At 41.9% G+C, this 57,671-nt stretch carries 56 protein-coding genes (2 of these 56 only partly in view); 44 read left to right on the forward strand and 12 right to left on the reverse strand.

What is annotated here, in order from left to right; all coding sequences use genetic code 11:
- On the forward strand, positions 1-234 hold the 3' portion of the coding sequence (locus R8P61_05640) for a carboxypeptidase (protein MDW3646518.1). Its footprint begins 1,275 nt before the window's first position; the window shows 234 of its 1,509 coding nt (coding positions 1,276-1,509); its start codon lies off the left edge, out of view; its stop codon occupies positions 232-234.
- 93 nt (positions 235-327) lie between these two features.
- A complete protein-coding gene (locus R8P61_05645) occupies positions 328-819 on the forward strand; it encodes a GNAT family N-acetyltransferase (GenBank protein ID MDW3646519.1) in 492 nt (163 codons plus the stop codon).
- A gap of 42 nt (positions 820-861) precedes the next feature.
- Here R8P61_05645 and R8P61_05650 read toward each other — a convergent pair whose 3' ends face one another.
- Positions 862-2,079 carry a patatin-like phospholipase family protein gene (locus tag R8P61_05650; GenBank protein ID MDW3646520.1) on the reverse strand — a complete coding sequence of 406 codons (1,218 nt, stop codon included), beginning with the start codon at positions 2,077-2,079 and terminating at the stop codon, positions 862-864.
- A 140-nt stretch (positions 2,080-2,219) separates the two neighbouring features.
- Between R8P61_05650 and R8P61_05655 the strand changes: the two genes are divergently transcribed.
- On the forward strand, positions 2,220-4,355 hold the full coding sequence (locus tag R8P61_05655; protein MDW3646521.1) for a caspase family protein: 2,136 nt from the start codon (positions 2,220-2,222) through the stop codon (positions 4,353-4,355).
- Positions 4,356-4,393: 38 nt separating this feature from the next.
- Positions 4,394-9,493, forward strand: coding sequence for a caspase family protein (locus R8P61_05660; protein ID MDW3646522.1), 5,100 nt, complete (start codon positions 4,394-4,396; stop codon positions 9,491-9,493).
- Position 9,494: 1 nt separating this feature from the next.
- On the opposite strand, the gene R8P61_05665 is transcribed toward R8P61_05660, so the two are convergent.
- Positions 9,495-10,187: a DUF4231 domain-containing protein gene (locus R8P61_05665; GenBank protein MDW3646523.1), complete on the reverse strand. Its 693-nt coding sequence runs from the start codon at positions 10,185-10,187 to the stop codon at positions 9,495-9,497.
- 557 nt (positions 10,188-10,744) lie between these two features.
- On the opposite strand from R8P61_05665, the gene R8P61_05670 reads away from it, so the two are divergent.
- On the forward strand, positions 10,745-11,974 hold the full coding sequence (locus R8P61_05670) for a peptidoglycan-binding protein (protein MDW3646524.1): 1,230 nt from the start codon (positions 10,745-10,747) through the stop codon (positions 11,972-11,974).
- 66 nt (positions 11,975-12,040) lie between these two features.
- Here R8P61_05670 and R8P61_05675 read toward each other — a convergent pair whose 3' ends face one another.
- Positions 12,041-13,000, reverse strand: coding sequence for a phytanoyl-CoA dioxygenase family protein (locus R8P61_05675; GenBank protein ID MDW3646525.1), 960 nt, complete (start codon positions 12,998-13,000; stop codon positions 12,041-12,043).
- Between the two features lie 162 nt (positions 13,001-13,162).
- Between R8P61_05675 and R8P61_05680 the strand changes: the two genes are divergently transcribed.
- A complete protein-coding gene (locus tag R8P61_05680) occupies positions 13,163-14,170 on the forward strand; it encodes an iron-containing alcohol dehydrogenase (GenBank protein ID MDW3646526.1) in 1,008 nt (335 codons plus the stop codon).
- Between the two features lie 86 nt (positions 14,171-14,256).
- Here the strand turns inward: R8P61_05680 and R8P61_05685 are convergent, their stop codons facing one another.
- The gene (locus R8P61_05685) at positions 14,257-14,910 is read right to left on the reverse strand and encodes a sterol desaturase family protein (GenBank protein ID MDW3646527.1); all 654 of its coding nucleotides are present in this window, start codon (positions 14,908-14,910) and stop codon (positions 14,257-14,259) included.
- A 359-nt stretch (positions 14,911-15,269) separates the two neighbouring features.
- Here R8P61_05685 and R8P61_05690 point away from each other — a divergent pair, with 359 nt between their 5' ends.
- From R8P61_05690 to R8P61_05750, 13 genes are all read left to right on the forward strand, one after another.
- Positions 15,270-16,055 carry a glutamine amidotransferase gene (locus R8P61_05690; GenBank protein MDW3646528.1) on the forward strand — a complete coding sequence of 262 codons (786 nt, stop codon included), beginning with the start codon at positions 15,270-15,272 and terminating at the stop codon, positions 16,053-16,055.
- A 10-nt stretch (positions 16,056-16,065) separates the two neighbouring features.
- A complete protein-coding gene (locus R8P61_05695) occupies positions 16,066-16,734 on the forward strand; it encodes a peptidylprolyl isomerase (GenBank protein MDW3646529.1) in 669 nt (222 codons plus the stop codon).
- Positions 16,712-17,581 carry an alpha/beta hydrolase gene (locus tag R8P61_05700; protein ID MDW3646530.1) on the forward strand — a complete coding sequence of 290 codons (870 nt, stop codon included), beginning with the start codon at positions 16,712-16,714 and terminating at the stop codon, positions 17,579-17,581. Before R8P61_05695 ends, R8P61_05700 begins: the two co-directional genes overlap by 23 nt.
- 179 nt (positions 17,582-17,760) lie before the next feature.
- Complete coding sequence (locus R8P61_05705) at positions 17,761-18,690, forward strand: hypothetical protein (GenBank protein MDW3646531.1); 930 nt, start codon at positions 17,761-17,763, stop codon at positions 18,688-18,690.
- A gap of 128 nt (positions 18,691-18,818) precedes the next feature.
- Positions 18,819-19,364: a hypothetical protein gene (locus R8P61_05710; protein MDW3646532.1), complete on the forward strand. Its 546-nt coding sequence runs from the start codon at positions 18,819-18,821 to the stop codon at positions 19,362-19,364.
- Positions 19,365-19,395: 31 nt separating this feature from the next.
- Entirely contained in the window at positions 19,396-19,941 is a 546-nt protein-coding gene (locus R8P61_05715; GenBank protein MDW3646533.1) for an AAA family ATPase, read from the forward strand.
- A gap of 39 nt (positions 19,942-19,980) precedes the next feature.
- On the forward strand, positions 19,981-20,643 hold the full coding sequence (locus tag R8P61_05720) for an SMI1/KNR4 family protein (protein MDW3646534.1): 663 nt from the start codon (positions 19,981-19,983) through the stop codon (positions 20,641-20,643).
- Between the two features lie 98 nt (positions 20,644-20,741).
- Positions 20,742-21,914, forward strand: coding sequence for an alpha/beta hydrolase-fold protein (locus R8P61_05725; GenBank protein ID MDW3646535.1), 1,173 nt, complete (start codon positions 20,742-20,744; stop codon positions 21,912-21,914).
- Positions 21,915-21,997: 83 nt separating this feature from the next.
- Positions 21,998-22,441, forward strand: coding sequence for an SRPBCC domain-containing protein (locus R8P61_05730; GenBank protein MDW3646536.1), 444 nt, complete (start codon positions 21,998-22,000; stop codon positions 22,439-22,441).
- A gap of 103 nt (positions 22,442-22,544) precedes the next feature.
- Positions 22,545-22,754 carry a hypothetical protein gene (locus R8P61_05735; protein ID MDW3646537.1) on the forward strand — a complete coding sequence of 70 codons (210 nt, stop codon included), beginning with the start codon at positions 22,545-22,547 and terminating at the stop codon, positions 22,752-22,754.
- Positions 22,755-22,789: 35 nt separating this feature from the next.
- Entirely contained in the window at positions 22,790-23,080 is a 291-nt protein-coding gene (locus R8P61_05740; protein ID MDW3646538.1) for a hypothetical protein, read from the forward strand.
- Positions 23,081-23,161: 81 nt separating this feature from the next.
- Entirely contained in the window at positions 23,162-23,326 is a 165-nt protein-coding gene (locus R8P61_05745) for a hypothetical protein (GenBank protein MDW3646539.1), read from the forward strand.
- A gap of 13 nt (positions 23,327-23,339) precedes the next feature.
- Entirely contained in the window at positions 23,340-23,858 is a 519-nt protein-coding gene (locus tag R8P61_05750) for a GNAT family N-acetyltransferase (GenBank protein ID MDW3646540.1), read from the forward strand.
- A 265-nt stretch (positions 23,859-24,123) separates the two neighbouring features.
- Here R8P61_05750 and R8P61_05755 read toward each other — a convergent pair whose 3' ends face one another.
- Positions 24,124-24,492 (reverse strand): hypothetical protein, encoded by a 369-nt coding sequence (locus tag R8P61_05755; protein ID MDW3646541.1) that lies wholly within the window; start codon positions 24,490-24,492, stop codon positions 24,124-24,126.
- Positions 24,493-24,585: 93 nt separating this feature from the next.
- Positions 24,586-26,664 carry a DPP IV N-terminal domain-containing protein gene (locus tag R8P61_05760; GenBank protein ID MDW3646542.1) on the reverse strand — a complete coding sequence of 693 codons (2,079 nt, stop codon included), beginning with the start codon at positions 26,662-26,664 and terminating at the stop codon, positions 24,586-24,588.
- 120 nt (positions 26,665-26,784) lie between these two features.
- Here R8P61_05760 and R8P61_05765 point away from each other — a divergent pair, with 120 nt between their 5' ends.
- Positions 26,785-27,318 (forward strand): GNAT family N-acetyltransferase, encoded by a 534-nt coding sequence (locus R8P61_05765; GenBank protein MDW3646543.1) that lies wholly within the window; start codon positions 26,785-26,787, stop codon positions 27,316-27,318.
- Between the two features lie 110 nt (positions 27,319-27,428).
- On the opposite strand, the gene R8P61_05770 is transcribed toward R8P61_05765, so the two are convergent.
- Positions 27,429-28,580 (reverse strand): threonine synthase, encoded by a 1,152-nt coding sequence (locus R8P61_05770; GenBank protein MDW3646544.1) that lies wholly within the window; start codon positions 28,578-28,580, stop codon positions 27,429-27,431.
- A gap of 91 nt (positions 28,581-28,671) precedes the next feature.
- Between R8P61_05770 and R8P61_05775 the strand changes: the two genes are divergently transcribed.
- The 6 genes from R8P61_05775 (at position 28,672) to R8P61_05800 (ending at position 40,585) form a co-directional block, all read left to right on the forward strand.
- Positions 28,672-29,520: an AraC family transcriptional regulator gene (locus R8P61_05775; protein ID MDW3646545.1), complete on the forward strand. Its 849-nt coding sequence runs from the start codon at positions 28,672-28,674 to the stop codon at positions 29,518-29,520.
- A 24-nt stretch (positions 29,521-29,544) separates the two neighbouring features.
- A complete protein-coding gene (locus R8P61_05780; protein MDW3646546.1) occupies positions 29,545-30,036 on the forward strand; it encodes a GNAT family N-acetyltransferase in 492 nt (163 codons plus the stop codon).
- A 61-nt stretch (positions 30,037-30,097) separates the two neighbouring features.
- Positions 30,098-36,073 (forward strand): carboxypeptidase-like regulatory domain-containing protein, encoded by a 5,976-nt coding sequence (locus tag R8P61_05785; GenBank protein ID MDW3646547.1) that lies wholly within the window; start codon positions 30,098-30,100, stop codon positions 36,071-36,073.
- Positions 36,074-36,164: 91 nt separating this feature from the next.
- Positions 36,165-37,619, forward strand: a complete 1,455-nt coding sequence (locus R8P61_05790) for an alpha/beta hydrolase (GenBank protein ID MDW3646548.1) — start codon at positions 36,165-36,167, stop codon at positions 37,617-37,619.
- An 822-nt stretch (positions 37,620-38,441) separates the two neighbouring features.
- Positions 38,442-39,599: a serine hydrolase domain-containing protein gene (locus tag R8P61_05795; GenBank protein ID MDW3646549.1), complete on the forward strand. Its 1,158-nt coding sequence runs from the start codon at positions 38,442-38,444 to the stop codon at positions 39,597-39,599.
- Positions 39,596-40,585 carry a BtrH N-terminal domain-containing protein gene (locus R8P61_05800; GenBank protein ID MDW3646550.1) on the forward strand — a complete coding sequence of 330 codons (990 nt, stop codon included), beginning with the start codon at positions 39,596-39,598 and terminating at the stop codon, positions 40,583-40,585. Before R8P61_05795 ends, R8P61_05800 begins: the two co-directional genes overlap by 4 nt.
- Here R8P61_05800 and R8P61_05805 read toward each other — a convergent pair.
- Positions 40,582-41,256 (reverse strand): hypothetical protein, encoded by a 675-nt coding sequence (locus R8P61_05805; protein MDW3646551.1) that lies wholly within the window; start codon positions 41,254-41,256, stop codon positions 40,582-40,584. The genes R8P61_05800 and R8P61_05805 overlap by 4 nt on opposite strands.
- A gap of 18 nt (positions 41,257-41,274) precedes the next feature.
- Entirely contained in the window at positions 41,275-42,042 is a 768-nt protein-coding gene (locus R8P61_05810) for a tryptophan-rich sensory protein (GenBank protein MDW3646552.1), read from the reverse strand.
- 441 nt (positions 42,043-42,483) lie between these two features.
- Between R8P61_05810 and R8P61_05815 the strand changes: the two genes are divergently transcribed.
- Positions 42,484-43,638 (forward strand): NAD-dependent epimerase/dehydratase family protein, encoded by a 1,155-nt coding sequence (locus R8P61_05815; protein MDW3646553.1) that lies wholly within the window; start codon positions 42,484-42,486, stop codon positions 43,636-43,638.
- 3 nt (positions 43,639-43,641) lie between these two features.
- Here the strand turns inward: R8P61_05815 and R8P61_05820 are convergent, their stop codons facing one another.
- Positions 43,642-44,508: a hypothetical protein gene (locus R8P61_05820; GenBank protein ID MDW3646554.1), complete on the reverse strand. Its 867-nt coding sequence runs from the start codon at positions 44,506-44,508 to the stop codon at positions 43,642-43,644.
- A gap of 152 nt (positions 44,509-44,660) precedes the next feature.
- Here R8P61_05820 and R8P61_05825 point away from each other — a divergent pair, with 152 nt between their 5' ends.
- The 4 genes from R8P61_05825 (at position 44,661) to R8P61_05840 (ending at position 46,484) form a co-directional block, all read left to right on the forward strand.
- Complete coding sequence (locus R8P61_05825) at positions 44,661-45,065, forward strand: helix-turn-helix domain-containing protein (protein ID MDW3646555.1); 405 nt, start codon at positions 44,661-44,663, stop codon at positions 45,063-45,065.
- Positions 45,066-45,219: 154 nt separating this feature from the next.
- Positions 45,220-45,639: a hypothetical protein gene (locus R8P61_05830; GenBank protein ID MDW3646556.1), complete on the forward strand. Its 420-nt coding sequence runs from the start codon at positions 45,220-45,222 to the stop codon at positions 45,637-45,639.
- 2 nt (positions 45,640-45,641) lie between these two features.
- Entirely contained in the window at positions 45,642-46,085 is a 444-nt protein-coding gene (locus R8P61_05835) for a DUF4174 domain-containing protein (GenBank protein MDW3646557.1), read from the forward strand.
- Between the two features lie 3 nt (positions 46,086-46,088).
- Positions 46,089-46,484 (forward strand): DUF2809 domain-containing protein, encoded by a 396-nt coding sequence (locus tag R8P61_05840; GenBank protein ID MDW3646558.1) that lies wholly within the window; start codon positions 46,089-46,091, stop codon positions 46,482-46,484.
- A gap of 144 nt (positions 46,485-46,628) precedes the next feature.
- Here the strand turns inward: R8P61_05840 and R8P61_05845 are convergent, their stop codons facing one another.
- Positions 46,629-47,540 (reverse strand): SPFH domain-containing protein, encoded by a 912-nt coding sequence (locus R8P61_05845; protein ID MDW3646559.1) that lies wholly within the window; start codon positions 47,538-47,540, stop codon positions 46,629-46,631.
- A gap of 165 nt (positions 47,541-47,705) precedes the next feature.
- On the opposite strand from R8P61_05845, the gene R8P61_05850 reads away from it, so the two are divergent.
- Genes R8P61_05850 through R8P61_05865 form a run of 4 tightly spaced genes read left to right on the forward strand, consistent with a single transcriptional unit; the run spans position 47,706 to position 51,085 of the window.
- Positions 47,706-48,344, forward strand: a complete 639-nt coding sequence (locus tag R8P61_05850) for an FkbM family methyltransferase (protein ID MDW3646560.1) — start codon at positions 47,706-47,708, stop codon at positions 48,342-48,344.
- A 5-nt stretch (positions 48,345-48,349) separates the two neighbouring features.
- On the forward strand, positions 48,350-49,969 hold the full coding sequence (locus tag R8P61_05855; GenBank protein ID MDW3646561.1) for a hypothetical protein: 1,620 nt from the start codon (positions 48,350-48,352) through the stop codon (positions 49,967-49,969).
- Position 49,970: 1 nt separating this feature from the next.
- A complete protein-coding gene (locus R8P61_05860; GenBank protein ID MDW3646562.1) occupies positions 49,971-50,756 on the forward strand; it encodes a hypothetical protein in 786 nt (261 codons plus the stop codon).
- 5 nt (positions 50,757-50,761) lie between these two features.
- Positions 50,762-51,085 carry a hypothetical protein gene (locus R8P61_05865; GenBank protein ID MDW3646563.1) on the forward strand — a complete coding sequence of 108 codons (324 nt, stop codon included), beginning with the start codon at positions 50,762-50,764 and terminating at the stop codon, positions 51,083-51,085.
- Here R8P61_05865 and R8P61_05870 read toward each other — a convergent pair whose 3' ends face one another.
- On the reverse strand, positions 51,086-51,304 hold the full coding sequence (locus R8P61_05870; GenBank protein ID MDW3646564.1) for a hypothetical protein: 219 nt from the start codon (positions 51,302-51,304) through the stop codon (positions 51,086-51,088). It lies immediately after the preceding gene.
- Between the two features lie 46 nt (positions 51,305-51,350).
- Between R8P61_05870 and R8P61_05875 the strand changes: the two genes are divergently transcribed.
- The 9 genes from R8P61_05875 to R8P61_05915 form a co-directional block, all read left to right on the forward strand.
- Entirely contained in the window at positions 51,351-51,896 is a 546-nt protein-coding gene (locus R8P61_05875) for a GNAT family protein (GenBank protein ID MDW3646565.1), read from the forward strand.
- Positions 51,897-51,959: 63 nt separating this feature from the next.
- Complete coding sequence (locus tag R8P61_05880) at positions 51,960-52,751, forward strand: SGNH/GDSL hydrolase family protein (protein MDW3646566.1); 792 nt, start codon at positions 51,960-51,962, stop codon at positions 52,749-52,751.
- Between the two features lie 16 nt (positions 52,752-52,767).
- Complete coding sequence (locus tag R8P61_05885; GenBank protein MDW3646567.1) at positions 52,768-53,715, forward strand: SMP-30/gluconolactonase/LRE family protein; 948 nt, start codon at positions 52,768-52,770, stop codon at positions 53,713-53,715.
- Between the two features lie 4 nt (positions 53,716-53,719).
- On the forward strand, positions 53,720-53,950 hold the full coding sequence (locus tag R8P61_05890; GenBank protein MDW3646568.1) for a hypothetical protein: 231 nt from the start codon (positions 53,720-53,722) through the stop codon (positions 53,948-53,950).
- 90 nt (positions 53,951-54,040) lie between these two features.
- Positions 54,041-55,066, forward strand: coding sequence for an SPFH domain-containing protein (locus R8P61_05895; GenBank protein ID MDW3646569.1), 1,026 nt, complete (start codon positions 54,041-54,043; stop codon positions 55,064-55,066).
- On the forward strand, positions 55,063-55,983 hold the full coding sequence (locus R8P61_05900) for a sugar kinase (GenBank protein MDW3646570.1): 921 nt from the start codon (positions 55,063-55,065) through the stop codon (positions 55,981-55,983). The genes R8P61_05895 and R8P61_05900 overlap by 4 nt, the downstream gene beginning before the upstream one ends.
- A gap of 124 nt (positions 55,984-56,107) precedes the next feature.
- Complete coding sequence (gene rlmF / locus R8P61_05905; protein MDW3646571.1) at positions 56,108-57,031, forward strand: 23S rRNA (adenine(1618)-N(6))-methyltransferase RlmF; 924 nt, start codon at positions 56,108-56,110, stop codon at positions 57,029-57,031.
- A 231-nt stretch (positions 57,032-57,262) separates the two neighbouring features.
- Positions 57,263-57,514: a hypothetical protein gene (locus R8P61_05910; protein ID MDW3646572.1), complete on the forward strand. Its 252-nt coding sequence runs from the start codon at positions 57,263-57,265 to the stop codon at positions 57,512-57,514.
- Positions 57,515-57,556: 42 nt separating this feature from the next.
- Positions 57,557-57,671, forward strand: partial view of an alpha/beta hydrolase gene (locus tag R8P61_05915; GenBank protein MDW3646573.1) — the 5' portion only. 755 nt of this gene lie beyond the right edge of the window; only the first 115 of its 870 coding nucleotides appear in the window; its start codon is at positions 57,557-57,559; the stop codon falls past the right edge of the window.

Here is a 57,671-nt window from a genome sequence, read left to right on the forward strand (position 1 = left end):
GCTATGTCTCGTGATCCAAATATGAAAGTCCTTATCCTGAACGGATATTATGATATAGCCACGGTATTTTATGGAGTAGAGTACAGCATAGATCATCTGGGACTTACTCCTGAGATCAAGGACAATATCATCATGAAATATTATGAAGCGGGCCACATGATGTACACGCATCAGCCTTCTTTGGAGAAATTTAAAAAAGACGTTTCAGAATTTATTCAGGCTACTTCTAAATAAATTCTTCTATAACATATGACATCCCGGCCTTAAATTAAGGGCCGGGATCTCTCGTTAATCCCTATTCTTTTTCCCATTCCAAGCCTTTGTCCTATGCAAGATATGCTCGTTAAATTATACGACCTTCCAGACCTCACTCCTTTGAACCAAAGGATGGCAGAGGAAGAAATCTTTGTTCGGGTAGCTCTAGCTGCTGAAAAATCAATCGTCGTGGAATGGGTACGGGAACGCTTCGATGATGGCTGGGCGAGCGAAGCGGAAGTTTGCTTCTCCTATCAGCCAGTTAGTTGTTTTATCGCTATTCACAAAGGGCAAATAGTGGGTTTTGCTGCCTATGATGCAGCTTATCGCAATTTCTTTGGTCCTACTGGAGTTGAGAAATCATTTCGAGGAAAAGGAATCGGAAAAATTCTCCTCTTGAGATGTCTGATAGCCATGAGAGAGCAAGGTTATGCCTATGCAATCATTGGCGGAATAGGGCCTGCACGTTTTTATGAAAAAGCGGTAGGAGCTAGCTTGATCGAAGGATCAAATCCCGGAATTTATCAGCACCTCCTGAGTGATATTCCAGATGAGGCGCATTAGGCCAGAAAGAAGATACGCTAGGATATTTAATGGTCTGGAGGATTATTTTTTCTTGGCACGAGCCATTTCAACCAACAATTCACATACAATCTCCAGGGCTTGGTCTACGCTTGGTAAATTATCAGGATCCTCCTGCAAAGCAGAGTCGATTTTCGTCTCAGAAGAAATGAGGGAATTCCCGGATACTACCAGACTATCAATATGCATTTGCGAAACATTGTCAATTTCAGGTGAATCTTCTGGTAACTCTATGTTGAATCGATAATAACGCCTGGTAGTTGAGCTAGGATCTTCGGGGTCCTGGTATTTTGGAAGTAGGTGTTCCATTTGAAAATGAACAGACTCAGATACGCCTTGCATCAAAATATCAAAAAGAGGCTTGATCCATTGAGATTTCCACAACCTTCTGGTCTTCTTGTAAGCATAGGGTTTTCGAGTCTTCCCGGTACCGATAGAAATAAGCAAAAATGGCACATCAAAATTGTCCGAACCAACCTTGCCAACTGTACCTTTATCCCCCAGCACCTTTTCCAGGGCAAGGGTTCTGATTTTGTATTCTTTACTTTTCTTCCATTTCTCACGTTCCAGGACATACGCTAGCACGGATGGATTATTGGCAAAAACACCTCCGTCTACCAGGGCAAGGTGCTTACCATTTGCTACTTGAGTATCCTTTATTTCATTATCTAGCTCAGGTATCCGATGTGGAGGGAAATAGGTTGGTGCCGCAGAGGTAGAGCGAGCGATATCTTTTAATTCAAAATTTTCGTTCACTTCATCCTCTTGTGCATGAGGTGTATAAAAATAGAAAGGCTTTTTTAAGGCCGTATCATAAGAGGTAATCAGGATATCTGTGAAAGTTTCTTTCAACTCAAAATTACCCAGTTTTTCTTCTAAAACTTTCTTTATTCCCTTATCTCTGAACTTGCTCCCAAACCACCATCCATCCAGAGAAAACCATCCCAGTTTTTTCTTGAAAATAACTTTTCTTTCTTCTCCTTTGTAAATGTTCAGAAGGTCCGTAGCTGAATATTTGGGCAGTTGTGTTTCCTGGTCTTTTACCGTTAGTCCACAAGCCAGAATCCCTCCGGTAGAGGTGCCTGCTATCAGGTCAAAAACTTCTGCGATTCGGGTGAATTCATCTCCGCTGATCTCACTGATTCGCTTCTCCATTTCTACCAGGACTTTGGCAGGGATAACGCCCCTGATTCCTCCACCATCTATACTCAAAATGGCTCGGGTGTGTGTAAATTGACTCATAGTATATCGTAGTTTTTACAGAAAGTTGCCTTCAATGATGAAGGCAGCGAAAAGCTTTTAACTTAAATTAAGGAGAAATTTAATTTTTTCGTAAATTATAATCTGAAAAAGCAAAATATGCCTTAAATTACACAGCGCCCATGTCCCACCTTCACGCCCTGCTGATTGGAATCGATACGTACGCAGCAAGTAATGAAATGGATCAATTGAAGGATCTATCTGCTTGTGTTAATGATGTAAATAATTTTGCAAATTATTTGTCATTGAGTCTTCCCCGAGAAAGACTAATTGTCGAAAAACTGATCAATCAAGATGCTACCAAACAAGGAATTGAGGATAAAATTCGGGAATTTTTTCTTAGCGATAATCGCCAGATATCAGATGAGGATACTCTTTTATTTTATTACTCGGGCCATGGTTGTCAGGAGGAAGCAGATCCTGGCTGGAAGGAGAAAGACAATCAGCTGGAAGCCCTGGTCTGTCATGATACCTATGTGAATGGTACCCCTCCCTTTTCCGACAAAGAATTGCGCTATTTGTTTCATTTGATTTCCCTTCGAACAAAGGCAAGAATAGTTCTGATTACCGATGCTTGCAACTCCGGGGGGTTGAGTCGGGATCTTTCACAACTGACCAATCGTTTGGGTCCACAGGCAGGAGTAAGACCCTGGGATCAATTTCTTTTTAGCACGGGAGAACATGAGCCCACGGTGAGTAAAGCTGTATTGACGGACACCAATTTGCTTGAAACATCCCTTCCTGAATCTATCCATATCCACATGGGAGCTTGTGAGAGTTATCAATCTGCATTTGAGGTTCCTGGCCAACAAGGGGTTTTTTCCAAAAATTTGCTACATATTCTGGAGCAGACTCAGGATTCCATAAGTTTTCGGGACCTTCATGCAAGGGTCAGGTACCGAGTCAGGCAAAAATACAGTCAATTTCCCACCCTGTATGCGAAGGGATTGAAAAAAGATCAAATTATTGTTCATGATTTGCTTGATGGGACATTTTTGACGGGTCTGGAATCTCAACGCAAAGTTTTGGCAAATGTTTTCAAACAACATGGGAAGTGGAGATTGGACAAAGGAGCTATACATGGAATCCCTCCAAAACAGGCAGTACAAAAGCTAAACATTCAGATCCTGGACGATACTGATGAAACCTTTTCTCTGGGTAAATTGAAAGAAGTAAAGCCTGCTTTTAGTGTTATTGATTCTGTAAATCCTGAAAACCTACAAGTAAGAAAGCGATTAGGTACGGGTCCAAAGAAAGAATACCAAGCCAGAATCAGTGGATTGTATAATGATCCATTAGTTATTTATATAGGCGGAACGGATAGGTTGATTGCCGACCTCAAAAGCCTCCTTGATGAAGCTAGCATCCAAGTGCAACTTCAGGAGCTGAATATCGAATGGGTAGATGACCCTATGGAGGCTAGCTATCAATTACTAGCATCAGAAGAAGGATACACCCTAACTCATGCAGGCGAAACTCTGGCCAAGAAGGAAGATTTTCCTCTGTTAGACCCAATTCGCAGAAATACGGCAAATCTTGCCGAACAACTATTGCGCTACCTTTCCCATATTGCCCATTGGAATTTTGTGAGAGCTCTTCATAATCCCAAACCTAAAACTAATCTGAAAGAGGTTTTAAAATGGGAATTGATTTGGCAGCCTGCTTTGGGAGATCACACCAAGGATATAGCGATGCAAGAATACCTGGAGGAAATCACCTTCAACCCAGATAAAGAGGCAGAAGAAGCAAAATTGCCAGATCCTTTTGAGTATCCAGACTGGGAAATTGAATTAGCAAAGCCCCGCTTGGATGAAGAAGCCTTTGGATACTTGCGTCTGTGGATTCAAAACTTGTCAGAAAAGCCTTTGTACATAAGCTTACTCTACATGGGGCATCTTTTTCAGGTGAATTCAAGAACTATGCCTAGACAAAAAGAGGTTGTAAGACTAGGCGGGAAGGAAAAAATTTGGGGCTTGGGCAATGAAAGCATAGGCTCTCCTGTGTATTTTCGTCCATATGAAAGGGATAAGCGTAACCGGGGGCAAATGTTTTACCTTAAATTAATTGTCAGTAATAGCCCTTTTGAATTGTCTGGAAGTCTCAACCAAACCCGATTGCCGTTTCCCGGGGAAAATCTAGCCAAAGACGGAATAAAGCAAGAACAAGGGCCTGTTCAAGGCTATCCAGACGGTGCTTTTTGGCTAACAAAAATACTGAGGATACGTGTGCTTAATCCCGACTACCAAGCTAGCCCTTAGCCGGAGAAGAAACCTTAACCTAAAACTTTTTCTATTCTATGGATATATTTACGGCAGATCAACGGAGTGGTATAGACAAAAAGCCCATACTTGACCAATGGGCCGTAGTCATTGGTATATCTACATACAAAGATTCCAAAAGGCCCCCAAAAGGAAAAGATCAGGAGGCGGTAGGGCTCTCTCCAGCATTTAATAGGACCATTAATCCCTTGGAATTCGCACATACTGACGCCCGTTCATTTAAGGAACAATTGGAATCAGGAAGATGTGGCTCCTTTAAAGATATCAGATACCTCGTCAATGAAGACGCTACTACCCGAAACATCCTATCAGCCCTCCGGACCTTTCTTAAACAACCCAAGGCTGAGGATCTTGTCATCATTTATTTTTCAGGACATGGGGTTCCGGATGAAGCCCGCCCTAGCAACAACTACTTTCTGACCTATGATACAGAAGCCGAAGATATTCCAGGGACTGCTTTGCACATGAGTGAGATAAAGCAATGCATAGACGATACCCTGCTTGCCGAACGGATATTGGTTATTATCGACTCATGTTATAGCGGAGCTGTGATAGATACCTCCGGAAGGGCCGCGATCGTAACCCAAAAAGTGAAGAGTGGAGCTTCCTCAGGAAGCGGGAACAATGAATTACTGGGGAAAATGATTATTGAGAGCAAACCAGGAATTACCTGGCTTGCCTCTTCTCAATCCGGTCAAAAATCTTTGGAGGATGCAAAGTGGGGCGCAAAAGGGGAGGATGGTAAACCCATAGGTGGTGGAGCTTTTACACATGCGCTAATTGAAGGAATCAATGGGGCTGCCGATGGATATCTGGGAGGAGGTAATTATGGAAAAAAAGACGGTATAGTATCTGTAGGAGAACTGAGCATATACGTTAGAGACAAGGTGGTCGAATTGACCAACACCCAGCAAGAGCCAACGACCATAAGTGGTACCCACGACATGCCCATTTCCTACACAGGAGGGCTAGACACTCAACTGCATTTTAAACTGGGAAAATTACTTATGGAAGTAGGTAATAGAAGCCGCGACCTCGAACGGTACCTATCTGCATATTGGCATTTCCGGAAAGCTGTTCAGTTGTATAAAGGCAAGAAGGAAGAATCGCAACTACAAAAAGAACAATACCTGTTATGGCAGGCACGTGCATTGAGTGCTGCGGGTAAGTGGGAAGAAGCAGAACAAATCTTTGCAAAAATCTATTTGGACCGAAAATCGGCAGATGTCTTATTCCTAAAAGGCTGTATGCAATTGCTCCAAGGCAAGAGAGATGAGAAAAAATTGCTGGAAGCAGCTGAAACACTTAAACAATTTGGCAATCAATATCCTGAACATGAGAAATATGCCTTTGCGAAGGTTTTAGGAGAGGTCCTGGTTAAAAAAGCGCAGCGAGGGAAAATTTATGCCTTCCTGCTGGGGGTTGACAGCTATAAACATTTTGGCAATTTAAAGGGACCTTTGAATGATGTGGAGATTATGAAAGAAGCACTTAGTACTTTTTGGGAGGATGTAGAGATCGAAGTGCTTCTAGGGGAAAAGGCAAACACACATTCTCTGAAAGAGAAGCTTACTTCCTACGCCCGATCACTAAGCATAGAGGATACCTTTATTTACTATCATACGGGAAGAGCCTTTCATGAGCCTTTCCTGCTAGACGATTACAATTCCGCTCCTGATGCACCGTATATCCCATTATTTGCATCTAAAATTGATAGCCATCCTAAAACAGGTGAAAAAGTATTTGAAGAAATTGTATATGCCCGTCAATTTCATGAATACATCAAAGGAATTCCGGCTAAATCAAAAATTCTTATTTTGGATCATTGTCATTCTCCAGCTTTTCTGGAACTGGTAGAAAGCGAAGGGGATTATTCGGTCTGGTCAGCAGCAATAGAGGGACAATTTGCTAATGAGAAAATTCTTGAAGGAAAACTAAATGGGGTATTTTCCTATTCTGTGTCTAAAACCTTAAAAAGGTTTAAAGGGAAAGAACAAGAAGATTCTTTTAAAGAAGCATTTTCCCGAGAAGTCGAAAAAATTGTGAAAAAGGAGACTTCAAATCAGGATCCCCAGTTTATTTGGGCTCCTGGATCCTTCCCTTCAGAAAGTCCACTAGATAATATCTATGACCTGGTAAATTTTACCTATGGTGCCAATACCTATTATTCTTTTTCCAAACTTCAAACTTTCTCTAGTTTACTGCCTGATACACCTGTTCTGGATGTCTACAAAAAGCTGATACAATCCTACATGGATCAAGATCCCCTAAAGGCTATGCGATTGGCATCAGAATTAGAAGCGATAGGTTTATTGGATGATGAACTTCATTTGAATTTGGTTTTGCTCAATCACGGCAAATTTAATTTTTCTAAGGCAAAGGAGCATTTGGACATCTATCTTCAAACTAATGATGGAAGCCATACCGCTGAGCAAGCCCTGGCAAAATTGTATAAAGAAAGGCATGAAGTCAAAAAACGAGCCTTATTGGTAGGCGTAGACTGCTTCGAAACTAAAGAAGGGGAAGAGGCAATCGGTGAAGATCTAACAAATACTATTGATTACCCCAGAAGGTATAGCGGTCAGGATGAAATCCTTCGGGATGTAGATATATGGAAAAAATTGTTGGAAGAATTTGGCTTTAAAGTCAAGGTCTTGAAAAATAAAGCTGCGAGTCGAAATGAGATTGAGACGGAATTTAAGAAATTGGTGGAACACGCTGAGCATGGTCCGGCTGTTTTCTTCTATGCAGGATATTGTTCCCATGAAGTGAGACGAAAAAGCATGACGAGGTCTACCGATAAGAAATTTAAGTTCAATAACGATCACAAAGTTAAAGGGAGTATTCTGAGCTACGATGTTTTTTTAGATCATGTCCAGGATATCAGCTTCTTGGAACTGGCACATATGGCCAAGTCAGCCAATCATTTAACCACGATCATTGAAGCTGGTCTTATAAAGGGTTCAAGAAGATATATAGACCCCGATGTGATTACTGGTACTTCCCAAAGTAAGGGTTTGATGTTCGAAGAGGATGAATCTGACCTGGAGGATCGTATAATAAGGAAGTTCCAGGGAAGTTCATTGCGCCTTCGCAATAATTGGCTTAAATTTCTCCAAATTGGCAACGTAAGTGTTTTTTCGGGCGGGACTATCTCAAAAGCTTATTCCGCTAATTCTGGACTCTGGATTGAACTCGTAGGCCATGAGATACAAGATGAGCAAGAACCCTTTCCCGAGAATCGAGGAGGAGGGATTATGACAGCTTTTCTCCAGAAGATTTTAAGCCAGGAAGGTCAAAAAGGATCAAGGGAACCCTTATCCTTGGAAACGCTTAGTAGACAGGTGAAGAGATTGAAAAAGCAAATTCCAAATTCCCTGGACAATCAGAAATATAAGTATTTCTCCCCCATTATTTTGGGGCCTAAGAAGGCGGCTTTTGCGGGATTTGTGGACTTAGGAGTTGATGAGATATTTGAAATCAAAAACAAAAGCCTGAGGTTGGCCAAAGATGAACTGTCAAAACTCATAGCAAAATTAGAGTCCAATGAAAGACTTTCAGTTACCCAAATCGATTTAGGAGTCGTTCATCACTTATTGGGGGAGCGTTACCAGCTGGCTGATAAGCATGAAGAAGCAAAACTACAATTTGAGAAAGCAGAAATAGCGTTTAAGAAAGCCATCGCCAATGAGGATGAAAAAGCCAACTTTCCCATGGGAAGATTATTGGTGGATGCTTTCAAAACATTCAAATATACTTGGACTCAATCCCTTAGTTTTTTACGAAAGGCGAATAAATTAGAACCTTCCAATCCTTCTATCAAATACTATTTGGCTACTGCCATGAAAGGAGAAATAGAAGAAGAACGTGAAACGGAATTGATTACAGCTTTTGAGTCCTATTTAAAGGCAGGCGCACCTATGGGAAATCGGGATCGGGTAGTGGAAAGTTTGAATGAACTTGATCCCAAAAGGAAAAAGATAGCATTGATAGAAAAGGGAAAGAAGAGCTTGGAATCCGGGAAGCATAAAGACCTGAAAGAAGGTATTAAAGCCTTTGAAGAAGCTATCGAGTTGGGAGATGAAAGCTCTTTCGTTTTTCTGGGGCAGGCATACGAAAAACAAAAGGACTATGTTCGAGCGGTTCAGGCCTATAGTCAAATGAAAGAAGTAGACCGTAAAAAACCGGAACACAAAAAACGCATGGGTTTCGCCATCCAGCAACTCTTTCATGATAAATCGCTCCTCTTGGAAGGAATTTCTTATTTGAATATCCACGAGCTCGATGCTGAAGAGAAAAGCATTAGGAGAAGATTGTTGGATTCTTATCAATTGTTGACCAGCGTGGAGGGAGTTAAAACCTATGATTTCTTAGCGAAACACTTTGAGAACAGAGCAACAAGTTACCTGAAGGCCCTGGGCTCAGATTTCCCCCCAAGAACAATGAATGAGCCAAGTATCAAGGCATTTGGGGATTTCCTGAAAAAGTATCAAAATGTAGAAACTCTGGTAGAAAAGCGAGTAAACTTGATCCTAAAAGGGCAAACTTCTCCTGCGCTTCCGGAATTTGATACCTTCGAAGACCCACGAGTAAAACCTGGCTCCGAGAGCTCGGAAAAATACCGTACACTTGTTCTCAATGGGCTGATATGGATGGCAGAAGATATGAATTATGAAACAGAAGAGGGATCCTGGTTAGTTGAAAATGAGTACGGTTCATACAGCAGGCTCTATACTTGGGAAACGGCTATGAAAGTATGCCCACAAGGATGGCGTCTTCCCAGCGACGAAGAATGGAAAAGTTTGGCCGAATCTTTTGGCGAAAAAATGGATGGAGGATGGGAAGAACCTTATGCTCAACTAATCGACGGGGGATTGACGGGTTTCAATGTTAAACATGCGGGTTGGATGGAAGAAGAGGGCATCCATAAAGGAATTCAAACCGAGGAGGAACATGCCAAATACTGGACAAGTACGGACTTCAAGGAAGATACAAGCCAAGCAATGGCTTACGTATTTAAGAAAATAAATGGGAAAATGTACAGAGGCAAAGACTCAAAAACCAAGGGTTTTGCATGTCGATATGTGACAAACATAGCTCAAATCACCCTTCGGTAAATCAGGGTACCTCTTCGCCTGCATCCTCAAGGGCCTCATCGGTTTGATCGGAAGTTTCATCTTCGTTTGTTTGGGGTTCATCACTACTCAAACCGCCCTCGGTATGAGCTGAAGGATCTTTCTTAACTTCTTCTGAATCCTTTTTCTTTTCCTCTGTTTTTGCATTCTCCGGTATACTAATCATACTGTCCTCTTCTTCTGTATCTAAGAAATCCTGGTAGAATTTAATGCTCTCGGAGATCGTTCTTTCTACATTCCCCAAAAATGCTTTCAGGGCATCTTTATGAGTCTGGAATTCTTTGTATTGATTGGTAAGGCTTAAGAATGCAAAGCCTTCCTGTTTGATAAGGTGAGACTGTTGACGATAGAAAGCCCAGCGTTTCCGGTAATTGATCAATTGGTTAAGACCAGCAGCTAAAGCCGCCAGAACGCCCAAAATTGATACAATAATGTCCTGGGCAATTTCATTCAATAACGTATTATTAAGATTCGTGATAAAGGGAATCAGAAGACTCGCAACGAGGGCAGTGAGGTAATACCACCTAAATCGGTCTACGTCTCGCTTGGCTTTCTTTTCATAATCATCAATGGTATCCAGCCATCTAATTTTCAGAAGTTCTTTTTGAGAAGGCTCCAAGTCGAGTTGACTGACGTAGTTCCTGATTTCTTTGATTCTTGCGGGAGTGAGATCCATAATGTTTAAAATAGTTTGGGCTAAAGGCTATACCAGAAATATTTCGAATGCAAACCAAGACTTAAAAGAGGTTTGAATGCATACAGGAAATATGAAAACTATTTGCTAGGAATATATAGAGCAATAAAAAAGCAGTAGTCTATTTGAATATACTCAATATAATCAAATGTTTCAACGGATGGAAATATACGCCTTTGCATGCACTATTTTTGCCTGCTTTGGCCCTTTTTTGAAGAGGCTTAGGTAAGGAATGCACAGAAAGCCCTAAAAAAGCCACTAAGCAAAATGGAAATAAATTTCTTTTTCTCGAATAATATTAGTAACTAAAACATTCAACGGGTGATTCGGCTGTCTCAAGTCAATATCATCATTATGCTAACTAGTTACTCCTGATAGCTATTCTTTTCTTTCCCAGGATTTTGGGAAATGGGGTTTTCTTTTCTTAATCACTACAATTCAAAATGAATTGCTTAGTAGATATACAGAATGGCAAATAAGATTTATTTGGCATTTATGTCTGCTACTTTTCATCATTTAGAAAACTCAAACTAATAAACATGTCTATATTGTATATCGGTCATCACGACCAAGACAGCAATGTCCGTGATAAAAAAGCCTACCTTAAGCCCTTCCATAATGTGGGAGACATCTTGCGAACAGCCATATCATTTAGGGATGATGATAGAAGCAAATGGCGCAAGTTTAAAAGAATAAAAGGGAGTAAGGTAAGAGAACTCCAGACTTTCCTGTTCGATGCTGGGTTTATGCCCCGTAGTGCAAAAGATGGCATCTTTGGATACGTAACGCAAGCTTCTGTGAGACTTTTTCAAGAATACATGAGAACCGTTGAGGGCCAGAATATGAAACCAGACGGTTTTGTGGGCTCAGGAACATGGGGGGCTATTAATTCCTGGCCAAAAGGAAAAAAGTGCGAATGGGCCCTTGCTAGGGAGAAGCCTACAGAAGAATACAACATGTGGTTGAACTTGCTGGGAAACGCAAAAAAACATTATTCTGGCATAGACGATCCCACCTTGAAACAAATCAAGGCCTTCGACGGCAACACAGATACCTTAAAACCAACGGACTGGAAGTTCAACAAATCGGATATACATTTGATTGGGATTCGAATTGGAGAATCGGATAAAGTAAATCGAAGGAAAAATGATGATATCTTCATTCTTCTGATAAATGGCCTGGTCTTCAAGTTCTGGGGATCAACAGATCCCAGTCAATCGATGGCCTTTAATGCCAAAACCAAGAAAGGTCGATTTGATGAAGCCTTTTTAGTAGAGGGGCAGCATAAATACAGATTTGCCTGGCACAAAATTTCGAGTGATAAAAAGATCTATCGAGCCTTAAGGCCTTACAAGTATGGGGTGCTGGTATTTAGAGATAGAGATAATGATGATGCCTTAACCCTTAAAGATATTAAGAAAGGCTTGGATAAAAATACCAATCAAACCATAAATATTCATTGGTCGGGCATAGGGAAGGCCAATTTTTCAGCTGGTTGTCAGGTGATTGCGGGGAAGAGTTATATCAACCATAGTGGCAAAGTCGTGGATTGCTCTGGCTTTGCGGCCAAAAGTTATGGGGATTTAACTGATTCCAGGAAAAAGACAAAAGGGGCCTATAATATGTTTACCGATTTGATTCTCGCCTATGCACCTCAAGGAGTTGAATATTTGTACTATACTTTAGGGAGAGATGAATCTTTAAATATTTCGGGAAGTTTAAGCGAATCCTACGCAAGCAATACGCTAGCATCTATGAAGAATATCTAAATGAAGAAGAATCCAGCAGGGCTCGTCAAAATACTGTTGGATTCTTCCTATGAACACTTCTGCCTCTTACCACTCCTTCAAACCCAACAATTTCTCTCCAAGCTCCGTCAGCTCCGCCTTTCCATACTTCGTTTGCTCCCAGTTTCTGGGGTCCCCTGGAAAGGCATAGCCTTCAGGCGCGATGCGATCTTTCCAGGAATTGATCCGCCAGGTTCGGAGCTCTTCATTCTCGTTTTGAGCAGGGGTCATAGCCACGTATTGAGCGAGGCGAGGCTTATGCGAATGATTGGGTCGGATGCCATGTGCGAGCATACTATCCCAGATCACCAGATCTCCTTTTTCCAATGCCACCTTCTCTATCTCAAATCCACTTACATCTGGCATAAATGGGTTTCGATCTGCAGGCTGTGTTTTTACCCATTCGTCAAAATCCCGGTATAATTGAGGGATACACTGGAAGCCGCCCATATTGAGATCGGTTTGATCATTAAGGGCCAGGACGCCTTGTACATTGACAGGTTTAGGATCTAAAGAAGTGTCGATATCCCAATGGATAAAGCCTTTGTATTCCTGCCCGGGCCGCATAGGAAGGTTGAGGTTGGCTCGGTCAATGGAAACCCAGAGTTCTTCCTGTCCCCAGATGTCGGCAAATATGTCATGGATTTTGGGATGCTGGCGATTGTTCCAAAGGGCTGAATGATTATAAACTTCCACCATACCTGTATTTTTCAATTCAGTCATGCGGATATCATTTTTGGTTCCTTTATCTATATACCAACTCTCCGGATCATTGGGGTCTTTTTCTTCAAACTCCCAAAGCATAGCCGCCGCTTCATCAATCAAAGATTCCGGAGCCGCTTGTTTTATCACTACATATCCATTCCTTTTCCAAAAGGCCCATTCCTCTTCCGTCATAATCCTTAGGGGATCATTATTCTCTCTTTGATTGAGCGCTATTTTCTGGGTATATGAAACAGTGGCATTTCCCGGCTGTTCTTTATCATTGAGTTTTGGAGTTTCACGCATTGGAGTAGTATTTAGTCTAAATGATCCAATCAAAATAGGAAATCTAGTTAATAATTGGAATAGGAATCTTGTGATAAATTCCTGCGGACTTCTTCCCAAACTCCCAATAAATTGAGTAGCTATATGTAACTTGCCATCCAAACAATTTTCAAATACCCATACGTGAATTTTAGTCCTCAAATCCTCAGGGGTACAGGCGTTTTAGCCGAGATTTCCCCTAAACTGGAAAACTATGTGGTTTTTATCTCTGAACTGGAATGGGACTCCTTTCAACAGTTTTTAGAAAAGGAACCCTTTGATTTGATTCAGCTTAGTAATCTGGAAGAATCTCAATTGGAAGTATTTGCTGATAACATCGAGGATAGTGAGTATGTCCTGGGAGTCGGAGGAAGTATGGGAATAGAGGCCGCAAAATTTGTCGCTTTTCAAAAAGGTCGTAAGCTCATCACAATACCGGGAAGTCTGGCAAGTAGCGAATATGCAAATCCACGGGTAAGGGCTTTCAATTATGAACAGGAACAGATTTTTGGGGAAATAAGTCCTGAAGTTCTGGTCCTGGATTTTCAGCTGCTCGGAGAAATCCCTCCAGATATTCATGCTGAGGGCCTCACAGAACTTTTGGCTATGCATACGGCTGTTTTTGATTGGGAACATGCCAAAGCCCAGGGGAAATCAAAAGATCATTTTTCTCATAAAGCCATAGATGAGGCAAAACAGATTCTCTCTGATCTGGAGGTGAGGGTAGGAGAAATCTCCATGGGGACAGAAAGGGGGCTGGAAGCTTTGGTAGATGCTCAACTTAAACAAAGGGAAATCTGCCTGGAAGTAGAAAACGAGAGAGTGAAAAGAGGCTCAGAACATGTATTTAAACAGTTTCTGGAAGAACAATCCCAACAAAGTTATGAACCAGCGGGCCTACTGGCTTTATGCACCCTGCTGATGGCCCGCCTCCAAAACAACCAGGCCGACAGCCTATACCAACAACTCAAAGAATCTGGTATCTTTTTTCAGCCAGCTCATCTTGGTCTTCAACCTCCCCAGCTCGCGAGAAGTTTACAGGACCTGCGATATTATGTAGAAAGAAGACAAGGACTTCCCTATACCTGTCTCAATGATGCCTACATCGATGAAGAATGGGTATTTGAGATGATACAGGATTTGGATTTCTAGGAGGTGGTGTTGTAGTGTTTTAGTGTTGTAGTTCGTGGGTTATTTTTAAATAATTAACTATAGCACTACAACACTACCGAACCTCTTTAATAATCCGTCGGAATATCCTTATTAAAAGGTAAGCCCAATTGGTATTTAATATTTCTGTCTTTGCTGTCATCAGCGACATCCAGGCCGTACTGAATTTTCTGTGGATCTTCGTATACAAAAGTGCCGAACATACGATCCCAGAAAGAGAATATATTACCAAAATTTGTGTCGGTCCAGGGACGTTCAAAATGATGGTGGAACTTATGGATATCAGGAGTGATGAATACATAGCTCAGACCCTTGTCCAACCATTTGGGCAAAGAAATATTTGCATGTGTTATGTACGTAAATAGCACAGTAGTAATCCGGTAGAAAATATAATAAGAGATTGGCATACCACTGACTACTATAGCTACTAAGGCATAGCATTCGCGGAGGGCATAGTCTCCGGGATGGTGGCGTGTTCCGGTTGTCGCATCTACCATGGTATCACTATGGTGTACCATGTGCATTTTCCACATCCATTTAAATTTATGGAGGAAATAATGTGCCACCCACTGAGCCAGAAAATCCAGGAATAGAACTGCCAACAACAATTCCAACCAAACCGGCCAATCTACCAAATACAAAAGGCCAAACTCATTCTCCATTGTCCAAGCAAAAATCCCTACAGTTGCCAAAGTGAAAAGGACATTGAGTACCATACTCATTGAGAGGAAAATTAAATTGGTCCCTACATGCTTCCATTTTTGATATTCCTTTGTAAAAAGAGGAATACTCCCTTCCAGGATCCATGATAGGGATAGACATATAAGAATCCAGACAAATTTTTGCCAGTTCGGCATTGCTTCGAAAAAATCAAGAAAAGCTTCCATATGAGTTATAGTAGTCTTTAGCTGTAATTCATAACCGATAAGGGTTCGGCTTGGTTCAATAAATATAGGAAAAGCTAAGGATAAGTTTAGAGCCTCGCTTATGTGTAAGAAGCCTTATTAAACCAGGATAATAGCTCTTTTTCATTGTCTAGCCTCCATTTTATCCCTAAATTCCTTAAAAATACTAGTACTACATGCGCAAAATTTACTACGTGGGAGACTGGGCTGTTTTGACCGGGCCGGTTTTTGCCGAAACACCTTTTCACTTTTCCCATAAAGGGCTCGATATCTTCAATTATGGAAAGTGGCTCAAAGATGGGCTGGAAGAAAGTGGAGAATATGAAGTCAATTCTGTCTCAGCCTGGGACTTTTACAACAAATTGGGCCCAGGAGATTATGAGAAGATTCTGGATGAGTATGATGCATTTATCTTCAGTGATGTAGATGCCAAATTATTCCAATTGGCTCCCAGCTTTTTCGACAGAAATAAGTTCGGAAAGGAAGTGCTGACCTTTCCTGATCGAATCCGATTGACGGTAGAAGCAGCAAATGCCGGAAAGCATTTTATGTTTTTGGGTGGCTGGTATTCTTTTACTGGAGAATTGGGCAAAGGAGGCTGGGGGAGAACTCGTTTGAGAGAATTGCTTCCGGTAAAGTGTCTGGATATTGAAGACTTGGTCGAGAGTACAGAGGGCTATAGCCCGATTTATACAGAAGCTGGAGCAAAAGCATTTGGAGGCATGGAATTAAGTAGCTGTCCTCCCATTTTAGGCTATAATCAAACTCTTGAAATCCCGGAAGGAGAAGTCTTGATGCGATTTAAAGAAACGGGAGATCCTGCTTTAATTATTCGGGATAAAGGAAAGGGCAAAGTCTTGGCTTATACCTCTGATCCCGCGCCGCATTGGGGAGCTAATTTTGTGTATTGGAAAGATTATGGCCGATTTTGGAGAAATTGTGCGGATTTACTTTTTGCTTAAAATTGAGAGTATGAAAAATATGGTAAAGGTCTTGGAGTATTGGCGTCTTGGCGTTCATGGTCGATTCTATCTCAACACCAACACCCCAACACAGCAATACGTTCTGTTCCTTCTTTTTATCTGCCTCTTTTCAGCCTGTAAGGCTCCTGAAACAGAAGCTTCTTTTCCCATCGCCCAAATCAAAACACCCAAAGGTGAAATGCTGCTTTGGCTTTATGATGAAACTCCTATCCATAAAGCCAGCTTTTTGAAAATGGCCCGTGGAGGCTATTGGGATACACTGAGTTTCAATCGAGTCATTGAAGATTTCGTGATCCAGGGAGGATGCCCGGATACGCCTGAAGGCTTTGCGGATTCTCCTTATCTACTCGAACCCGAATTTAGAGATAGCCTCAAACATGTCTATGGTGCATTGGGAGCGGGAAGAGATGGGAATGCGGAGAAATTATCTGCAGGCTGCCAGTTTTATATTGTTGATCGGGAAGAAGGGATTCCTCGTTTAGATGGAGATTATACCATTTTTGGTCAGATCATAAAGGGCATGGAGGTACTGGAAGCTATTGCTACAAGCCCAACGGATAGCCTGGATCAACCCCTGGATGAGGTGGGCCTGGAGGTAAATATCCTGATGCTAACGGAAGCGGAGATTCGGAAACATGGATACCAGGGAAAGCTGTAAAGAAGAACTTTTCATGATCCCTGGCAGAGGTGAGATTTCCCTTGCCTTGTGGAAAATATATGAGGAAAATTTGCAGAAAAAAGGAGATGTGTTTCTTACGCATGGGACTTTCTCAGACAAGCGTGTTTGTAGAGGTATAGCTACTTTTCTGGCAAATAAGGGATATCACGCCTGGATACTTGAATGGCGGGAACACGGAAGCAGTGGTGGAAATGATCGTCCCTTTAATTTTGAAAGCATAGGACTGGAAGACATCCCTGCTGCTTTAGACTATCTGAAAGAAGTCGAAAAGCTTGAAAATATAGATGCTGTAACCCATAGTGGAGGTGGGATTTGTCTAACTATGGCTCTGGTCAAATATCCCGATTACAGAACTTTTATAAAAAGCATGACGATTTTTGGCTGTCAGGCATTTGGTGCTGCCAATTCCAGCAGTAATTATCTGAAAATCCTCTTTGGCAAATACCTGGGGATCTTATTGGGGACCTTTCACGGGCGAAAGATGGGAAGAGCCCATGATGAAAGTTATTATACCATGAAACAATGGTATGAGTGGAATTTAGAAAGAAAGTTTCTGGGGGAGGATGGAAGAAATTATAGAGCTGCTATGTCTTCTATCGAAATTCCTGTTTTTTCCATTGCTGCGAAAGGAGATACCCTCATAGCTCCTGCTGAGGGATGTAAATTGTTTTTGGATGCTTTTCAAAATCCAGCCAATCGGTTTTGGTTATTATCCCAGGAAGCCGGAAATCTGGAAGACTATGATCATGGAAGAATCATGCATTCGAGTAGTGCGAGTAAAGAGATTTGGCCGGAGGTGTTAGGCTGGATGGAAAAGAACGTCTAAACAAAAATCCCAGGACTCAAGAATTTTGAAGGCTTAAAAACTACGACCATTTGGGGTGAAAGGATTTGCTATAAAACTGTAGAAAATACACCTCCAAAAATTATAACTTGCCGACAAAATAACACCATAGAATGAAAATCTTAGCTGAGTATCAGAACCCAAACGAATCTAACAAAACTATGAGACAAGATCTGTTCCGAGAATTTTTAAATTTCTTTTGGCTCAGACCAGAAAACGCTTTACTACTGGCTTTAAGAGCTGAAGTTTATCGATCAACCTTTGACAAATTTGGAGACGGTAGTGGCACCCTGGATGTGTCCTGTGGAGATGGAGTCTTTTCCTTTATAGCACTGGGAGGAAAGCTGACGAAAGAGACAGATATGTTCAGAGCACTCAACCTTACCAAAAAACGAGAAGATACCTTCGATGTATTTGATGCTTTTAGCGAAGAGTACTTTGTGGGAGTTGCTCAGGCTGCCGAAAGAGCATATGAATATGGATCAGATTGGAAGGAAAATCTGCTTGCAAAAGCAAAACAACTCGATTTTTACAAAAATCTTCTTCACCACGATAATAATTTTCCTCTTCCTCTGGAAGATGGCCAGATAAATTATGCTTACTCAAATAGTGCATACTGGGTCAATAATTTCGAAGGACATTTAGCGGATCTTGCTCGGGTAACGGCTTCTGGAGGACGGATTGTTTTGGAAATGAAAACCTCCGAAATTACCCGTTTCACGGCTCAGAATTACCTGCCCGATATGGGACCCAAATTCCATGACATCATTGATGCAGGTCGTATGGGAACCTGGAAAGGACTCCGTTCGAAGGATGAAATTCTAAAGATAATAGAGCAAATTCCTAATACTCGTATCGAATCAGTTAAGCCAATTTATGGAGATATAATGGCTATGATTTGGGATGTGGGTTTGAGACCTCTCTTCTATCCGCTTTCCAAAATGGCTAATAATTTAACATTGGAACAAAGGGTTCATATCAAGGACGAATGGTGTCAGATTTTTATGGATTTGTTCAGTGATTTATTAGCAGGTTATGAGGCAACAGACAAGGATGCCATTGAATATTGCATCATTCTTGAGAAAGAATAGTGTGAAGACCAGGATCGGCATTAGCTACCGAACTCTCTAGCAAAAAAAGTAGAACAGTTTGTGGATGACCGCAAACTGTTTTGCTTTTTAGTCCGTTAGTTTGTTGATGTTCCATGAAAAACATAGGTATGAAGTGGATTTTATTGTTAAGCCTTCTTTTTCTCGCAAATTTGGAGAAAAAACATCTCCAGGAAACGCCTCCTTATCCCATTCATGCTGAGATTTCTATTCTAAATAAGGTAGTAAGCGCTCAGGAGGAATTGAAACTTAAACTAACTCTCACCAACACCGGCAGAGAAACCATTCAGTTTTGCCTTCCCAGACGTAGCTTATTAAGTAAACAGAAAACCCCTTATGTATTCGTAGTCTTGAAAAGCACAAATCAGCTTTGTGGTCAAAGTCTTTACACCCGTTTTTCTGAATTATGGATACCAAAGAATAAGGATAGGATAACATTAAGAGCAGGACAGAAGCATAAGCTTATATTCAATCCACTAGAAATTCTGGTAGATTGCGAATTGGAATTTGGGGATGGTCTTAAGCCTGGAAAATATAAGATCCAGATTAGCGCAGCCGTCAATCAGGGCTGTTTAGAAGCTTCAGATGATTTAGGGGAGAAGGATGGAAAGTTTCAGTATTTATTTAAGACTGAGGAGTTAACATTTGAGGTTTGAGAGTCCTGATAAAAACTTAATTGCCAGATACATGAAAATCCTCATATTCGGAGCATCTGGCTCAGGAACTACAACTTTGGGAAAACTTCTTTCCTCAAAAATGGGCTATACCTTTCTGGATGCGGATGATTTTTACTGGGAGAAAACCGATCCTCCTTTCACCGAAAAAGTCCCCCTAGCCTTACGAAGTAAAAATTTGCAAGCTGCTTTGGAAGCCGAAAAGCGAGCCATAATATCGGGATCCCTGGTAACATGGGGAGACTATTGGTTGACTGCCTTTGATCTGGCTATCTTTTTACACCTTTCTCCGCATATACGACTCCAAAGATTGGGAGATAGAGAGCTTAAACGATATGGAGATAAACTGCAACATGATCCAGATCGTAGAGCGAATTCAAAAGCCTTTTTAGCATGGGCGGCAAAGTATGATGATCCTGAATTTGAGGGTCGGAGTATTCGCCAGCATGAAGACTGGATCAAGAAACTCAGTTCTGCCATCTTGAGAATTGAAGGAGACCTTGATTTAGAGGAAAAAGTGCGGTTTGTTGAAAAATTCTTGAATGAGAATTTAGTATAGAATGTCTATCTTGGACAGGAGAAGCATATACATGAAAACATGAAAAAGGGACTTCTTCATTTTTTCTTAATTCTTAGCCTGTTTTCCTGCCAATCATTGAAAGACGGTAGGGAGCAAAAGCAATTATCCTCTTCAATTATGGAAGAATACTGGTCCAGAATAGACAACTGGATTCAAAAAGAAGCACCTGCTCTGGCTGCTGAAATCAATGGACCTGCCACTGCCAATGAAATTAAAGACCTTGAAGAATATCTGGGAGTTGAGTTTCCTGGATCCTTCAAAGAATTTTACAGGATACATGATGCGCAAAAGGCACATTCGGATGGTATCATGAATGCGGAAGAGTTTTTATCATTAGAACGCATCAAGGATGAATGGACCGTTTGGAATGATTTGCTAAAGGGGGGTGATTTTGAAGGAATTACCTCTACTCCGGTAAAAGGGATCAAAAATGACTGGTGGAATGCAAAATGGATCCCGATCACCTACGATGGAGGGGGGAATCACATTTGCCTGGACCTGGATCCGGCAGAGGGAGGAAATTATGGGCAGATGATCCGGATGTGGCATGATGATGATACCCGCGAAATGATTGCTCCCTCTTTCGAAGCATGGATCAAAACCTATGTAGAAGATTTGGAGAAAGGAGAATATGTGTATTCCGATGACTATGGAGGCTTGATTCGGAAAGATGAGCTTTGATTTTTAACGGCAGCTGGGAAGGGTAAATGTACTTTGCAATACATACACCATAGAAAGCCGAACTTCCTGCCTCCCAGCTTCACCTTAACTCTATATACATGAAAACCTTCGCAAGTTTCGCTTTCCTGATTTTGTATTCTCTCAGCCTTAATTTCCTGATTGGCCAGGAGGAACAGTACTTCGAACACAAAATCACTTCTTCCCATTTCGAGGCAGAAAGAAAAGTAAAAGTCTTTCTGCCGGATCGCTACCTTAGAGATACGACGGGGCAGTTTGCAATCATCTTTGTTCTGGATGCACAATACGAACCCTTTTGGCAAATGGCTAAAGGCAACATTTCCTATATGGTGACAAGCTATGTCATGCTTCCGTCAATAATTGTAGGTATTCACTCGGATGACAGAGGTTCTGACTTTACACCTCCTGCCAGAGACTTGCGAAAGCATATAAAAGAAGAAGTTATCCCACTTATTAAAGAGAAGTATCGGGTAAATGATTTCCGGGCAGTCATAGGGCATTCCTGGGGAGGAGCTTTTGTCGGTAGTACCTTGTTTAGCGAGGACAGGGATCTGTTTAGCGCATATATTGGAATTAGTCCATCTTTTGACGCAAATGATTATACAATTATTGAAGCAGGTTCAAGCTTGCTGAAAGAAGGGAAGCCTCTCAATAAATATCTTTATGCTTCAGCAGGAGACCTGGGATTTCGGGAAGCTGAATCAGCTGAGGGACTTCATCATATGGATTCCTTGCTCAATGCTCACAAAACGCCTGGCGTAGTATATGATCAACAAATTTTCAAAGGATTAGGACATTGGGGATGTGTTATTCCCTCCCTTTCTGATGGGCTAGTAAGAATGAGCCGTGAAGTATTTGCGGATCAGGGGTTACTTGAAGAAATGCTTAGAAAGAAAGACACAGATGTATTTGAGCAATTAGAGGCTTTTCATAAAAAAGCTCAGGATACCTACGATTTTTATTTTGAACCCAGTCCCTCTTATTATCAATCTTTTGCGAATGACCTCAGAGAACAGGGGCAATTGTCAGATGCTGTGATCTTTTATAAGAAGGCCCTGGAAATGGATCCGGAGCATGCACGTGCGACCGTAAATCTGGCGGATGCCTATGATAAATTGAAGATGCCGAAGGAGGCAAAAGCAGCTTTTGAACGCACCTTGGTACTCCTGGAAGAACAAAAGGATAGCCTCCCTGAATCCTTTTACACCAATGTGAAGAAATGGGCCAAAGAGAAAGTAGATAGCTATAAATGAGGAAAGAGCCATTGATGCATAATGGTTTGAAATTCAGGATGAGCCTATGTATAATGAGCCTCATTTGATTAATAAGCAATAAGATGACATACCTCAGCAGTGATCCTCCTATTGTCGTAGAAGAGGTCTATGACGTAAGTATATATGATCTATGGACGGCCCTTACAGATCCCAAAGAGATGGTGCTATGGTTTTTCGACAATATCCCCGATTTCAAAGCAGAGCCGGGCTTTCAAACCCAATTTCTAATTGAGAATGAAGGAAGGAAATTCACCCACACCTGGTTGGTTCAGGAGGTAGAAGAGGGGAAAAGAATAAAATACGGTTGGACCTTTCCAGAGTATCCCGGAGATTCTTATACAGATTTTGTCTTGAGTGAAGCAGAGGGAAAAGCAAAACTCAGACTTACCGTAATGGTCGTAGAGGATTTTCCCACAGATATTCCTGAGTTTCAAAGAGAAAGCGGGATAGCTGGATGGAATTATTTTCTGAAGGAAAGATTGAAATCCTATCTCGAAGGGAAATAATATGAGGCGGTATCGGATATGGATCATATTGAATTGGGTTGTACTGATCTTATTCTTGATTATTCTAACGATTCAAATTCTATCCTGGATAGAATTAAATAGTATGCTAAATGGCCCTCTTTTTGAAGACAATCAGGATGAGAAATTTCATGCTTTAGTCAATAGCATGAAAGCCCAAAGCCAGGCTGTGATTGTTAAATATGGAGCATTTAGTGCCATTTCTGCGATCAGTTTATGGGTTTTATATTTATTGAAAAGGAAGCGTCCCAATACTGAAACAGAAGAATCTCTGATTGACCAAATAGGGGAGTAGGGATTTGAAATCCTAATAAGCTTTCGGAAGAGTAAATGAAAACACTTACAAAAGAAGCGGCCATCCAAAGAGGGAATCAATATTTCAACGACTTGTATAACGCAAGAGCATGTTCAGATCAGTTCTATGTACTGGAAAATACGGTTCATGAACATGATCTCTGTTTTTCTATGGCCTGGCATTTGGTAAAAGAAAAACATCTCCCTTCCAGCCGCTGGAGTTCGATTGTTGGAGGGGGGCCTCTATTCATCTCCAAAATATCTAGTCACATAGGATTAGCGGGTTCAGGCTTATACTATGATGGCGTGGGAGATTTTGAGTTATGAATACAGGGATTGGAGGCTTATTCGGTCTTGGTCATTAAGTTCGAGAAAAAGAAACTCAGTGCTTTGAAGACTTTGCTGAAAATGAATACTCCACAGTTAATGAAGAAAGTAAATGAGGATCAGGAAATCCTTCTGGAAGGACCGGATTACGAGCTTAAAGAAATGATGAGCTATGTGGAAAAAGCCGGAATAATTTGCAAGTTTGAGCGGAGGAGCCGGGAAAGTAAGAGAGAAACCTGGCCCTAAATCGATCAAAACTATGAAACTTAAGGCAGTCAGTTCAGATGCCACGTCTGATCTTCAATCCATTTGCAAAGAGGTTTACAGCATAAATTTTGGTAATCATTGGAAAGAAGGCGGGTTGGAGATTTATCTCCATGAACAATTCGGTGACGCACGCATGGCAAACGATTTGGCAGACCCGGATGTGCTTTATTTTTTTATCGAGGAGGAAGGGGAAAATATTGGGTTTGCCAAGGCCAAATTAAATGTTGAATTGGAAGGCTATGCTTCTTCCGGGATGGCAGAGCTTGAAAAGATTTACATTCTCCCTCAGCATAAAGGAAAAGGCATAGGTCGCACTGCCATGACCCAAATCATGGATATTTGTAAGTCCCGATCAATGGAGCATTTATTCCTTTGTGTGATTGATACCAATTTTGCTGCCCAGGCTTTCTACGAAAAGCTGGGTTTTTACTTTCATTCCAAAATACGTCTGGATGCCCCAAATTTTAAAGAAGAGTTGAGGGGACTAAATAGGATGCTTAAAGTTCTTTAATCTTTATTTTTTACTTTTTTTACGGAAAAATGTAGTGTAAAAAATTCAAGATTTTAAAACTGCTGCACGGACGGCCTCAAGCAGCAAATCTTACTTGCTCTTGCAGCTGTAGAGAGGCTACTGCCTGTGTTGATTTAATATTAACTGCGAACAAATTGGCGCGCTGGAGATGGAACGAGAATTTAGGGGATGGAAATGTGGGCAGGCAGGCTCTTCTCGTTCCGACTTTTTGCTCCACTTTTTGAGAGAAAAAGTGGAAAAGAAATTAAAAGAAACTAGAAAGAAAAAGCCCAAACTGGGCAATCCCCTCCCTGGCAATAGCAAACTGAGAAATCGCATAAGTTGCAATCGCAAACTGCCCAACAGAAAACATGGAAAGGGAGAACTGTGCAATGCTGAATAGGCCCACACCAAACTGGCCGATATTAACTACTCCCACCGCATATTGTCCAATCGCTATAATCCCTTTTGCAGGAACTGGCTTTTTTCGGCCCTCATACTTGAAAGAAATGTGGAGCAGAGGAATCCCCCAGAGATGAGCATTGGATTTATATTCATATCCACAGGGAAATGTTTTTGAATTGCAACACCCAATTAGGGCGGGTTTTGTAGCTGAACTTCCTGTAGAATTCATTGATCTGGCCGTTAGGAGATTTTAAATAACTCTACCTTAAAGATGAAAATGAGCCGGGAATAGTTGGAAGCCCGGCTCATTTTTCTACATTTTCTATCGTGAGAGCTTATCCTCCAGCACCAGATTCTCAATGAAAAACTCCATCATGCGTTCGTAATCCATGGCCGTATGGCCTCTATCAGGGCCTATTTGCACCTCGAAGCTCTTTCTGGCTCTCTGTAAGGCCTGTATAAGCTGCAAGGAGTTGGAAGGGTGAACATTGTTGTCATTGGTTCCATAATAGATCATCAGGCGTCCTTGAAGATCCTGCGCATAATTCATAAGACTGGACGCCTCATAACCTTCTTCATTATTTTCCAGAAGATTCATGTAGCGCTCGGTATAGATATTATCATAGTTTCTCCAATCCGTTACCGCTGAATTTGCAACTGCTACATGGAAAACCTCTGGATGTCTGAGCAAACAGGTCGCTGCAGTTGTTCCTCCATAAGAAGTGCCATAAACCCCTACACGATCTTTGTCAAAATAGGGCCGATCGTAGAGTGATTTTACGCCTTCTGCAAAGTCATCCATTTCCACTATTCCCAGATTTCCATAGAGCGCATCCAGAAAATGCTTGCCTCTGCCTCCGGTATTTCTACCATCAATATCTGCAACCAAAAATCCGTATTCCGTAAGGGGATTGGGATAAGCAAAATTTTCTCTAAACTCATTGGTACCGGGCCCTCCATAATTTGCTAGAAGAAGGGGATACTTTTTATTGGGATCAAAATTGGAGGGGAAATGCAGCATACCATGAAGTTTGGTTTTCCCGTCTGCAGAAGTGAAGGTAAATACTTCAACTTTCTTCAACCCCAATTCCTTAAACGTGCTCTCATCGCTTTGTGCCAGCTCTGCGATTACTTTTCCCTTTGCATTCACCAATTGGGTGAAAGGAGGGATGTCATGCGTTTGAGCTACATCAACAAAATACTTTCCATCAGGAGATATAGTTACCAAATGGTTGAAAGCAGGATCTGTTAGGCGCACATCATTTTCTCCGTTCAAGTCCACCCGATGAAGCTGTTGCTTCATGTGATTATCTCCGGAACGAGCCATATAAAACAATTGACCAGCTTCTTCATCAACTTTCACGATGCGTCCTACTTCAAACTCATGCTCACTTAAAGGGTTGATCAGTCCGTCGGCAAAAGAATAGAGGTAGTAGTTTTTAAAACCGCTTCTCTCAGATGCCCAGATAAATCGCTTGCCATCTTCAAGGATATGCATCTCTGGAGTATTTTTCGTAAAGCTTTTGAGCCACTCCTCTCTAACAACTATGCGGGATTTTCCAGTTGTTGGATCTGCCGCACAATACTCCATGATATCCTGTTTTCTATTAGTCCTGTGATAGAGCAATTCCTTTCCATCCGGAGACCATTCAATTCCATAGAGATAGGTTCCGGGATGATCATCACTAAATGCTTTGCCCTCACGCGTATCCAATAAAACCGTTTCTTTGCTTTCCAGATCATAGACCATCAGGTCCACAGGAAGATTTTGAGCTCCTACTTTTGGATAAGCTTCTATCTCTACAGAATCCTGGATTTTGGTTTGGTGATAGAGGACATAGTATTTTTTAGATCCTTTTTCATTGAAGCGATAAAAGGCAATCTTCTTTCCATCCGGCGACCACCACATGGCCGTGTTTTGGCTCAATTCCTCTCCATACACCCAGGTCGCAATTCCATACTTCAACTGATTATCCATATTGCCATCTGTAGTGATTGCATAGGATTCGCTTCCATCAGCCTTGCTTATATACATATTGCGTTCATGCGTATAGGCTTTGAGGCTGCCATCCGGAGATTTGGCAGAACTATATTGTCTTCCTCTGGCAGGGCCGTTCCATCGTCTTCTTCCCTGTCTGGCTTTGGCTTTGCCTATATCTGTGGCTTTTTTCTTTTTGACATCATAACTCCACTGTCTTCCGTCTTTTGCATATTCAAATGATTTGCCATCTTCACTCCATTCCACACTCAGTCTTCCCATTTTTACAGAAGAATAAATTTGAGGAGCAACTTGCTTGTATTGCTCATAACCGGGCATTTTTTTTAGTCTATCCTGTGCCTGGATTTGAAAAGGAAGGAAAAACAATATGCCTATTAAGTAGATGAGTCCTTTATGATTCATGTCTAATGCTTAGCGTTAGTATTGATAAAAATGAAAGAACTAAACTACGCAATTTCATTGAATTTGAAATTTTACTAATCTCAGGGAAAGGATATATTTGCACACTAAGCCTCATAACATATGTCCCAAAGTCCCTACAAATCTTTTGAAACAGATCGCCTTATCCTTAGGCCCACAGAGGAATCTGATGCCGCCTACATTCTGGAGGTGATGAATACGCCCAAATGGATCAAAAATATTGGAGATCGAAAGGTTCATTCAAGGGAAGATGCAATCAAATATATCCGCGAGCGGATGCTCCCTCAGTTGGAGCGTTTGGGTTATTCCAATTATACAGTCATTCGCAAATCAGATGGAGTCAAAATGGGTTCATGCGGATTATATGATCGAGAAGGACTGGAAGGAATAGACATTGGATTTGCCTTTCTTCCGGCCTATGAAAAAAAGGGATATGCCTATGAAGCCTCTTCGCGTATCATGGAAGCCGCTATTGAGGATTTTGGGATTGAATTGATCAAGGCGATTACCATTCCCAGCAATACAGCTTCTCAAAAGTTATTGGAAAAATTGGGCCTGGAATTTCAGAAGCGTTTCTATATGGAAGGTGATTCGGAGGAACTGATGCTCTATCAATGGGAAGCAAAATCGGATTAAGTTAGGCCGTATTGATTATACCATTATTATCTGACGACGATAAATATCATCTCCATAAAAAAATCAGGGAAGCCCGAAGACCTCCCCGATGAGTTTGGATGTAAAATCCTTTAGACAAAATTCTCCATGTACTTATAGATCGTTCCGGTGTTGAGAAGCACAACACACATATCTTTTGTGATCCAGCGATCTGCCAGGAGGTTTTGATAAGCTTTATACACGGCTGCACCTTCCGGTGAAAGCAGTATTCCATATTTCTGTGCAAACTGATGGATGGATGACTCTATATCCTGCTCTGGGATTTTGACTGCCTTCCCATTGCTTTTGTATAAGATATTGAGGATCAATTCATCTCCGAATGCAGTTGGAACCCTCAGTCCATTGGCAAGACTTAGTCCCGGGTCCTCAAATCGTTTTGCCTGTGATTCTCCTGCCTCAAAGGCTTTAACAATGGGGTAGCAGGCTTCACTTTGCACTGCCACCATGCGAGGCATTTCACCTGCTACCCATCCTAGCTGCATCATTTCCTCAAAGGCTTTCCAAATTCCGATTAAACCCGTGCCGCCACCTGTTGGATACACGATTACATCTGGTATTTTCCAATTGAGCTGTTCGGCGATTTCATAGCCCATGGTCTTTTTTCCCTCCAATCGATAGGGCTCTTTGAGGGTAGATACATCGAAACAATCTTCTAAGCCATCCGCTTTTATTTGAGCGGCACAATCGCCAATGTTTCCATCGATCAGTTTTACCTTCGCCCCGAAAAACTCACACTCTTTCGCAAAAGTTTTGGGGGTTTCGCGTGGCATATAAACATTTGCTTCCATACCTGCTTTCGCACAATAGGCACTCATCGCTCCCCCCGCATTTCCGGCAGTAGGAATCACACATTTCGTGATCCCCAGTTCCTTCGCTTTAGAAATAGCCATCGAGAGTCCCCGTGCTTTAAAGGAACCTGTGGGATTCGCGGCTTCATCTTTAAGGAAAAGTTCTTTTTCAAGGGGAATCAAAGGGCTTCCCCCTTCTCCCAGACTGACAATGTTTTCGTCCCATTCTACCGGCAGCAATTTTCGGTAGCGCCACATACCTTCATAAGAACTATCCAGCAGATCCATGATCGGGTATTCTTCCAATTCATAGCAAGCCCAAAGCGGTTTATCTGCATTCGAATAGGTTTGGACTTTATCCTTTGCGTAAAAATCGCCGTATTTAGAACACCTCAAGTGCGAAAATAACGTTCTTATAATTGTAGGATGCTGCATGAATGTTGTGGGTTAATGCTTGGCTCAAGTTCCTCATTCTTGTTCTCCCTCACATCCTCTATCTTGACTTTGCGCTATATAATCTTGCTATATGTCGACTGTCGATACATCCCAAACAAAACAGAAACAACACTCTTTTCGAGTGGAGTTGAGGGAACATCCTGTGCAACATAAAGGGATGCATTTCCATCCAGAATTTCAGATCAGTCTTATTCTTAGGGGAAAAGGCTATGTGAAAATTTCTAATATGGATCACCCAATCCAAAAGGGTGATATTCTCATGATTGGTCCTGATCTTCCACATGAAATCGGGCAGAAGAATCAAATACAGGAAGAAGAACTTCATTTGATTAGTATTTACTTTTTACCCGCAGTCTTTGGCAAACATTTTTTCAGCCTTCCTGAAATGAGTGAGATTGAGGAAATGCTGGATGAAAGTGTACGAGGACTATTCTGGGAAGTAAAGCATACCAAAGGTCTCAATCATTTGTTCTTTTCCCTCAGAAGAACTCATGCTGCAAACCGTATCATTCAATTATTGGCTTTGTTGAATAAACTGGGAGGAAGAAAGGAAAGACAGCTGCTGAATCCACATAATTTGGTAAAGGAAAAGCAGTATGCAGATAGCACTTATAGCAAGATCATGAATTATATCTACCAGAATTTCGATAAGCCTATCAGTCTGGAAGAAATGGCCGATTTGGTCAACCTGAATAAATATTCCTTTTGTCGATACTTTAAGCGCATGACCCAAATGTCATTCGTGAGTTATCTCAATGAGTTTCGCATTAGCAAGGCCTGTAGTTTTTTGAGTTCCGACACCTACAACATCAGCCAGATCGGTTATCTGGTCGGCTTCAATACCTTATCCAATTTCTATCGTCAATTTCAAAAGGTGATGAATTGTACGCCAACAGAGTATCGACAGGAAATGGGATAATTCCCAGCTTTAATTTATACACACATGATCCTTGAAATCGAATTGGCTCCTAAATCCGATAGACCCGTTCTCCGGCAGTTGATGGAATTGTATTGCTATGATTTCAGTGAATTTGATGATTTGGAGGTAAATGCACATGGCTATTATAGCTATTCCTATTTGGATTATTACTGGACGGGAGAAGACCGCTATCCCTACCTGATCAAGGTCAATGGCAATCTGGCAGGTTTTGTCCTGGTGAATCAGCATTTTGTCAAACTGCAAGCGCCCGGTCATAGCATTGCGGAGTTTTTCATCATGAGAAAATATCGAAAACAAGGATTGGGGAAACGTGTGGCTTTCGAAATCTTCGATAAATATGGGGGCGCCTGGGAGGTTTCCCAGCAATTATCTAACAAAGCTTCACTCATTTTTTGGGAGAAAGTCATTGCTGCCTATGTGGGAGATTGGAGTAAGGTAGAGGTCCATCAATTGGAGAAAAAACAAGTTTTAGTATTTGAGGGGAAGGGGGATTAAAATCTTTCCTATTTATGGAATTCATATATTCTTACCCTCTTTTGGGAAAGACCTGAAAACCATGAATCCGATTCGCTTACTTACTACCGTACTACTATTTCTTATTGGCTTTTTTCCAGAATCTTCGAAAGCACAGAATCTATTAAAAAGTAGAAAAACTTCTCCCTATACCTATTATTATAAAATTACGGATGATGAAGCCCGTGAAATTTATAAAAAAGACCTATGTGTAGTCGATAGTTCCTTTTTTCATACACGTGTCGATTCCAGCCTGACTGATAGCAGCTTTGTGCCTGATCTGCCGCATGGACATTATTTGAGGACCTATGCGAAGGAGCACCTCCAGAAATTTGAGATCACCAGTGTCAATCCCTTCGACATCATTGTCCTTAATAATACTTCTGATCTTTCTCTAAGGGTTTATAATAAGGAAGGGGAGCTTTTGAAGGATGCAAAGCTTATGCTTAAGGGATCTCGAATTGCTTTCGATGAAGAGACGCAATCCTTTGTCAAGAAAAAGAATAATCGGAAAGGACTTATAGAAGTCGAGTACGAAGGTTTTTCTGCTTTTTTTCAGCTTGATAGAGCCTATAAAAATTCCGCCAGCCGGCGATTTTTTAGAAAAGTATTTGTGCGAAGTCCCATTCGATATGTATGGTACCCCATTTACTTTGTGGGTCGATTACCTCTGGATGGATTCCGATCAATTAAATCCCGATATCCACAGGGGAGCATAAGAGGGCTTGTCAATTTTGTGCGACGAAGCTTTGATCGGCTTGCCTGTATGTTTGATGAATACTACTGTGATGACTTGTCCTACAAGTTTTCAGAAAAATACACGGGCTACTTCATTTTTAACAAACCCAAATATAGACCGGGAGATACGGTAAAGCTTAAAGCATTCATCAGCCATAAAAATGGAAAAGCCGTCAATAAAGAACTGGGGCTGTATCTGTACAACAAGAAAGACATCAAACTCGGGACCATTAGTCCTTACAGCAAAGGCGGCTATGTCTTTGAATTTCCTCTGCATGATTCCCTGGAGTTGACCCTGGATAGAGATTATCTACTGGAAATAAGGAATAAAGAGCATCAGGTTTATATAGGGGAGAGATTTCGATACGAAGATTACGAGCTCCAGGAAAGCCAGTTAGCTATCCGTCTGAGCGGGGAGGAACAGTTTGCTGGAGAAAGCTTATCCGCCTATGTAAAAGCTACTGATGCTAATGGGCTTCAGATTCAGGATGGAAGATTGGAAGTAATTGCCCTACGATCAGGAGTTAGTGAATTTAAAGATGATCATGTCTTTATTTCGGATACCCTCTTTAAAAAGGAGTTGGACTTAGAGAAGAAGGGCGAAACCGAGATTGTGGTTCCGGATTCGATTCTGCCCAGAGCCAATTTCCAATACCTCCTCTACGTCCTGCTCAAACGAACGGATAACGAATGGAAGGAGGAAAGCAAGACGATCAGCTATTTCTACCATCGGGAAAAAATCCAGTGGGAGTTGGCAGAGGATTCCCTGAAGATTTCGAAACTGGAGAATAAAGAAGAGGTAAAAGCCCAGGCTGTGGTTTTAGGCCAGTACAAAGGAGGAAAAAGCAAAGAAGTTTATCGAGGAGAGCTGCCTGCGAAATTGGTGATGAATCCCATTTTTATTTCTTATCAGGTACAGACAGATGGATACCTGGAAAATTATAAGATCAAAAATGAATCAAGTGGGATCTCCTGTGAAAGCCAAAGAACTTCAGATTCCTTATTTCTCAGTATTAGCAATCCACGAAAGCTGTTGTTTTCCTATCACTTATACGCCCACAATCGGGAAATTGAAAGGGGCTACTCGGAGGAGTTTGAGTTGAAGATGAAGGCTCATCCTGCGAAAAACTACTACCTCTCCATTCAATACCTTTGGGGAGGGAGTTCCGAGGAAAAGAATTATCGCTTTCCTTTTGATAATAAGGCATTGAAACTAGAGGTCAATCATCCGAAATTGATCGTGCCGGGTCAGAAAGCTGAGATTGAATTACTTGTGAAGGATGTAGATGGAAATGCAGTTTCGGGTGTGGACATAGCGGCTTTTGGGCTAACAAAAAAGTTTGATTATCAGGCTCCTATACTGCCGGATTTTAAGAAAAAAGAAAAGCAAAAAGAGCAGATCAACCTTTTCCATCTCAATGATTTTAGAAAAGCCTCCGGCCAAATTACGCTCAAGAAAGCTGAATTACGTGAGATGCTAGGAGTAGATAGTATTCCTTATTTTTCATTTCTGTTTCCAGACTATAAAATCTTTCGCTTTGAATACGAGGGTAGCTCGCAGGAAACTCAGTTTGCTCCCTTTGTCCTGAAGAATGGAGAATTTCAGGACATTCATGTCATCTATATCGACTCCCGCCCCGTCTACTTTAGCTGGTCAGACAATTATCGCCCCTATTCATTCAGGCTTTCCCCGGGCTATCACGATATCAGTTTACGAACCAGCTATGATGAGATATATTTAGACAGTGTTTTCATCCCAAGAGGAAAGAAACTCATTCTGAGCCTGGATCTCGCAAAATTGGCACCCGGACTCAGAAGATCTGAGCGGATTCCTTTTTTGTTTCCCAATGAAAAACGGACACTTTATCCCTATATTTTCCCTTTCAGATATACCTTTGGGGATGATTTTACCTACCTGAAAAATAAAGAATCTTTTCAGCTGCTAAGTATCCCTTCATCAACATCAGCTAAACCTTCCATGATAGGCCCTGTGAGAGGAGAACTTGAATTGTATCGCGAAGGAGATAAAGTAGCACAATTCAGGCATGAAGACTATTTCGAATACGATATGCGAGAAGGCCTGGTCAAAATGCGCCACTTTAAGCATGAGAACAAGTACCCCAATTCCTTGCAGGATTATCATTCTTCTCGTAGCCTGGAAGATTTGGCCTTTAATCCTGCCATGCTTAGAACTATGCTTTTTGAAATTTGGAAAAAGCAAAGGATACGGGAAAAACGTTATGCCTATCCTACAAGCACCAATCCAGGAAATGGACAGCTGCAAGTAGGATTTGGAAGTGCTTCAAAGAAACCGCAGGAGCCCCCCTTAAATGTTCTGGTATCAGGAATAGAAAATGTTGAATTCTTTCGGGTTTATCCAGGTTCTATGCGCGTGTTTCATGATCTGCCTCCCGCTTATTATCGCCTGAGTTTGATTTTTACGGAAGGAAAATACCAGACTTTTGATTCCCTGAAGATAGAGGCAAATGGCTTGAATTATTACAGCCTTATCCAGGGAGACAGCCTTAAGTCTGATGTTTTTGGGAAGGAATTAAATGAAATCCTGAGAAAACACTATTCATCTCCTATAAAGACAAAGGAACAGGAAATCGAAGAACTGCAGGAAATTAATCGCAATTACATCGATAAATACAGCTATCAAGGGCCTGTGAAAAAGGTATTTGGCTATGTGAAAGATGATTATGATGGATCGCCTTTAATTGGAGCTACAGTTCGTGTTAAAAATACAGTCATGGGTACGATCACGGATATAAATGGATACTTTGAGCTGGAGGTGCCGCTTTCGAAAAAACAAATCATCATCAGTTACATCGGTTACCAAAATTTGACTACATCTGTATCGAATGAAAGTTATTTCGACATTGAACTCAAACAAGATCATAGCTCCCTGGAAGAGGTAGTTGTTGTCGGCTACGGCAGCATCAAAAACAATAAAGCTTTGGGATATAGTGTTTCTACCATTACTTCCGAATCTCTGGATAATTATACAGAATATGAAATAGCAACTATGCTGCGCGGAAAAGCTAGCGGTGTTGAAATTGTACAAACATCAGGCTTGGCAGGAGGAGGGCATAAAATACTCATCAGAGGCTATTCTTTATTGGCAGAATCCAAGAATCCGCTGATCATCATCGATGGCATTCCTTATTCAGGTAATCTGGAGGAATTGGATGAAGGGATCATCCAAAAGATGGAAGTTTTGAAATCTGAGACTGCGGCTTCAATCTATGGTTCTATGGCAAGTGGTGGGGCAATCCTTATCTCTACCAAATCCGGGGAATTTTCACTTCCTTCTGATTTGGAAAAGGGAGCTCTATTTGAAGATGAATTTATCCAGGCTGCCGAACAAAGCTCCGGCTTGCGCTCCAATTTCTCTGACTATGCTTTTTGGCAACCTGCATTGACCACCGACAAAGAGGGGAAAGCCGTATTTGAAGTGGAATTTCCTGATGACATCAGCAGCTGGGATACGCACTTTATAGCCGTAGGTTCATCCGGCCGGGCTACTGCCCATTCGGGCAATATAAAGTCTTATAAGCCTTTACTTGCTCGCCTTTCAACGCCTCGATTTTTGGTGGAGGGAGATAGTACCAATCTCATTGGACAGGCAGTAAATTACCTGCCGGATTCCGTAAAAATTCAAACACAGTTTGTACTGGGTAGCGATACCCTGGTAACCAAAGACAATTGGCTGAAAGATGTATTCATCGATAGCCTCGCCTTAATTGCCGGCAAAGACAGCATAACAACTTCCTTTATCCTGAATAGTAGCAAGATGAAGGATGGAGAACGAAGGATTATCCCCACATTCCGAAGAGGCATAGCTGAGACCATCGGGAAATTTGCCATACTTGAGGGAGATAGCAGTCTTGAAATGAGCTTTGATCCACAATACGGGGAAGTTAGGCTCTATGCGAAAGCAGATGCCCTGGATATTATGAAAGAAGAACTGAAAAACCTGATCCGCTACCCTTACAATTGTAATGAACAGATGGCCTCTCGATTGAAGGCGCTGGTTCTTGAACAAAGAATCGCTGACAGTTTAGCGATCAAAGTCAGTTCTTCGAAACAGATCAAAAGGCTTATCGGGAAATTGGTCAAGAATCAAAATGATGCAGGATTATGGGGATGGTGGGGAAAGTCGACAGAAAATTTCTGGGTCAGTGCTCATGTCCTCGATGCTTTGTTATTGGCAAAGAAGGATGGTTTTAAGATTCCCAATATATTTGGAGTGGATCTGAAAAGAAATTTACGATTGCAGTATGAAGCAAGCTCAGATGTAAGTAGAAAAATACAGCTTCTGGAGCTCCTCAGTAAAATAGGGGCAAGTGGCAACTTTTATACAGAAATCGGAGAGTTGGAGAAAAAAGGCGGCTTGACAAAACGGCAGAAACTCTCTCTATTCAAGCTACGGAAAGAAAATTTTCTCCCAATACCAGTGGATTCTATCATTCAGCAATTAGATACGACCCTCCTGGGAGGAATCTATTTTCCCCGAGATAAAATGGGGCATAGATTGTGGCAAAGTGAAATCCAAAATAGTTTGTTGGCCTACCAGATTCTTGAGGGAAATGAACGGGTAGATAAGGGCGTTTTGACAGGGATGCGAAACTACTTTCTGGCGAATCGAAAAAACTATGGTTGGCGCAATACCTATGAATCCATCCGCATAGTAGAAACAATCTTGCCATCGCTACTTCAAGGGAAAAAAGAAATAACAGCTCCCGTACTTCAGCTAGCTGGTGCCACGGACAGCCTGATCAGTAATTTCCCAGCTGAGATGACCCTAAATCCTTCAGAAAATCTAAAGCTGGTCAAAACAGGGTCTTTTCCCCTATACCTTTCCCTTAGCCAGACGCGATGGGAAGCAAATCCAGAGGCGGTAGAAAATGACTTTGTCGTCAAGAGCAGCTTTGATTCGGGTGCTATTTCCCAATTGACTGCCGGGGAAAAGGAAACTCTGCGGCTAAAACTGGAAGTGAAAAAACGGGCTGAATATGTGATGATCAGCGTTCCCATTCCGGCATCTTGTTCCTACGCACAGAAGCCACAGCGTTTTCCAAAAGAAGTCCATCGAGAATACTTCAAAGATCGGGTAGCTATTTTCTGTGAAAAACTGGAGCCCGGAAGCTATGAATTTCTGGTAGAATTGATGCCTCGCTATACAGGTCGCTTTAGCTTAAATCCAGCCAAAGTGGAATTGATGTACTTTCCAACTTTTTCAGCCAATAATGTGATAAAGGAGATTCGGGTAAAGTAGCTAAAGAGAGAGGAGCAAGCATGGCAAATTTTTGGCCTTCCCTACTTAGGGAAAATTCCTCAACTTATGGGAACACACTTAGCTAAAAATCATGCGAACTCAATTTTTCTTCTCACTCCTTCTCAGTATTTGCTTCATATCCTCCCTTTTTGCCCAGAAAGCCGGAGATATCGAGTGGACTTCTTCCTTCCTTTCTGAAGAGGATAAAGTCTATGGAGAAGATATGAAGTTTGGCTACCTCTATGTACCGGAGGATTATGAAAAAGAAGGAAGTCGCCTTTGGAAGATGGCCTTTATTCGGATAAAGGCTAAGAGGACCATCTCAGAAAATATTGCCAGTTTGTATTTCATGGGCGGTTGGGGAGCAAGAGGAATTAAAAACCTGGGTTTCTATCAAAATCATTTCCTGGCCTATCATGGAGATCTGATCATTTTTGATTATCGGGGCAGCGGTTATTCAGAACCCAAATTCTGCCAGGATATGCCGGCTAAAATCTATGATGCAGTTGCCGCAGATATGAGCTATAAGGATTTTGAGCTAAAACAAAAGGGATTGCTGAATGGATGTTTGGATGAAATGGAAAGCAGGGGAATTGATTTTAATCAATTTGGGACAAATACAAAGGCAAGAGATGCCATCTTACTGGCAGAAAAACTGGGCTATGATAACTATAATCTCTTTGGGGTTTCTTATGGTACCAAGACCATTCTTCAATACCTCAGGCAGAGCACTCAAGATATCCGATCGGTCATTCTGGACTCAAATTGCCCCCTCGATTATCCCATCAATAGTGCTATGGCTTCTGACTTTGCCCGAAGCCTGAACTTGATTTTGGAGGATTGTGTATCGGATAATAAATGCAGAAGCAAGTATCCTCGCTTGAAAGAAAAATACCTGCAAATGCTGGCTTCTTTGGACGAAAAACCCCTGAAGGTGAATCTCCCTAAAGATGAAGTCCTGTACCTCAATCGGCAGGAGATGAATGCCCTTCTTCATCAGCTTTTGTATGATGAGAACTACTATGCCTATGTCCCGAAGATTATCAAGAAATTTTCAAATAGGAATAAACTTTACCTGAACCGTCTTTTGAGAGGTATGGAAGAATTGCTGAAAGATAATTACAATGGATTAGGCCTATGCAATTACCTCTATGACCATAAATCCATGCAGCTGGAGTCCCGACAGATTCGGGCAGATGCATGGGAAAGCGCTGCAGATTTTGATCTATTTGATGGCTATAGGAAATTCTTTGAAGAGGACGTACGCTTTGAGGCAAATGAGGAACAAACTAAACTGGGAGAAATCAATATCCCCACCTTAATTCTCGCAGGAGAATACGACCCCATTACTCCTCCTTATTACTCAGAGTCTATTAGAAAATACTTCCCTCAACATACTTATTTCGAATTTCCAAAAACAGGACATGGGGTAACGGATAATTATTGCGGTCGTCAGCTGGCTGGAGCTTTCCTCAAAAATCCAAAAAATCTTCAGCTCCCGCAATGCCTGGAATGGATCAAGGAGGAGAAGATTAGATTTAAGTAAGGCAGCCATGCAATTTTTCATTGTGAACATAATGAAGCAATCTCCTTGAATCAAATAATCTTTATAGGTGAAGGAGATTGCTTCGCCGGAGATTCCGACTCGCAATGACAGGCTGACTTCTCTCCAACAGGCAGTGTCATTGCGAATGAAATGAAGCAATCTCCTTGAATGAGATAATCTATGTAGGCGAAGGAGATTGCTTCGCCGGAGATTCCGTCTCGCAATGACAGGCTGTCTTCTCTCCAACAGGCAGTGTCATTGCGAATGAAATGAAGCAATCTCCTTGAATCAAATAATCTTTATAGGTGAAGGAGATTGCTTCGCCGGAGATTCCGTCTCGCAATGACAGGCTGTCTTCTCTCCAACAGGCAATATCATTGCGAATGAAATGAAGCAATCTCCTTGAATCAAATAATCTTTATAGGTGAAGGAGATTGCTTCGCCGGAGATTCCGTCTCGCAATGACAGGCTGTCTTCTCTCCAACAGGCAGTGTCATTGCGAATGAAATGAAGCAATCTCCTTGAATCAAATAATCTATGTAGGCGAAGGAGATTGCTTCGCCGGAGATTCCGACTCGCAATGACAGGCTGCCTTCTCTCCAACAGGCAATATCATTGCGAATGAAATGAAGCAATCCCCTTGAATCAGATAATTTATGTAGGTGAAGGAGATTGCTTGGCCGGAGATTCCGACTCGCAATGAAAGGCGCGTTTAGGGCTTCTCCCTTTATTTATCCTTAAATCGACAAATCCAATCTCCTAATAGTCCAATCGTATATCTTGGAAGCAGCTTTCTCCTATATTTGGGGAAATTATACCCACATGCCACTACTTCACAGATTCTCGCTGCTAGTATTTCTACTACTCTTTTCCTGCAAAAGCAATGCGCCCATTGTTGAGCAGGTCCCCAATAAAGCAGTTCAGGATAAAATGGATTTTTTGCTGCAGGAAAATGACCTCCCAGGGATGAACTTTGCCTGGATAGAGCCAAATGGTAGAATGAATAGTTATAGCTCTGGCCTGGAGGATCGGGAAAAAGGAAGCCCGCTCAATGATAAACATGTATTGTTTTCCGGCAGTATAGGCAAAACTTATGCGGTTGCTCTCCTGATGCAATTGGTGGAGGCAGGTGAAGTAGATTTGCAAGCGAAATGGAAATCTTATTTTCCAGACATTGACTGGTTGGATCGATTGCCAAATATGGAGGAAATAACGGTCGAATATCTCCTTCAGCACAGGAGTGGTTTGCCCCGCTATGTGATGAAAAGGGAAGCCTGGGATGCTTTGGCTGCTGATCCCAATAAAGTCTGGAGTTATGAAGATCGCTTGTCTCTCATATTTGATGATGATGCGGTACATGAAGCAGGGAAAGGCTGGGCTTATTCAGATACCAATTACATCTTGATTGGTATGCTGATAGAAAGAGTAAGTGGGAAACCCTATTATGAACTAGTCAGGACAAAACTGTTGGATGAGTTTGGGCTAAAAGAAACCCATCCCGGAATTCGCCGGGATATTTCCAATTTGGCAATGGCTTATTCTAAGCTTCCTGCAGCCTTTAGCATACCCGAAAAAGTAGTAGAAAACGGCCTCTATGTTTTCAATCCTCAACTAGAATGGACCGGTGGAGGCATGGCTTCCAGTACGCCTGATCTCGCTCGTTGGGCCAAAGTATATTATGAGGCGAAAGCCTTTTCTCCTGAAAGCCTGAAAAAGATTACAACGGTAAATCCTGATGGTGAAGGAGTAGACGCTGGAGATTCTTATGGCATGGGCTCTTTCATCTACAAAAGCAAAATGGGTGAAGCCTTTGGGCATTCAGGTTTTATGCCGGGCTTTAATTCGCTCTTTGTTTACTTACCTGAACAGAAAGTAGCAGCTGCCTTGCAAATCAATTGTGACTATGCCAGTCAAAAAATGGGCCTCACCAGCTATATGGAAATTTTACTTGATATCGCTTTAACAGGAAACTCTAAATGATCCTGGAAAACTTAAAAGCCTTCGAGGGCAAGCATTGCGAAACTACGGCCACAGGAACACTGCTGAAACAGATTGGTATTGAACTATCCGAACCGTTGATGTTCGGAATAGGTGAGGGGCTGAGCTATATTTTCTGGAATATGAAGATCATGGATTATCCCTTTATTGGTGGTCGGGTGAAACCAGATGCTTTAACGGAAAATTTGTGCAGGAATCTGGGCTTGGACTTGGAAGTGAGAGAAACGACTTCAAAGAAAAAAGCCTGGATGCAAGTCAAGGAGGAGATTGATAAGGGAAATGCAGTGGGATTAAAACTGGATTGCTACCATTTAGAATACTTTGGGGTAAAACATCATTTCGCCGGCCATTATGTCGCTATGTATGGCTATGATGAAAAGGAAGCTTATTTGGTGGATACGGAGCAACAGGGAGGTCGATATGTGAAAACCAGCCTGGAGAGTCTGGCATTGGCCAGAAGTGAAAAGGGACCTATGTCATCCAGAAATTTGAGTTATCTGATCCGAAATAAAACTTCGAAAATTGAGCTTGAAAAAGCTATCAAAACTGCCATCAGGAACAATAGCTCTGAATTTCTCAATCCTCCCATCACTAATATTGCCTATAAAGGCATCCTTAAAACCAGCAAAGAGATCAAAAAATGGTTTAGCCGGAGTACAGATCGGCAAAGAGATTTTCAAACGACCGCAATGCTTATGGAAAGAGCAGGTACGGGCGGCTCCATTTTTAGGAATTTATATAGGGATTTCCTGGGCGAAAGTTATGACATATTGAAAATGGATGAACTCAAAGCCGGAGAAGAAGCCTATCGGAAAATTGCCCTTGACTGGAAAGAAGTGATTGACTGTTTTGATAAAGCCGGAGAAACAGAAGATGTACAATTCATCAATCAGGCTTCAGAAATCCTTGTCCAACTTTCAGAGAAAGAAAGACTGGCCATGGAAAAGCTCCAGAAGGCTTTCGCCTAATCAAGAGGTTGCTCATATTTCTGACTTAAAACAAAGGCATCAAATTCAAAACCGTCCTCTCGCATGGAAAACATTACTTCATGCCAACCAGGAGTTTCAACCTCTATGAAAATCTTCTGAGCTTCCCCACAATGATTGGCTTCAGTTCTTTGCTTGCTTTCCCAGGTCCATTTTTGCTTGCCTTCACACCATTGCATACGTTGACCGCTTTCTGGCCAATTTCCATCCAAACCGACATGAATGCCATTATCTTCCGTTCCTGTCGAATAAGCTTTTACCCAAACAAAATATTTCCCTGGATTTTTAAACTTAATGCGATAGCTAAGGATAGCCATTTGTCCAGCCTCATTGGAAAAGCTTTCACCTACCACCAGAGGATCATCATGCGTCCGGCGAGTATCAGGTAGAATCTCAAGGTAAGCCTGTGAACTAGCAGTGGAATAATGAGCATCATCAGGATCAGGCTTGGGAAGAGATAAGGAATTCGCCTTTACCACATACCACCTTCGCTTATCTGTTTGGACTTGGCTGTTGAAGTGTTCGGCTTCAACCCTCACAAAACCTTTTTTCTCCTTTGATTTGAATTTGGAGGATTTTTGGGCGAATAGGCTGTTGGACTCCAGAAAAAATAATAAAAGATACCCACAGCAAAGAAGGAGTTTGCAGTTCATGTATATAGCAATTTGAGTTTACACAAGAGATTCCTTTCGGATTCTTCTATAAACTTCGTAGATGATGAGGATGATTGCAAATATACATAGCATTCCTGCTGCTCCGCTGACTTCGGGTGTGGCTGTTTGTTTGGCGGATATTCCAAAGGCTGCCCAGGCAATGACTCCCAGATAGGCAATGTCTCTTCTCCTAAGTCCTACGATAGCTGCAGCTGCTCCGGCTATTCCCAATTTGATCTGGGTCCAGGTAATGGCATCTAACCAAAGATTGTCCCAGCCATTGCCTGTTTGAAGCGCGCTTAAATTAGCAATAAAGGCCACTGTAATCCAGCCGGTATATATGCTAAAGGGAATACGCATTAGCAAACTGGGAGCCGCTGAGAAGGAATTGCGGGCATTATTGAGTTTTTTATAAATGAGGATCAGACTTACCCAAATGCCGATCATCAAAAAGAGAGAGAGGAAAATAAGATTGTAATGCCAGGCAAAAATCCAACTTGCATTGAACGCACAGGAGATTTGAAAAATGCGACTGATTCCGGCTATTTCTGAATCTTCTCTCTTTGCTGGCAAAGCCTGATAAATTACAAAGCCTAACAAGCCTAAATAGATTATGCCCCAAATGGAAAAGGTAAATCCAGCTGGCGTAAAAAGGGAAGGATAAGTAGCGGAAATTTCTCCGGTAGTTTGGCCCCCAATCGGAAGGGCAGTGGCTAGATAGTTGATGAGGATGACGAGGGTGAAGGCTATGATATTTAGCCCCCAATCTGAAAAGCTACGACGCATAATGGTTTTGTATGTTATGTTAAAACTGTTTGCTGGCTATTTTGTTGGGCTTGTTTTTCCACCTTTTTAGAAAAGGTGGAGCCAAAATCGCAGAGCCCAAAGCCAGCCGCACATGCCGCCCCGGCTCCCGATGGGCTCTGCAGGGCCAGCGCACTTGGGTAAGGGGAGGGAAAGGTGTTTGGGTATTTGTGTGTTAGCGATTGTAATTACCTGGTCCCACTTCAACACCAACACTTCCCTTTGCGCGCCGGGGCCTCGCTGCTGCATAGGGCGTGGGGGCAGGAATGTGCGGCAGGTTTGCAGCAGCTTGATTTTTTGTTTCTTTTTCATCTAAGGAAAAAGAAAAAGAAACCTAAATAATGATAGAAAAATAAGAACGAATCAAATTCCTTTAATCTCCCCAATAAATACTATTTTAAAAATCATTTAACCTTAAGACTCATGATCGATCCCATTCAAAGAAGAAAATTCCTAAAACAGAGTTTACAGGCAGGAAGCTTATTATCCATAGGTGCTCCACTCCTAAGCGAATGGGCCATAGAGAATCAAAGAGAGTCAAACAAAAGTCTCGATATCCTGATCTTGGGGGGAACCTCCTTTCTGGGGCCTCATCAGATTGCCTATGCATTAGGGCGAGGACATAAGATCAGTACCTTCACGCGAGGAAAAACCGAACCAACGGTTCATAAAAAATTGTTTGCTCAGGTCGAATCCCTGACTGGCGACAGATCCAATAATCTCGAATCTCTCAAAGGCAAAAAATGGGATGTCGTAATTGATAATTCCGGACATCGACTTCAATGGGCCATTGATAGTGCCAATTTGCTCAAGGATCAGGCAGAGATCTACCTCTACACTTCTTCGACAGGGGTTTACTATCCTTATTTGGGAAATGATATCAAGGAAGGGACGAAATTGCTGATGAAGGAGCCAGAGGAATTGGAGAATGAAGATGAGAAAATGGAATACTGGTATGGAGTGATGAAAGCCAATTCTGAAATGGAAGCCCAAAAGGCCTTTGGGAAAGAGAGAACTATTATTGTAAGACCTACTTATATGGTTGGGCCCGCAGACAAATTGGATCGCTTTATACATTGGCCAGTACGATTGAGCAGAGGAGGAGAAGTTTTGGTTCCGGGAAATGGAAATGATCCGGTACAACTCATGGATGTACGAGATGTAGCTCAATGGATGATCCGTTTGGCAGAGCAAAAAGCTGCCGGAGTCTATAATGCAGTAGGACCTGCTTCACCTATGGGCATGCATGCTTTTGTCTATGGAGCTCATGCTGCTTTCAATACTCCGGTTTCCTGGCAGATGATTGATGATTATGAATTCCTGAAAAAACAGGGCGTACACTATATCGTTCCCTGGATTATGCCGGAAGGGAAAAATTGGGGCAGTGCACGAGTCAATAATGAACATTGTGTCAAAAACGGACTGATCTACACTCCTCTGGCAAAAACGGTGAGAGATACCTATGAGTGGTGGTATTCAGCTGCTTTAACAGATGAACGTAGGGCAAAATTCGAAGAAAATGCGAAGTCTGTTTTAGTCAGAGAAGCTGAGATCATCAAGGCCTGGAAAAATCGATAAAGTCTATTCACTTTTTGCTGTACCCATCTTGCCTAATTCCTGATTGGGTCTCAGGCTCTGGGGATTGATTGTATTTGTCTTCATATCCAGAATTCTCATCTCATGGATAAAACCTTCTTTCTGAAGATTAGATTCGACAGCTAATCGTGAAGGGAGAAGAATGCCCTGATAATCTTTGTAGTCTTTAAAGAGAGCAGCTCCCGTAAGGAAGCCATATAGTTCCCGGATGGTATACTCCATTTTTACTATGCGCTTACTTTCTTTATCTATCCATATCTGGTATTGATCAATGTCTTTTTGTGGCTCGGGACTTTTCCAGGAGGCCAAAACTCCTTCGCAGCTAATCCCTTCGATTTCCTTTTCCCCCGCATAAACAAAAACATCAGCCTCCAATATCCTTTTGGGAAATTCAACAAAATACTGATAGGTGGGAATCCAAAACTTGATGTCCTTATCATCTTTGAAAATCGCTTTTCCTGCCTCATCTAAGGTATAGGTTTGCCAGGACTGAATTCCCCAGCTTTTGCCTGCTCTTTTTCCAGAAACAAATTTCAACTGCCCATCGAAACTCCCGGGAATATAAGACAGGATCATTTCGGTTTTTTTTTGCTTAAAGGGGCTTCCGCTTTTACCTACAAAGCTCAAAAATTCATCCTCGAAATTTACCTGATAAGCATTGACACTATCCCAATTGTCTACTCCATGAGCTATAGCCATTTCCTGGAGCAAACCAATAGCCTTCTCAGCATCCTGGCCGGACTTGGCTTTTTCTGTCCTCAAATCAGCGGTTCCAAAGAACAAACTGCATCCGCCCACCAGCCCAATCAGCAAAAGACCTAGCAGAATTATTTTTATCCAGGAGTTTTTCATTCTATTTTATTTAGTTAATTTTATAAATCTAGTTACTTTTAGTAACCAAATCTAAAGCCTTTACTTCCAATAGTCAATAAGTTTCGATGAGCACCGCTAGTAACCCAAAAGAAACCCACATTGATTCTCAGTTACTTGAGACGAAAAAAAGAATGGAAAAACTTTTTGGAGGTCTTGATCCTGACAATCCGCCAGAGATTTGCCCGATTCGGGATATTTTATCTTCGGTTACTGATAAATGGAGTATCCTGATTGTAATTTTCCTGGGGGCCAGAGATGTACTGCGCTTCAATGAATTGAAACGGCTGATTTATGGGATTTCCGCAAAAGTCCTAACGGAACGCTTGAAGCGACTGGAAAGAGATGCCTATGTTTCACGCAAAGTTTATCCGGAAGTTCCGGTTCGGGTAGAATATCGATTGACTGACTTTGGCTATTCCTATCTGGAACAATTACTCAATCTCACAGAATGGATAGATATCGCTATGCCGGAGATTGTGAAGCAGCGTCATCGTTTTGATGAGGTTGTGAAGAAAAGGGAGAAAGGGAAAGTTTAAATTATTGTTGCCGAGCCTGGCTGGCATTATTTAGGTCTCTTCGCAATGAGCAGTATGCTGAGTATTTGCAAGTGCTCGGGATCAAGGGTCAGGATGAACAATCGATTTTTAATCTCATGTTACTTTTTCCCCGATCTATCATACAAACTGCTACATGAAGACTTACATTTATCTTACAGCTGTCCTTTTACTTTTTGCTAGCTGCAAAAAAACAGTTGTTACCGAAAGTACTATGGGGAAAATACCAAAAAGAGCCGATCAGAAATCTGGAGATAATCGAGTGATCATTTCAGCTGAAATCGTAGAAAAGACCTTTGTAAACAAAGCTGGAAAAGTAACAGATAAAAAGGAATTTTATATACGTAGGTCCATCCAGGATTACTTTATCAAATTTTGTGAAAGTGGAGTGAGCAGGGATGAATTAAGAACTGCCTGGGAAAAAGAAAGTGGATTTATCAAAACTCTTAGGATGGAAGTTGAGTTTAGAAAAGGAAAGTGGGACGATTGCGGGGAAGAAGAAGTTGAACTTCAAAGTCGGCTAGGGGAGTATGCGGTCCTCCATAGGATTTTCTAAACATGTTGATACTTAAATCTTTTAGTCTACTCTTTTTCCTATTCTCTTTTCTGATTTCACATGCGCAAGGGCTTGCTGATTACCGCTGGGAATCCCGAATGGTATTATTGATTGTGGAAGATGAAGAGCTTCCTGTATTTAAAAAAGAGCTAATGGAATTGATGGAGGATGAAAAGGGATTAGCTGAAAGGAAACTCATGATCATTCAAATCACGCCTAAGCAAAGCCGTATATTATTTTCTGCGGGAGAAAAACGAGAAATAAATCCTTCCCTTTATCGACAATTCAAACCTACAGAAAACCCATTCAGTTTCATCCTCGTGGGATTGGACGGAGGAGTCAAACTCAGAACAGATGAATTCGTAAGCAGAAAGTATCTCTATGCACTCATTGATGGCATGCCCATGAGGCAAGCCGAAATGAGGGAGAAAAAGAATAAAAATTAGCACATGGACCTGAAACGCAATAGAATTCTCTATTTAGCACTCATCATCTTTACCATTGGGATAGGCCTTATGTCCCGAACTTCATTTGTCCCACAATCTGTCTTACCATACTTAGGGGATATTCTATACACCCTGATGTTTTATTTCATCTTTGGCTTTCTATTTCCTGAGATGCCACGAGCTAAAGTTGCTATGATTAGCATCGGCCTCTGCTTTCTCATCGAAATCAGCCAGTTATACCAGGCCGACTGGATCAATGAGCTGCGTGCTAACCGACTGGGAGGTTTGATTCTGGGCTTTGGTTTTCGTTGGAGTGATCTGCTCTGCTATACCATGGGTGGGCTTTGGGGATACGGATTGGAAACTTACGGTCCTCTGGCAAAAAGCATAAGGAAATAAGAGAGCTCCCTTGCTGAGAAGGCTTTATAAAAATGACGATTTTGGCGACAAAGTTTTCAATGCACCTAAAACAATAGGTCCGAATCCCTATGCGAGGATCCGGACACTCAAATTGCAATCAAACAATCGCCATAGCTTGTTTGCCTATTGATTCTTCTTAGCCGTAGTTTGGCTGATATTCATAAAATCCTGAGGAAGTCCCCACAAGGGAATACCTGTCGGATTGATCATCAATTTGGTATTAGGAGAAGAGGCAAGCTTCGTAAAGGCCTCAATCGCCCGATAGCGTAAAACTTCTTCTGAAAGAGAGGCTCCCAACAATTGATTGGCTTTGGCTTCTGCTTCTGCCTGTAATCGAGTCGCATTTGCATGGGCTTCTGCCCTAAGCGTCAGGGTTTGTTTTTCTGCCTCTGCTTCCAGGATTTTTACTTCCCGTTCTCCCTTGGCCTCGATAATTCTTCTCTCAGCATCGGCCGTTTGTTGCTGCTTTACAAATTGCATGCGCTGAGCCTCTTGTTCAGCTTCCAGCTTTTCTTCAATAGCACGGGTAAGCCCGGCTGGGAGTTTGATACTTTTCAGAAGCACATTGTCAATGATGATCCCGTATTTCTCCAGGATTGAATTCATACGGTTTTTTATCTCGGATTCTATATTTGCCCTTTGCCCTGAGTGCATATCCTTGGCAAAGAATCGAGCCGAAACATCTGAAGTTGTGGATCGGAAAACCGGCATGATCAACTGACCCTGATAATTCAGCCCGACTTCCTTCAGTAAAGAAGCAGCCGATGCTGCAGAAACATGGTACTGGATAGATATTTCAGATTGTATCGTCAATCCTTCTTTAGAAGGTAAAGGGAGTTCAACCCGCACATTCACGATTTGGGTAGGGATTCTAAAAACGGTGGTATTGAAAGGATTGATATTCACCCGGCCCTCATATAAGACCTGAGGATCAATAACTCCCCGCACACGTTTGACTCCAACCATTCCCTGATTGATGGTTACACAGGAGTTGAATAAGGATAAAATAAAGATCGCCAATAGAAGATTTCGCATTACATTCATTGTTTAAATGGTAAAGGTGGAAATTGTCTATCGGTATGTGCAGGATAAAATTAGGGAGATTCTCTGGATTACTATGACACGCTTGTTCAGGCAAATGACATACTTATACATTCTCAACATTTTCATTCCTATCTTTGAGCTCAATTCTAGCTTTTCATGAACTTATCTCTTCTCAAAAGAAAGATTCTTAACCGGGGTGCGTACTATATTTCCCTATGGAAATTGAGACCCTTGCTAGCTGATTTAAATGAGGATTCTCTCGTCCTGGATTGTGGAGCGAATATAGGCGAGATCAGCCAGCAATTTTTGCAAACTGGGGCTGAGGTGATTGCCTTCGAACCGGATCCCACAGCATTCGCCTTATTGGAAAAAAGATTTAAGGGAAAAAAAGGGATTCAACTGATCAATAAAGCGGTATGGATAGAAAATACCCGGCTTAGCTTCTATTTACATGAAGACCGGGAGGAAGACCATGCAGAGCTGACCGTAAGTTCTTCTGTCTATGGAAATAAGAAAAATGTGAGCCAGGAGCATAAACTGGAAGTCGAGGCTATAGATCTTATTGAATTCATAGAGAAATTGGATAGAAGAGTGAGTTTGATTAAAATAGATATTGAGGGGGCCGAAACGGATATTTTATACAAAATGGTTGAGGCCGGTACATACGAAAAATTTGACCTGGCAGTGGTTGAAACGCATGAAAGCAAAATACCCGGCCAGGACAAGGAAATCGAAAAGATAAAGGCCTTATTCGAAGAAAAAGACATCGACAATATAAAACTCAACTGGATCTAAAACTGATGAAGAAACTTGCTATTCTACTACCTACTATCCTTTTGCTTTGGGCCTGTTCTGAAGTGAAAAAGACTTCCCCTATGGAAGCGCCACTGAAAGCCCCTTTCGAAAATATCGACACCCTTGCCACCAATGATTGGTGGAACCGAGGCCCAAATGAAATCATAGATCTCAAGGTCGATAGAAAAGAGGTGATTGCATTTGGGATGTATACAGTGGCCAATCAAACCTTAAAATTGAGTGCCCAACTCTTTCCTCTGTATCCTGATGAGACAAGAGAAGTCAAACTGGAAATAAAGCAAGGTGAAAAGTGGGAAGAAGTTCAGACTCAGAAAGTGAATGATCTGGGATGGTCAGCTTTGTTTCGCGTGGAGAACTGGGATACTTCTCAAGATATCGCTTATAGACTGAGGCATGGAAAAGAGGCAAGTTTTGAAGGCTTAATTCGTAAAGATCCCAAAGACAAATCCGAGATTGTACTGGCTGCTTTCTCCTGCAACAGCAATAAGGATAGAGGAGATAGAGCAAACTATGTTCGCAATGTAAATCATCATGACCCTGATCTGCTATTCTTTGCTGGAGATCAATCTTACGATCATAAAGAGCATACAGCCGCCTGGCTGAAATTTGGGATGCAGTTTAGAGAATTATTTAGAGAAAGGCCCTGTATTACCATTCCGGATGATCATGATATCGGGCAAGGAAATATTTGGGGAGAATATGGCAAGAAAGCCTCCTCTTCTGCAGGTCCGGATGGCGGCTATTTTTATCATCATGAGTATGTGAAGATGGTGGAAAGGTGCCAAACAGCTCATTTACCTGATCCTTTCGACCCCAAACCGGTTGAACAGGGAATAGGAGTGTACTTCACCAATCTAATCGTAGGAGGAGTTGATTTTGCCATCATTGAAGACCGGAAGTTCAAGTCAGGTCCGGAAGGGAAAATTCCTCAACAAGGCCCTCGACCCGATCATATCCGCAATCCGGATTATGATCCTAAAAGTGTAGATGTGGAGGGACTTGAATTATTGGGACAAAGACAATTGGACTTTCTGGATAGCTGGGGAGAAAACAAAGAGAATAATGTAATGAAGGCAGTACTTTCTCAAACCGGTTTTTGTGGAGGCGCTCACTTGCATGGGAAAAAAGAAAATCGCCTGCATGCAGATATGGATTCAAATGGTTGGCCTCAAACGGGCCGAAATAAAGCGATCAAGGCTATCCAAAAAGCCAATGCCGTACATATAGCAGGAGATCAACACCTGGCAACTATAATCCATCACGGAAGCGATGAATGGGAAGATGGTCCCTGGGCCTTTGTTGTGCCTGCTATCGTGAACAATTACTATAGTCGCTGGTGGTGGCCGGAAGATGAAAAAGCCGGAGAAAATGGCAATGACGTTTTGCCCTGGACCGGACGCTACCTGGATGGCTTTGCGAATAAAATCACCATGCAGGCCTATGTAAATCCAGATAGCCACTCCAGTGGTGCGGGTTATGGTCTGATTCGCTTTGATAAAACTGAAAATGAAGTAACTTTTGAATGTTGGCCGCGTAGCGTGGATGTAACCCAGCCCGATGCTCAGCAATTCAAAGGCTGGCCCTTTACTGTTAATATGGACTAAAATGAAAGTACTTAAATTTCTCCTTTTATTAAGTATGGTTTCCTGGGGATGCACTGCTTGTGAAGATCCGGGGCCTCCCATTGCGGAGATAGGAGAAAAACTGGACCCTCCTTTTTCCGGAACCATTTTTCTGGATGGAGATATCATCACCTCAGCAGATCCTACGACTTTTACAGGCCTGGTAGACGCGGGGAAAGAAGCCAGAACCATGTACGACCGCCGTGCCAATGATTGGGTACAATTGGAGCCCTGGCTCTTTAATGCAAGTTATGACGATGGCCTGAGTATAGAGATGCAGGTAAACCCTGAGTTTGGTACACAGGATCAGGCAAGAGTGGAAGCTGAAAAATATGCAGAAGTTATCGGCCGCCTTCCCACTTCCTTGAGAAAGGATGTGGAAACCTCCTGGATTCATAAAGGCGTAAATCCCTTTGGAGGAGGAAATAGAAATCTCCTCATTCATGTAGGCCAGGCAGATCTGTATGTCAATGATGGCATCCTGGAAGAAACCCTGGTGCATGAAGCCAGTCATACCTCTCTGGATGCAGAGCATGCGAGCTCAGCTGGATGGAAAGCGGCTCAGGAAGCAGATCCGGCATTCATTTCCACCTATGCAAGAGACAATCCCGAAAGAGAAGATATAGCCGAGAGTTATTTGCTCCATTTGGCCCTTAGACATAGAGGAGATAGGATTTCCCAGGAATTGAAGGATGCCATCACCCAACATATTCCAAGCCGATTAACTTATTTTGATTCCCTCAACCTGGACATGTACCCCATTGACTAAGAGATATGAAATCGAATCTATTGTATTCTGCTCTATTAATGCTTGGAATTGCTTTCGCCTGTAAAAGTACTGATCCCCTAACAACTGCAGGAAAAAGCTATCAAATGAAGCAGGATTATATTTCCTTGAAAACAGTTATGGAAGGACTTGAAACTGGAGTAGATAAGAGCCGTTTGCAAGAATTATTGGGAGAACCCATTGATATGGGTTTTGATTATCGATACCTATTGGATTCTACAGGACCGGAAGGTTGTGTGGTAGGTGCAGTATTTCACCTGGATAGTGAAGGAAAAGTGGACGATAAATGGATAGGGGAAATATGTGAGTAATTAGCAGTGGCAATCATACCATTGATGCACGATGCGGGCAAGCTCATCTAAATGTGAAAGAATTGCCTCTTCCCCTACATAAACCTCTTCTCCATCTTTAAGCGAAATCTCCTCTTCCTGCTCAGAAGGAAGCAACTTTTTCGCCAAAGATAATTCTTCCAGTTTCTCAACAATGCTTTGATAAGCAGTTGATGTGGGTGAAGCAGTTAAGACAAGCATATGTTCTAATTTATTAGGTTCAAAATTAGGGATAAATCCCAAACTTATGGCTGGTGAAATCATTTTCGAAACCTCAAGGCTCCGGATACGCGAATATTTGTTTTCTGATCTCAACGCTATTCATGAATACGCCTCCAAAGCTGAAGTTGTTCAGTATCAGAACTGGGGACCCAATCGTTTGGAAGATAGCCGACAATTTTTAGCTGAGGTCATGAACTGGCCAAAACAAAATCCGCGCATGAGTTATGGTTTTTGTATTGCTTCGAAACCAGACAATCATTGTATGGGGGGATGTGGGATTTATTTGAATAAAGAGGGCCTGGATAAAGCCAAGATCGGCTATATCTTGAATCCAAAATTCTGGAAGCAGGGCTATACAACAGAAGCTACTCAAGAACTTGCTCGTTATGCCAGCGAAGAGCTGAAGATTGGGCTTGTTGAAGCAACCTGTGATGTGAGAAATATTGCTTCAAAGCGTGTCCTGGAAAAATCCGGATTTGAGCTGGATCGTTTGCTTGAGAAACACTATCTCCAAAAAGGAATTATGCGGGACAGCTATCTGTATCGCTATCTTGGTTCAGCTAGCACATAATGTATTTCTGCTATACGAAAACAAAAAACTAATCTCTGCGGTTCCATGAGCAAAACACCATCGATGAACCTTAGATACCTGTTGGGATCACTCATTTCCCTCCCACTTCTTCCGCTAATTTATATTCAGTCTCTCAGAATCCGCGCAAAGGTGCCTCAATTACCAGAAGCAGAAGAGAGCCGAGGCATGCAGATCAAAAAATCAGGCTCAGGGCAACGTATTCTATTTTTAGGGGAAAGTACAGTTGCTGGTATAGGAATAAAAAAACATGAAGACGGGATCGCAGGGACCTTTGCCCGAGAATATTCTGATTATACGGGAGAAAATGTATCCTGGAGGGTGTATGCAAAAAGTGGGTATACGGCTGAAGAGGTCTATAATCAGATCCTTCCGAATATAGAAGAATCGAAGGTTGACCTTTTTGTCATTGGTTTAGGAGGAAATGATGCCTTTACCCTAAATTCTCCGGGAAACTGGATCAAGAATATCGAAAAGATCATCAATCACCTACAGAAAAAATATCCCGATACAGCTATTGCTTTCCTCAATATGCCTCCCATCAAATTATTTCCAGCCTTTACGCCGCAAATCAAGTTCGTCCTGGGAAACCTGGTAGAAATTCTGGGGGATGAATTGGAAGCTTATGTAGCTAAGCGCGAAAATGTGTATTATTATGCAAAGCGGGTGAGTGCAGAAGACTGGAGTGAAAGATTAGGAGTAGAGGCGAGTGCAGAGGATTTGTTTAGCGATGGCGTGCACCCCGCAAAGATCACCTATCAACTCTGGGCGCAAGATATGCTCAGGTATTTGGTAGAAGAAACAGACTTCGAAAGCAGGATCAGAGTGATAGCTTGATGGCTAATTCCTGATTATGCGTTTCTTATATTTATTCATTTTAGTATCCCTTTTTTCCTGTTCCCCCAAGCCTCAAATCTATGAGATTGCCGAGGAGAAAGACATGATCCCAGAAGGGATTGCCATTGATCCTAAAAGTGGGAAAATCTATCTGAGTAGCGTTCATAAAAAGAAAATAGGGGTCTTTGATCCCGAAACAAGCTCATTCAAAGATTTTATTACCTCAGGTCAATACGGATTCAAAAGAGGAGTGGGGATGAAAGTATTTGATCAAATGCTTTTCGCCCTGGGAAGTGATGAGGAAAGTGGAAAAGGAGCTTCTATCTTATTGGTGTTGGAGCTCGAAAGTGGAAATCTGATAGATTCCTTTAGCCTGGAAGATTCAACTTCTCACTTTTTAAATGACCTTGTAATTGATGGGCAAGGCAAGATTTATCTGACTGACACAGAGGGGCATGGGATTTATGCATTGAACTATCCAGAGGGGGAGATAGAACTGTTTTTTCAGGATGAAAGCATTCGCTATCCAAACGGAATTGCTCTTTCTGAAGATGCATCAAAGCTATTCATTGATTCCTGGTCTGATGGGATTCGGATTCTGGATCTGGAAAGCAAAGAGATACTTAATGACCAACATACACCAACTTCCGAGTTTGGAATTGATGGTTTGTCCTATCATGCCGGATCTTTGTACGCCATTCATAATTCAGGTGAGGATCATAGCAAATATGGTCTCTACAGAATTCCGCTATTGGAGAATGAAAAAGTGCTGGGAGATCCAGAAGCTGTGCTTATTGGACATCCTAAAATGAATGTCCCAACTACGCTGAGTATTCTGGAGGGAACTGCCTATATCCTGGCGAACAGTCAATTGGATAATCTGGATCAGGAGAAGAACCAGATTTTGTCTTATGAGCAATTAAGTCCTACATTTATTATTAGACTAAAGCTTGATACCAATTAGGATAATGGATATACAAGAAATTCAAAAGCTCATATCTCAAGGCAGGATTCAGAAAGCCCTGGATGCCATTGACAAGCATATCGAGAAAGAAGATCCTCGAAAAAAAGACTTTATCCTAATATCGTCTCAATTCAATATGCTGAAAAGAGATGAAATGATGGGATTAGTGATGCATGAGGAAGTTCAACAATCCCAAAAGAAGATCCTTCAATCTCTTCTTGATTTATTTATGTGATTTTTACGCAAAAAACTTCTCAATAGCCCAACCTTCGAGACCGATAGCCGTATCTATAGTATATTTGCGTAAAAAATACACATAAATACCATGCTAGGATTTAAACACATAAAATTTGATTCCATGACCTATGTTCTCCATTTCAAAAATGGAGAAATAAAAAGAGAAGGGAGAGGGCTTTCCTTCTTTTATTTTGCTCCCAGTAGCTCAATAGTTGCTATCCCTATGGGCAGCAATGATCTTCCCTTCTTTTTTCAGGAATCCACCCGTGATTATCAGCAAGTGAGTATTCAGGGCCAAATCAGCTATAAGATTAACAGTCCTCGGATCCTCGCTGACGTTTTGGACTTTACGGTCAATGAGGATGGAAAGTATAAGAAGAATGATGTCGAAAAGCTCAATCAGCGCATCATCAATGAGGCCCAGACTTCGACTTCCGCTTTTATACACGGGATAAGCCTAAAGGATGCTATTCGTTCGGCTCAGGACATTGAAAGCCGTATCCTTCAAGGCTTACAGGAATCTGCTGTGATAAATATGCTGGGAATAGAAATATTAGGGGCCAATATTCTGGCAGTAAAGGCCAGTCCTGAAATGGCAAGGGCCCTGGAAACAGAGACACGAGAAAAGCTTCAACAGGAAGCGGATGAAGCCATTTATGAGCGACGAAATTTTGCCGTAGAACAGGAGCGAAAAATCAAAGAATCAGAATTGAATACGGAGATTGCAGTCGAAGAAAAGCGCAAGCAGATTTCTGAGAAAAAAATGGAGGCATCGGTCCAGCAAGCAGAAAATGACCGGAAGTTGAGAGAAATGCGAGTCGATGCAGATATTTCAGTAGAAAATCAGCGAAAATCCCTGATTCAACTTCGTACCGCCAATGAGAAAAAACAAGCAGAGACCAAGGGTTTTGTGCTGGAAGCAACACTCAAACCCTATAAAGATCTGGATTGGAAAACCTTGATGGCTTTGGGGAATAATGCAGATCCCAAGCTAAATATAGCATTGGCTTTCCGTGAACTGGCTGAGAATGCAGACAAAATTGGCAATCTCAATATTAGTCCTGAATTGCTGGAAAGTATATTGCAATCCGGTGGGAGAGGAGGGCGGAAATGAGCATAGAATATGGAATCCTCGTCAAGACCAAAACGCGGCTTGAATCTTTGATCGAAAGATTCAATACGGCTGCTCAGGCAAAATTTTACCTGGAAAGAATGGGGGGAGATTTTGAGGCCTATGAAGAAGAAGATGCGATCTATAAAGAATCTCTCCTTAAAGTCCAGCGAATCTTTTCTCGTATCCTCAAAAACAAAATCATAGAACGAGCTTTTCTTCCTTCTTACATTTTCACAAAGAAGAATCTCATTCTTGTGTTGGGGCCAGATGGTTTACTTGCCAATACAGCCAAGTATGCCCAGGGAGTACCGATCATTGGCATCAATCCGGACCCTGAACGCAATGATGGAGTATTACTTCCTTTTCAAGCCGATAACTTTGGAGAAGCAGTTGTAAAGACAATCAAGGGGCAAGCACGTATAGAAAATAGAAGCTTTGCAGAGGCAAAGCTAAACGACGGCCAAAGACTTTTGGCATTCAATGATCTCTTTATTGGGGCAGCCTCTCATGTTTCGGCTAGATATCGAATCAATTTTGAAGAAAGGAGTGAAAATCATTCCTCCTCAGGATTGATTGTTTCCACACGCACAGGCTCTACTGGCTGGTTGAGTTCTATCTTCAATATGGCATACGGAATTGTAAAGACGTTTGACCAGGAAATTTCCCAATCACAACCCCAAATGGCGGAAAACGAATTATTGTTTGCTGTGCGGGAGCCATTCAAAAGCCTACGATCTCAAACGGATATTTGCATGGGATTCATAAATGCTCAAAAATCCCTTCAATTAGAATCACATATGCCTTCCGGTGGGCTTATTTTTAGTGATGGTATAGAAGAAGATTTCCTGCATTTCAATAGTGGTTCCATTGCGAGTATAGGACTAGCAAAAGAAAAAGCACGTTTGGTGCAGGCTTGACTCTTTCGCCTTAGTTCCGTTTCCCTTAAAAAGGAAACGCCCACATTTGGTATTCTTTATTTCGATATTGAATCCGCCCTGGGTTCCCAAATTTTTCCTTATTTAGCACAAATCTTCAAAATCAATGCCCCATCCTCGAAATAAGCATCAGACTACGTATGATCTCCCAGCATTGATAGGAGCTTTGCCTGAACTAAAGGAATATGTGAAACCCAATAAATACGGCAAGCAAAGCATTGACTTCTTTAATCCAAAAGCGGTAAAAGCCCTGAATAAAGCCATACTCATCCACCAATATGGACTCAAGGATTGGGATATACCTGATGGCCAGCTTTGTCCCCCTATTCCAGGTAGAGCCGATTACTTGCATTATGCGGCAGACCTTTTGGCAGAAGGAAACAAAGGAAAGCTTCCCCAGGGCCATAAAATAACATGCCTGGATATTGGGACCGGAGCTAACTGTATTTATCCTTTGCTGGGAAGTAGTATTTATAATTGGAAATTTATAGGAACAGACTCACAAGAAAGTTCGCTTACTATTGCTCAGAAAAACCTGAATTCAAATCCACAATTGATTGAGTACATAGAGCTGAGGCGGCAGAAAAACAAAGAGAAGATATTCTCTGGAATCTGGGAAGAAGGAGAATTTATCGATCTGGTGATAACTAACCCTCCCTTTCACGCATCAGAAAAAGAGGCCCGAAAAGCGCAATTGAGAAAGCTTAAGAATCTGAAGCACAATAAGCAGCCGAAATTCAAATTGAATTTCGGAGGAAATGCAGAGGAACTATGGTGTGAAGGGGGAGAAATAGGCTTCATAAGCCGTATGATTAAGGAAAGTAAGAGCAGAGGAACTTCCTGTTTTTGGTTTACTAGCCTGCTTGCCCGTGAAAAACATATTCCCCCACTTCAAAAAATCCTAAAAAAAGAGGAAGCTCTTCAAGTGAAGATCATTCCGATGGGGCAGGGCAATAAAATAAGCCGACTTATTTGTTGGTCTTTTTTGAGTAAGGATCAGCAGACTAAATGGGCAAAAGCAAAATGGTAGAAAAGATTTTGATGATAAAAGCCTTTTCTTCTGATGTATTAAAAAATACATACAATGTGGATACTCAAAATAGACGTTCATCCCTAAGTTGAGCCTCCCTATTATGACAATGAGCAGGTCTATTTCAACTGGATCACAGAGGCATATGGATATACCCATGTCAACCTGGATCATAGTAGGGCACAAGGAGTAGAAGCTGGTGATATCTTCCAATGCATCTACAGACATAAGGTGACCAATGGGAATGCTGAAAAATTTGGAGAAAGAATTGAGAAGGATTATAAGCTGATAGGTCGCTTTATTCCCTGTGTTGTCGGACACGAAGATGAATTGGCAGCAAAGAGTTCACAGGCTTTTTCAATCGGTTTTTATAAAGCTATTGCCTCCGGGAGGGAACTGGATTTTGCTTTTAAGTTGGGGCAAAACGCCATACGTCTGGAAAATCCCGATGAAAAGGGCCAGCCTTTCTTGCTGATTAGGTGAATAAAAAGGAAATTGTTGCTAGGAAAATGAGCCTAAAGCCGCATGGATATAACTCTTTCTGACGGTCGAAATTTAGCCTATGAAATCTACGGCCCCACGGATGGATTTCCCATTCTGGGATTTCATGGGACCCCCGGTTCCCGACTTTGGTTTGTCG

Source organism: Bacteroidia bacterium, assembly GCA_033391075.1.
Classification (GTDB): Bacteria; Bacteroidota; Bacteroidia; order J057; family J057; genus JAWPMV01.

Excerpts from the sequence above, each read along its gene's own strand:
- R8P61_05645 (MDW3646519.1), top strand. The coding sequence starts at position 328 with ATGCAAGATATGCTCGTTAAATTATACGACCTTCCAGACCTCACTCCT.
- R8P61_05650 (MDW3646520.1), bottom strand. The coding sequence starts at position 2,079 with ATGAGTCAATTTACACACACCCGAGCCATTTTGAGTATAGATGGTGGA.
- R8P61_05655 (MDW3646521.1), top strand. The coding sequence starts at position 2,220 with ATGTCCCACCTTCACGCCCTGCTGATTGGAATCGATACGTACGCAGCA.
- R8P61_05660 (MDW3646522.1), top strand. The coding sequence starts at position 4,394 with ATGGATATATTTACGGCAGATCAACGGAGTGGTATAGACAAAAAGCCC.
- R8P61_05665 (MDW3646523.1), bottom strand. The coding sequence starts at position 10,187 with ATGGATCTCACTCCCGCAAGAATCAAAGAAATCAGGAACTACGTCAGT.
- R8P61_05670 (MDW3646524.1), top strand. The coding sequence starts at position 10,745 with ATGTCTATATTGTATATCGGTCATCACGACCAAGACAGCAATGTCCGT.
- R8P61_05675 (MDW3646525.1), bottom strand. The coding sequence starts at position 13,000 with ATGCGTGAAACTCCAAAACTCAATGATAAAGAACAGCCGGGAAATGCC.
- R8P61_05685 (MDW3646527.1), bottom strand. The coding sequence starts at position 14,910 with ATGAGTATGGTACTCAATGTCCTTTTCACTTTGGCAACTGTAGGGATT.
- R8P61_05690 (MDW3646528.1), top strand. The coding sequence starts at position 15,270 with ATGCGCAAAATTTACTACGTGGGAGACTGGGCTGTTTTGACCGGGCCG.
- R8P61_05695 (MDW3646529.1), top strand. The coding sequence starts at position 16,066 with ATGAAAAATATGGTAAAGGTCTTGGAGTATTGGCGTCTTGGCGTTCAT.
- R8P61_05700 (MDW3646530.1), top strand. The coding sequence starts at position 16,712 with ATGGATACCAGGGAAAGCTGTAAAGAAGAACTTTTCATGATCCCTGGC.
- R8P61_05705 (MDW3646531.1), top strand. The coding sequence starts at position 17,761 with ATGAGACAAGATCTGTTCCGAGAATTTTTAAATTTCTTTTGGCTCAGA.
- R8P61_05710 (MDW3646532.1), top strand. The coding sequence starts at position 18,819 with ATGAAGTGGATTTTATTGTTAAGCCTTCTTTTTCTCGCAAATTTGGAG.
- R8P61_05715 (MDW3646533.1), top strand. The coding sequence starts at position 19,396 with ATGAAAATCCTCATATTCGGAGCATCTGGCTCAGGAACTACAACTTTG.
- R8P61_05720 (MDW3646534.1), top strand. The coding sequence starts at position 19,981 with ATGAAAAAGGGACTTCTTCATTTTTTCTTAATTCTTAGCCTGTTTTCC.
- R8P61_05725 (MDW3646535.1), top strand. The coding sequence starts at position 20,742 with ATGAAAACCTTCGCAAGTTTCGCTTTCCTGATTTTGTATTCTCTCAGC.
- R8P61_05730 (MDW3646536.1), top strand. The coding sequence starts at position 21,998 with ATGACATACCTCAGCAGTGATCCTCCTATTGTCGTAGAAGAGGTCTAT.
- R8P61_05735 (MDW3646537.1), top strand. The coding sequence starts at position 22,545 with ATGCTAAATGGCCCTCTTTTTGAAGACAATCAGGATGAGAAATTTCAT.
- R8P61_05740 (MDW3646538.1), top strand. The coding sequence starts at position 22,790 with ATGAAAACACTTACAAAAGAAGCGGCCATCCAAAGAGGGAATCAATAT.
- R8P61_05745 (MDW3646539.1), top strand. The coding sequence starts at position 23,162 with ATGAATACTCCACAGTTAATGAAGAAAGTAAATGAGGATCAGGAAATC.
- R8P61_05750 (MDW3646540.1), top strand. The coding sequence starts at position 23,340 with ATGAAACTTAAGGCAGTCAGTTCAGATGCCACGTCTGATCTTCAATCC.
- R8P61_05755 (MDW3646541.1), bottom strand. The coding sequence starts at position 24,492 with ATGAATTCTACAGGAAGTTCAGCTACAAAACCCGCCCTAATTGGGTGT.
- R8P61_05760 (MDW3646542.1), bottom strand. The coding sequence starts at position 26,664 with ATGAATCATAAAGGACTCATCTACTTAATAGGCATATTGTTTTTCCTT.
- R8P61_05765 (MDW3646543.1), top strand. The coding sequence starts at position 26,785 with ATGTCCCAAAGTCCCTACAAATCTTTTGAAACAGATCGCCTTATCCTT.
- R8P61_05770 (MDW3646544.1), bottom strand. The coding sequence starts at position 28,580 with ATGCAGCATCCTACAATTATAAGAACGTTATTTTCGCACTTGAGGTGT.
- R8P61_05775 (MDW3646545.1), top strand. The coding sequence starts at position 28,672 with ATGTCGACTGTCGATACATCCCAAACAAAACAGAAACAACACTCTTTT.
- R8P61_05780 (MDW3646546.1), top strand. The coding sequence starts at position 29,545 with ATGATCCTTGAAATCGAATTGGCTCCTAAATCCGATAGACCCGTTCTC.
- R8P61_05785 (MDW3646547.1), top strand. The coding sequence starts at position 30,098 with ATGAATCCGATTCGCTTACTTACTACCGTACTACTATTTCTTATTGGC.
- R8P61_05790 (MDW3646548.1), top strand. The coding sequence starts at position 36,165 with ATGCGAACTCAATTTTTCTTCTCACTCCTTCTCAGTATTTGCTTCATA.
- R8P61_05795 (MDW3646549.1), top strand. The coding sequence starts at position 38,442 with ATGCCACTACTTCACAGATTCTCGCTGCTAGTATTTCTACTACTCTTT.
- R8P61_05800 (MDW3646550.1), top strand. The coding sequence starts at position 39,596 with ATGATCCTGGAAAACTTAAAAGCCTTCGAGGGCAAGCATTGCGAAACT.
- R8P61_05805 (MDW3646551.1), bottom strand. The coding sequence starts at position 41,256 with ATGAACTGCAAACTCCTTCTTTGCTGTGGGTATCTTTTATTATTTTTT.
- R8P61_05810 (MDW3646552.1), bottom strand. The coding sequence starts at position 42,042 with ATGCGTCGTAGCTTTTCAGATTGGGGGCTAAATATCATAGCCTTCACC.
- R8P61_05815 (MDW3646553.1), top strand. The coding sequence starts at position 42,484 with ATGATCGATCCCATTCAAAGAAGAAAATTCCTAAAACAGAGTTTACAG.
- R8P61_05820 (MDW3646554.1), bottom strand. The coding sequence starts at position 44,508 with ATGAAAAACTCCTGGATAAAAATAATTCTGCTAGGTCTTTTGCTGATT.
- R8P61_05825 (MDW3646555.1), top strand. The coding sequence starts at position 44,661 with ATGGAAAAACTTTTTGGAGGTCTTGATCCTGACAATCCGCCAGAGATT.
- R8P61_05830 (MDW3646556.1), top strand. The coding sequence starts at position 45,220 with ATGAAGACTTACATTTATCTTACAGCTGTCCTTTTACTTTTTGCTAGC.
- R8P61_05835 (MDW3646557.1), top strand. The coding sequence starts at position 45,642 with ATGTTGATACTTAAATCTTTTAGTCTACTCTTTTTCCTATTCTCTTTT.
- R8P61_05840 (MDW3646558.1), top strand. The coding sequence starts at position 46,089 with ATGGACCTGAAACGCAATAGAATTCTCTATTTAGCACTCATCATCTTT.
- R8P61_05845 (MDW3646559.1), bottom strand. The coding sequence starts at position 47,540 with ATGCGAAATCTTCTATTGGCGATCTTTATTTTATCCTTATTCAACTCC.
- R8P61_05850 (MDW3646560.1), top strand. The coding sequence starts at position 47,706 with ATGAACTTATCTCTTCTCAAAAGAAAGATTCTTAACCGGGGTGCGTAC.
- R8P61_05855 (MDW3646561.1), top strand. The coding sequence starts at position 48,350 with ATGAAGAAACTTGCTATTCTACTACCTACTATCCTTTTGCTTTGGGCC.
- R8P61_05860 (MDW3646562.1), top strand. The coding sequence starts at position 49,971 with ATGAAAGTACTTAAATTTCTCCTTTTATTAAGTATGGTTTCCTGGGGA.
- R8P61_05865 (MDW3646563.1), top strand. The coding sequence starts at position 50,762 with ATGAAATCGAATCTATTGTATTCTGCTCTATTAATGCTTGGAATTGCT.
- R8P61_05870 (MDW3646564.1), bottom strand. The coding sequence starts at position 51,304 with ATGCTTGTCTTAACTGCTTCACCCACATCAACTGCTTATCAAAGCATT.
- R8P61_05875 (MDW3646565.1), top strand. The coding sequence starts at position 51,351 with ATGGCTGGTGAAATCATTTTCGAAACCTCAAGGCTCCGGATACGCGAA.
- R8P61_05880 (MDW3646566.1), top strand. The coding sequence starts at position 51,960 with ATGAACCTTAGATACCTGTTGGGATCACTCATTTCCCTCCCACTTCTT.
- R8P61_05885 (MDW3646567.1), top strand. The coding sequence starts at position 52,768 with ATGCGTTTCTTATATTTATTCATTTTAGTATCCCTTTTTTCCTGTTCC.
- R8P61_05890 (MDW3646568.1), top strand. The coding sequence starts at position 53,720 with ATGGATATACAAGAAATTCAAAAGCTCATATCTCAAGGCAGGATTCAG.
- R8P61_05895 (MDW3646569.1), top strand. The coding sequence starts at position 54,041 with ATGCTAGGATTTAAACACATAAAATTTGATTCCATGACCTATGTTCTC.
- R8P61_05900 (MDW3646570.1), top strand. The coding sequence starts at position 55,063 with ATGAGCATAGAATATGGAATCCTCGTCAAGACCAAAACGCGGCTTGAA.
- rlmF (MDW3646571.1), top strand. The coding sequence starts at position 56,108 with ATGCCCCATCCTCGAAATAAGCATCAGACTACGTATGATCTCCCAGCA.